At 70.3% G+C, this 57,671-nt stretch carries 43 protein-coding genes and 1 pseudogene (2 of these 44 only partly in view); 21 read left to right on the top strand and 23 right to left on the bottom strand.

The window, feature by feature from the left end:
• Together typA and ACWCXB_RS00530 are read right to left on the bottom strand one after the other, a co-directional pair.
• Positions 1-1,571, bottom strand: the 5' portion of a protein-coding gene (gene typA, locus ACWCXB_RS00535) for a translational GTPase TypA (RefSeq protein ID WP_450717434.1). The gene continues 331 nt to the left of window position 1, outside the view; the window shows 1,571 of its 1,902 coding nt (coding positions 1-1,571); it begins with the start codon at positions 1,569-1,571; its stop codon lies beyond the left edge, outside the window.
• Between the two features lie 343 nt (positions 1,572-1,914).
• On the bottom strand, positions 1,915-4,524 hold the full coding sequence (locus tag ACWCXB_RS00530; RefSeq protein WP_450718176.1) for an ABC transporter substrate-binding protein: 2,610 nt from the start codon (positions 4,522-4,524) through the stop codon (positions 1,915-1,917).
• 293 nt (positions 4,525-4,817) lie between these two features.
• On the opposite strand from ACWCXB_RS00530, the gene ACWCXB_RS00525 reads away from it, so the two are divergent.
• From ACWCXB_RS00525 to ACWCXB_RS00510, 4 genes are read left to right on the top strand one after another with little or no spacing between them, the layout of a single operon-like run.
• Positions 4,818-5,048: a hypothetical protein gene (locus ACWCXB_RS00525; RefSeq protein WP_450717432.1), complete on the top strand. Its 231-nt coding sequence runs from the start codon at positions 4,818-4,820 to the stop codon at positions 5,046-5,048.
• 9 nt (positions 5,049-5,057) lie between these two features.
• A complete protein-coding gene (locus tag ACWCXB_RS00520) occupies positions 5,058-5,876 on the top strand; it encodes a hypothetical protein (RefSeq protein ID WP_450717430.1) in 819 nt (272 codons plus the stop codon).
• A gap of 23 nt (positions 5,877-5,899) precedes the next feature.
• The gene (locus ACWCXB_RS00515) at positions 5,900-7,834 is read left to right on the top strand and encodes a fumarate reductase/succinate dehydrogenase flavoprotein subunit (protein WP_450717428.1); all 1,935 of its coding nucleotides are present in this window, start codon (positions 5,900-5,902) and stop codon (positions 7,832-7,834) included.
• Positions 7,831-8,601 (top strand): succinate dehydrogenase/fumarate reductase iron-sulfur subunit, encoded by a 771-nt coding sequence (locus tag ACWCXB_RS00510; RefSeq protein WP_450717426.1) that lies wholly within the window; start codon positions 7,831-7,833, stop codon positions 8,599-8,601. Before ACWCXB_RS00515 ends, ACWCXB_RS00510 begins: the two co-directional genes overlap by 4 nt.
• 146 nt (positions 8,602-8,747) lie before the next feature.
• Here ACWCXB_RS00510 and ACWCXB_RS00505 read toward each other — a convergent pair whose 3' ends face one another.
• Positions 8,748-9,791, bottom strand: a complete 1,044-nt coding sequence (locus ACWCXB_RS00505; protein ID WP_450718174.1) for a hypothetical protein — start codon at positions 9,789-9,791, stop codon at positions 8,748-8,750.
• Positions 9,792-10,097: 306 nt separating this feature from the next.
• On the opposite strand from ACWCXB_RS00505, the gene ACWCXB_RS00500 reads away from it, so the two are divergent.
• Positions 10,098-12,182, top strand: a complete 2,085-nt coding sequence (locus ACWCXB_RS00500; protein WP_450717424.1) for a TPM domain-containing protein — start codon at positions 10,098-10,100, stop codon at positions 12,180-12,182.
• A 384-nt stretch (positions 12,183-12,566) separates the two neighbouring features.
• Here ACWCXB_RS00500 and ACWCXB_RS00495 read toward each other — a convergent pair whose 3' ends face one another.
• The 7 genes from ACWCXB_RS00495 to ACWCXB_RS00465 all read right to left on the bottom strand — a co-directional run bounded on the left by ACWCXB_RS00495 (position 12,567) and on the right by ACWCXB_RS00465 (position 21,037).
• A complete protein-coding gene (locus tag ACWCXB_RS00495) occupies positions 12,567-15,185 on the bottom strand; it encodes a SpoIIE family protein phosphatase (protein WP_450717422.1) in 2,619 nt (872 codons plus the stop codon).
• Positions 15,186-15,329: 144 nt separating this feature from the next.
• Positions 15,330-15,758: an ATP-binding protein gene (locus tag ACWCXB_RS00490; RefSeq protein WP_450717420.1), complete on the bottom strand. Its 429-nt coding sequence runs from the start codon at positions 15,756-15,758 to the stop codon at positions 15,330-15,332.
• A 123-nt stretch (positions 15,759-15,881) separates the two neighbouring features.
• Positions 15,882-16,349, bottom strand: coding sequence for a (deoxy)nucleoside triphosphate pyrophosphohydrolase (locus tag ACWCXB_RS00485; protein WP_450717418.1), 468 nt, complete (start codon positions 16,347-16,349; stop codon positions 15,882-15,884).
• 101 nt (positions 16,350-16,450) lie between these two features.
• Positions 16,451-16,630 (bottom strand): SPOR domain-containing protein, encoded by a 180-nt coding sequence (locus ACWCXB_RS00480; protein WP_385418169.1) that lies wholly within the window; start codon positions 16,628-16,630, stop codon positions 16,451-16,453.
• A 208-nt stretch (positions 16,631-16,838) separates the two neighbouring features.
• Positions 16,839-18,533 (bottom strand): purine-cytosine permease family protein, encoded by a 1,695-nt coding sequence (locus ACWCXB_RS00475; protein ID WP_450717416.1) that lies wholly within the window; start codon positions 18,531-18,533, stop codon positions 16,839-16,841.
• A 262-nt stretch (positions 18,534-18,795) separates the two neighbouring features.
• Positions 18,796-19,548, bottom strand: coding sequence for a GntR family transcriptional regulator (locus ACWCXB_RS00470; RefSeq protein ID WP_450717414.1), 753 nt, complete (start codon positions 19,546-19,548; stop codon positions 18,796-18,798).
• Positions 19,549-19,933: 385 nt separating this feature from the next.
• Positions 19,934-21,037: a DUF4190 domain-containing protein gene (locus ACWCXB_RS00465; protein WP_450717412.1), complete on the bottom strand. Its 1,104-nt coding sequence runs from the start codon at positions 21,035-21,037 to the stop codon at positions 19,934-19,936.
• A gap of 210 nt (positions 21,038-21,247) precedes the next feature.
• Between ACWCXB_RS00465 and ACWCXB_RS00460 the strand changes: the two genes are divergently transcribed.
• A complete protein-coding gene (locus ACWCXB_RS00460; protein WP_450717410.1) occupies positions 21,248-22,420 on the top strand; it encodes a proteinase inhibitor I4 serpin in 1,173 nt (390 codons plus the stop codon).
• An 87-nt stretch (positions 22,421-22,507) separates the two neighbouring features.
• Here the strand turns inward: ACWCXB_RS00460 and ACWCXB_RS00455 are convergent, their stop codons facing one another.
• On the bottom strand, positions 22,508-24,082 hold the full coding sequence (locus ACWCXB_RS00455; RefSeq protein ID WP_450717408.1) for a S8 family peptidase: 1,575 nt from the start codon (positions 24,080-24,082) through the stop codon (positions 22,508-22,510).
• A gap of 203 nt (positions 24,083-24,285) precedes the next feature.
• Between ACWCXB_RS00455 and ACWCXB_RS00450 the strand changes: the two genes are divergently transcribed.
• Complete coding sequence (locus ACWCXB_RS00450) at positions 24,286-25,395, top strand: pyridoxal-phosphate dependent enzyme (RefSeq protein WP_450717406.1); 1,110 nt, start codon at positions 24,286-24,288, stop codon at positions 25,393-25,395.
• 69 nt (positions 25,396-25,464) lie between these two features.
• Here the strand turns inward: ACWCXB_RS00450 and ACWCXB_RS00445 are convergent, their stop codons facing one another.
• Both ACWCXB_RS00445 and ACWCXB_RS00440 read right to left on the bottom strand, forming a co-directional pair.
• Positions 25,465-26,709, bottom strand: a complete 1,245-nt coding sequence (locus ACWCXB_RS00445) for a sialidase family protein (RefSeq protein ID WP_450717404.1) — start codon at positions 26,707-26,709, stop codon at positions 25,465-25,467.
• 391 nt (positions 26,710-27,100) lie between these two features.
• Complete coding sequence (locus ACWCXB_RS00440; RefSeq protein ID WP_450717402.1) at positions 27,101-30,862, bottom strand: S8 family peptidase; 3,762 nt, start codon at positions 30,860-30,862, stop codon at positions 27,101-27,103.
• A 146-nt stretch (positions 30,863-31,008) separates the two neighbouring features.
• On the opposite strand from ACWCXB_RS00440, the gene ACWCXB_RS00435 reads away from it, so the two are divergent.
• Entirely contained in the window at positions 31,009-32,019 is a 1,011-nt protein-coding gene (locus ACWCXB_RS00435; RefSeq protein ID WP_450717400.1) for a helix-turn-helix transcriptional regulator, read from the top strand.
• 22 nt (positions 32,020-32,041) lie between these two features.
• On the opposite strand, the pseudogene ACWCXB_RS00430 reads toward ACWCXB_RS00435, so the two are convergent.
• Positions 32,042-32,170 (bottom strand): annotated as a pseudogene (locus tag ACWCXB_RS00430) (IS630 family transposase); the annotation flags it as partial.
• Positions 32,171-32,454: 284 nt separating this feature from the next.
• On the bottom strand, positions 32,455-33,036 hold the full coding sequence (locus ACWCXB_RS00425; protein ID WP_450717398.1) for a hypothetical protein: 582 nt from the start codon (positions 33,034-33,036) through the stop codon (positions 32,455-32,457).
• A 64-nt stretch (positions 33,037-33,100) separates the two neighbouring features.
• Between ACWCXB_RS00425 and ACWCXB_RS00420 the strand changes: the two genes are divergently transcribed.
• Positions 33,101-33,682: a Uma2 family endonuclease gene (locus ACWCXB_RS00420; RefSeq protein WP_450717396.1), complete on the top strand. Its 582-nt coding sequence runs from the start codon at positions 33,101-33,103 to the stop codon at positions 33,680-33,682.
• Between the two features lie 138 nt (positions 33,683-33,820).
• On the opposite strand, the gene ychF is transcribed toward ACWCXB_RS00420, so the two are convergent.
• Positions 33,821-34,909 (bottom strand): redox-regulated ATPase YchF, encoded by a 1,089-nt coding sequence (gene ychF / locus ACWCXB_RS00415; RefSeq protein WP_450717394.1) that lies wholly within the window; start codon positions 34,907-34,909, stop codon positions 33,821-33,823.
• A gap of 201 nt (positions 34,910-35,110) precedes the next feature.
• Between ychF and ACWCXB_RS00410 the strand changes: the two genes are divergently transcribed.
• Positions 35,111-35,788: a DUF6542 domain-containing protein gene (locus tag ACWCXB_RS00410; protein WP_450717392.1), complete on the top strand. Its 678-nt coding sequence runs from the start codon at positions 35,111-35,113 to the stop codon at positions 35,786-35,788.
• Between the two features lie 34 nt (positions 35,789-35,822).
• Here the strand turns inward: ACWCXB_RS00410 and ppgK are convergent, their stop codons facing one another.
• Together ppgK and ACWCXB_RS00400 are read right to left on the bottom strand one after the other, a co-directional pair.
• Complete coding sequence (gene ppgK, locus ACWCXB_RS00405) at positions 35,823-36,560, bottom strand: polyphosphate--glucose phosphotransferase (protein WP_450717390.1); 738 nt, start codon at positions 36,558-36,560, stop codon at positions 35,823-35,825.
• A gap of 84 nt (positions 36,561-36,644) precedes the next feature.
• Positions 36,645-37,634, bottom strand: coding sequence for a 4-hydroxy-3-methylbut-2-enyl diphosphate reductase (locus ACWCXB_RS00400; RefSeq protein ID WP_450717388.1), 990 nt, complete (start codon positions 37,632-37,634; stop codon positions 36,645-36,647).
• Positions 37,635-37,729: 95 nt separating this feature from the next.
• Between ACWCXB_RS00400 and ACWCXB_RS00395 the strand changes: the two genes are divergently transcribed.
• From ACWCXB_RS00395 to ACWCXB_RS00380, 4 genes are all read left to right on the top strand, one after another.
• Positions 37,730-39,118: an APC family permease gene (locus ACWCXB_RS00395; RefSeq protein WP_450717386.1), complete on the top strand. Its 1,389-nt coding sequence runs from the start codon at positions 37,730-37,732 to the stop codon at positions 39,116-39,118.
• Between the two features lie 58 nt (positions 39,119-39,176).
• Entirely contained in the window at positions 39,177-40,391 is a 1,215-nt protein-coding gene (gene xseA / locus ACWCXB_RS00390; protein ID WP_450717384.1) for an exodeoxyribonuclease VII large subunit, read from the top strand.
• Between the two features lie 10 nt (positions 40,392-40,401).
• Positions 40,402-40,707, top strand: a complete 306-nt coding sequence (locus ACWCXB_RS00385) for an exodeoxyribonuclease VII small subunit (RefSeq protein WP_450717382.1) — start codon at positions 40,402-40,404, stop codon at positions 40,705-40,707.
• A 190-nt stretch (positions 40,708-40,897) separates the two neighbouring features.
• Positions 40,898-41,488, top strand: coding sequence for a malonic semialdehyde reductase (locus ACWCXB_RS00380; protein ID WP_450717380.1), 591 nt, complete (start codon positions 40,898-40,900; stop codon positions 41,486-41,488).
• Positions 41,489-41,598: 110 nt separating this feature from the next.
• Here the strand turns inward: ACWCXB_RS00380 and ACWCXB_RS00375 are convergent, their stop codons facing one another.
• Positions 41,599-42,129 (bottom strand): DUF4245 domain-containing protein, encoded by a 531-nt coding sequence (locus ACWCXB_RS00375; protein ID WP_450717378.1) that lies wholly within the window; start codon positions 42,127-42,129, stop codon positions 41,599-41,601.
• 125 nt (positions 42,130-42,254) lie between these two features.
• On the opposite strand from ACWCXB_RS00375, the gene glpX reads away from it, so the two are divergent.
• Positions 42,255-43,286 (top strand): class II fructose-bisphosphatase, encoded by a 1,032-nt coding sequence (gene glpX, locus ACWCXB_RS00370; RefSeq protein ID WP_450717376.1) that lies wholly within the window; start codon positions 42,255-42,257, stop codon positions 43,284-43,286.
• Between the two features lie 273 nt (positions 43,287-43,559).
• On the opposite strand, the gene ACWCXB_RS00365 is transcribed toward glpX, so the two are convergent.
• Positions 43,560-43,913 carry a WhiB family transcriptional regulator gene (locus ACWCXB_RS00365; protein ID WP_450717374.1) on the bottom strand — a complete coding sequence of 118 codons (354 nt, stop codon included), beginning with the start codon at positions 43,911-43,913 and terminating at the stop codon, positions 43,560-43,562.
• A gap of 142 nt (positions 43,914-44,055) precedes the next feature.
• The gene (locus ACWCXB_RS00360) at positions 44,056-44,775 is read right to left on the bottom strand and encodes a DUF1707 SHOCT-like domain-containing protein (protein WP_450717372.1); all 720 of its coding nucleotides are present in this window, start codon (positions 44,773-44,775) and stop codon (positions 44,056-44,058) included.
• Positions 44,776-44,970: 195 nt separating this feature from the next.
• On the opposite strand from ACWCXB_RS00360, the gene ACWCXB_RS00355 reads away from it, so the two are divergent.
• A complete protein-coding gene (locus ACWCXB_RS00355) occupies positions 44,971-46,638 on the top strand; it encodes a fumarate hydratase (RefSeq protein WP_450717370.1) in 1,668 nt (555 codons plus the stop codon).
• Between the two features lie 291 nt (positions 46,639-46,929).
• Here ACWCXB_RS00355 and ACWCXB_RS00350 read toward each other — a convergent pair whose 3' ends face one another.
• Positions 46,930-48,474, bottom strand: a complete 1,545-nt coding sequence (locus tag ACWCXB_RS00350) for a ricin-type beta-trefoil lectin domain protein (protein WP_450717368.1) — start codon at positions 48,472-48,474, stop codon at positions 46,930-46,932.
• Between the two features lie 105 nt (positions 48,475-48,579).
• Here ACWCXB_RS00350 and ACWCXB_RS00345 point away from each other — a divergent pair, with 105 nt between their 5' ends.
• From ACWCXB_RS00345 to ACWCXB_RS00330, 4 genes are all read left to right on the top strand, one after another.
• On the top strand, positions 48,580-50,022 hold the full coding sequence (locus ACWCXB_RS00345; RefSeq protein ID WP_450717366.1) for a class II fumarate hydratase: 1,443 nt from the start codon (positions 48,580-48,582) through the stop codon (positions 50,020-50,022).
• Positions 50,023-50,071: 49 nt separating this feature from the next.
• Positions 50,072-50,758, top strand: a complete 687-nt coding sequence (gene fomD / locus ACWCXB_RS00340; RefSeq protein WP_450717364.1) for a cytidylyl-2-hydroxypropylphosphonate hydrolase — start codon at positions 50,072-50,074, stop codon at positions 50,756-50,758.
• Positions 50,759-51,193: 435 nt separating this feature from the next.
• A complete protein-coding gene (locus ACWCXB_RS00335; RefSeq protein ID WP_450717362.1) occupies positions 51,194-53,194 on the top strand; it encodes a SpoIIE family protein phosphatase in 2,001 nt (666 codons plus the stop codon).
• A 130-nt stretch (positions 53,195-53,324) separates the two neighbouring features.
• On the top strand, positions 53,325-54,767 hold the full coding sequence (locus tag ACWCXB_RS00330) for a catalase (RefSeq protein WP_450717360.1): 1,443 nt from the start codon (positions 53,325-53,327) through the stop codon (positions 54,765-54,767).
• Positions 54,768-54,848: 81 nt separating this feature from the next.
• Here the strand turns inward: ACWCXB_RS00330 and ACWCXB_RS00325 are convergent, their stop codons facing one another.
• Entirely contained in the window at positions 54,849-57,140 is a 2,292-nt protein-coding gene (locus tag ACWCXB_RS00325) for a transglycosylase domain-containing protein (RefSeq protein WP_450717358.1), read from the bottom strand.
• Between the two features lie 456 nt (positions 57,141-57,596).
• Here ACWCXB_RS00325 and ACWCXB_RS00320 point away from each other — a divergent pair, with 456 nt between their 5' ends.
• On the top strand, positions 57,597-57,671 hold the beginning of the coding sequence (locus ACWCXB_RS00320; protein ID WP_450717356.1) for a PadR family transcriptional regulator. Its footprint extends 450 nt past the window's final position; the window shows 75 of its 525 coding nt (coding positions 1-75); it begins with the start codon at positions 57,597-57,599; its stop codon lies beyond the right edge, outside the window.

Below are 57,671 nucleotides of genomic sequence, written 5' to 3'. Positions count from 1 at the left end.
CCCGTGACCGCGCCGGAGCGGTCGGCGACCAGCGAGCCGTTGTTCCGGGTCGTCAGCGTGCCGAACCAGGGCTCGTGACCCTCGTGGATGGAGTGGGCGATGCCCGTGCCGCGGGTGTTGGTCAGGAACTCCGTACGGAAGCCGATGAGGCCACGGGACGGGACGACGAACTCCATACGGACCCAGCCGGAGCCATGGTTCGACATGTTGTCCATCCGGCCCTTGCGGACACCCATGAGCTGCGTGACCGCGCCCATGTGCTCCTCGGGCACGTCGATCGTCATGCGCTCGACCGGCTCGTGGACCTTGCCGTCGACCTCCTTGGTGACCACCTGCGGCTTGCCGATGGTCAGCTCGAAGCCCTCACGGCGCATCTGCTCGACCAGGATGGCCAGCGCGAGCTCACCGCGGCCCTGGACCTCCCAGGCGTCCGGGCGCTCGGTGTCCAGGACGCGCAGCGAGACGTTACCGATCAGCTCGCGGTCGAGGCGGTCCTTGACCTGGCGGGCGGTGACCTTGCGGTCCTTCACGGCGGCCTTGTTGTCGGCGCCCTTGCCGGTGCCGCCACGGCCGACGAGCGGCGAGGTGTTCGTACCGATGGTCATCGAGATGGCGGGCTCGTCGACCGTGATCAGCGGCAGCGCGACCGGGTTCTCCGGGTCGGCCAGCGTCTCGCCGATCATGATGTCCGGGATACCGGCGACGGCGCAGATGTCACCCGGGCCGGCCATCTCGGCGGGCTTGCGGGTCAGGGCCTCGGTCATCATCAGCTCGCTGATGCGGACGTTGGCGATCGTGCCGTCGCGCTTGATCCAGGCCACGGTCTGGCCCTTGCGCAGCTCGCCCTGCTCGACGCGGAGCAGCGCGATACGGCCGAGGAAGTTGTCGGCGTCCAAATTGGTGACGTGGGCCTGGAGGGGAGCCTTCTCGTCGAACTCCGGAGCCGGGACGGTCTCCAGGAGGGTGGAGAAGAAGGGCTCCAGGCTGTCGCTGTCGGTGGGGACGGTGCCGTCCTCCGGCTTGGTCAGCGAGGCGACACCGTCACGGGCGCAGGCGTAGACGATCGGGAACTCGATCTGGTCCTCGTCCGCGTCCAGGTCCAGGAAGAGGTCGTACGTCTCGTTGACGACCTCGTCGATACGGGAGTCCGGGCGGTCCGTCTTGTTGATGCACAGGATGACGGGCATCCGGGCCTGGAGGGCCTTGCGCAGCACGAAGCGGGTCTGCGGGAGCGGGCCCTCGGAGGCGTCGACGAGCAGCACGACCGCGTCGACCATCGACAGACCGCGCTCGACCTCGCCGCCGAAGTCGGCGTGGCCGGGGGTGTCGATGATGTTGATCGTGATCGGGTCCCCGCCGTCCTTCGGGTGGTACTTCACCGCAGTGTTCTTGGCGAGGATCGTGATGCCCTTCTCACGCTCCAGGTCGTTCGAGTCCATCATGCGGTCGTCGAGCTGCTGGTGGGCGGCGAAGGCACCGGCCTGCTTCAGCATGGCGTCGACCAGGGTGGTCTTGCCGTGGTCGACGTGGGCGACGATGGCGACGTTACGGATGTCATGGCGCGTGGGCATGCTGGCTAGCTGCTTCTCTCGGATCGTGGGATGCGGCGTCTGTTTGCTCGTACGCCCGCCGGGCGGACGCGCCACGGCTGTGTCCATGGTACGGGGCTGCCGCGCAAGCGGCTTCCGGGCCCGATCCGAGGGCGGGCTCAGAGTGATCTTTGGGGGCGTGTGGGGCAAGCGGTGCGGGGGCAAGCAGGTTCAGGCAGAGGCCCGGGTCATGGGCTGATACGCACTGATGACCTTGCCCGCCGGGGGCTCCGGCGGGCAAGGGACTTGAGCTGCTTCTGAGGTTCTCCGGGGTCCAGGCATCGGCGGCGGGGCTCCCGCACGCCAGTGCCCAGTGGCTGACCAGCTACTTCTTGTTGTTCGTCGTGGTTTTCGACTTCTTGAAGCCGATGTCCTGATAGCGCGGTGCGACGAAGCCGAAGGCGCCCGCGTTCACCAGATCCCGCTTGACGGCCACCAGCTGCGGGCGCTGATAGAGGGGGATGGACCCGGCCGCGGCCCAGATCCGGGCGTCGGCCTGCTTCATCAGCTCCTGGGCCTCCTTCTCGTCCAGCTCGGCGACCGCCTGGTCGAAGAGCTGGTCGATGTGATCCGTACCGACCCGCGTGTAGTTCTGCTCCACCAGCAGCGACCCGTCGGTCGCGGGCTCCGGCTTGGCGAAGATCGGGCGGGCGTCGGTCGCGGGGTAGGCGGAGGCGGGCCAGGAGTAGAGGGCGAGGTCGTAGTTGCCGGAGGCGATGTGGTCCTTGAAGAAGTTCTCGTCGGCGACCTTGGTGATCTCCGCACGGATGCCGATCCTGTCCAGCATGCGGACGATCCGGTTGCCGACCGTGCGCAGGGCCTCGGAGCCGGGTCCCGAGGGGAGGACGAAGCGCAGGGTGAGCGCCTTGCCGTCCTTGCCGAGCGGGCCGCGGGCCGCGCTCTTCGGCCTGTCGGCGGGGGCGGGGGCGCGGGTGCCGACCGGGGCGTAGGCGCCGGCGACCCCCGTCTGCTTCCCGTCTCCGTCGGCGGAGTCGTCGCGGGAGCCCAGGGAAGGGTTGCGGCCGTGGCCTGCGGGGGCGTCGCGGTCGGGGGCGAGGGAGTCGGCCTGGCGACGCAGGGCCGCTCCCTGGAGGGCGGCGGTCCTGGCGGGGGCGAGGATGTTCCAGCCGGCCTCGCGGCCGGGGACGGCGTCGCCGGGCTTGCCGTCGCCGACGATGTAGAGCCCCTCGTCGGAGGCGACGTCCGCGCCCGCCCGGCTCCCGGCGCTCCCGGCGGCCGGGGGCTCGGCCGCGGGACCGCCCGCCGGCGTTCCGGCGGCGGGGCCGTTCGCGGGGCTCTCGGCGACCGGGGGCTTGACCGCGGGACTGCCCGCCGGAGTTCCGGCGGCCGGGGGCTTGACCGCGGGACTGCCCGCCGGCGTTCCGGCGACCGGGGGCTTGACCGCGGGACTGCCCGCCGGAGTTCCGGCGACCGGGGGCTTGACCGCGGGGCTGCCCGCCGGGGTCTTGGCGGCCGGGCCGTTCGCAGGGCTCTCGGGGGCCGCCGGGCTCGCGTCCACGTTCGCCTCGGCGCTCGCCTCGGCGCCCGCCTTGGTCCCGTCGTCCGGCTCCTGCTTGCGCGCCCCCTCCCGCGTCCAGCCCGCGTCGGCGAGCAGCGCCTGCGCCTCCTGGGTGTCCTGGTCGCCGAGCGCCCCGCTGCTGTCGGCGTACGCCGGCTGCCCGGCGAGCGCGAGATGGCTGCCGACGGGATACGCGGGCAGTCCCAGCGGCTTCAGTACGGCCTCGGCGAGCTCCTTGCGGTCGAGCGCGCGGGCCACGGCGCGGCGCACCCGCTCGTCCGCGAGTGGCCCGGACTCGCCGTTCAGCGCGAGCTGGGTGTACGCGGGCTCCAACGTCTTGCGGACGACGAAGGCCCGGAGCGCGATCTGCTGGGTCGCGTACTCGTCGAGCGCGGCCTGATTCTGCTTCCGGGCCAGCAGGACGGCCTCCGCCTGGTCCTCGTCGGAGCCGAACGCGTGCGCCCGGCGCTTGAACGCCGCGGCCTGGGCCTTTCCGGCTCCGGAGCCGTGCTGCGCGGCCCGCTTCTGGCCTTCCCGTGAGGCCACGGCGATCCGGTCCGCGACGCTCCGATCGATTTCGGCCAGATCGACCGCGCCCGTGGCAAGCGCGGCGGCGCGCTCGTCGCGGGGTACGGCGCGCAGGACGAGCGAGTCGAGCTTGGCGGGCTCCCCCCACCAGCGCGGGTTGCGGACGAGCGTCGCGGTGCCGTCCTTGCGGTCGAGATCCTGGAGCTTGAAGGGCCCGGCGGTGGACACCAGCCGGTCCCGTGATCCCTCGTTGAAGGCCGACGGGGTGCCCATCACCTCCTTCGGGTAGAGCGGGGTGAAGAGCGACTGCCAGTCGGCGTACGGCTTGGCGAAGGTGACCCGGACCTCCAGGTCGTTCGCGCCGCGCTCGATCTTCTCGATGCGGTCGTAGCCGGCGTTGCGCGCGGTCCAGAACGCCGAGTTCCTGCCGCTGAGCGCCCGCCACTGGGCGAGGAAGTCGGGCGCCCCGATCTCGCGCCCGTCGCTCCAGACCGCCTCCTGGTTGAGCTTGTAGAGGACGACCTGCTTGGGCTCGCGCTTGACGATCTCGGCCGACTCCAGGAAGTCGGGGTTGCGCTGCGGACGTCCGTGCTCGTCGAGGGTGAAGAGGGAGGGAAGGGCGGCACCGGTGATACGGGCGGTGGCGGCGTCGGCGTCGGCCTGGAAGGCGTTGAGCGTCACGGGCACGGCGTCGACGGCCCAGCGCAGGGTGCCGCCGTCCTCGACCAGGTCACGGGCGGCGGGGCCGATGTCCGCGGGGACCGGCTTGGCCTCGGTCCCGTGCTCCGCCGTGCTGCAGCCCGCCAGTACGGGGAGCGCGAGCGCACCGCTGGTGAGGAGGGCGACGGAGCTCAGGGTCCTTCGGCGTGAGGCGACGACGTAGGGCATGGCCTGTACCTCTTCGTCCTGGTTCGGGAATTTAGGGATGATCACACCTATTGCGCCTACACTGAAGGCCACGGCGGGCAGGGCGTGACGCCGACACGGCGGAGCGGCCCGTGAACCCCACCCATGCGGCCCAATGGGGACGCCCCCTAACGGGTGGCGCGCGCGGGAATCGGTGCACACGCCTTCACAACAAGGGATGTGACGCGCAACACTCGCAGGCGCACAAAGAGCCCTCTGGGGAGCACCCCCAGACACCCGCATGCCACCCGCGACCGCGGAAGTGAGGGCAATACATGTCCATGCAGGACGAGTTGACGGACGTCAAGCGACGCCTCGACGACCTGGCCCGTACGGTCGAGCGGCTGGAGCGGAGCCTCACGCAATCGCGGGAGGACGCCACCCGTGCCCAGCCGGCCGGCCGCCCCGAGGATCTGGTCACCATCCCCGACACCCCGTACGACAGCTCGCTGTGGACGGACTCGGACGACGAGGGCCTGGGTGCGCGCGACCGGCACGCGCCCTAGGAGACCTCGTTGGCCACAGGCACCGAACCCCACACCGACACAGGCGTGCACGGCGCCTCGCGCGCCGCTATCGCCCCCCGCCACCTCAGGACCGATCGCTGGTGGCTGACGCCCGCCGCGACCGCCGCCGGTCTGCTCGCGTTCGTCGTCTACTCGACCTGGCGGGCCTTCGCCAACAGCGACTACTACGCCGCGCCGTACGTGTCGCCGTTCTACTCGCCCTGCCTCGCGGAGAACTGCGAGCCGATGAAGGGCGGCCCCAACTGGGAGATCTTCGGCAGCTGGTGGGGGCTCTCCCCGGCGCTGCTGATCCTGATCTTCCCGCTCGGTTTCCGGCTGACCTGCTACTACTACCGCAAGGCCTACTACCGGGGCTTCTGGGCCTCGCCGCCGGCCTGCGCGGTCGCCGAGCCGCACAAGAAGTACACCGGCGAGACCCGCTTCCCGCTGATCCTGCAGAACATCCACCGCTACTTCTTCTACGCGGCGCTGCCGGTCGCGGGCATCCTCACGTACGACACCGTGCTCGCCTTCCGCGACGAGCACTACGCGTGGGGCCACATGGGTCTCGGCACCCTGGTCTTCCTCGTCAACATCGCGCTGATCTGGGCGTACACCCTGTCCTGCCACTCCTGCCGGCACATCATCGGCGGGCGGCTGAAGCACTTCTCCAAGCATCCGGTGCGCTACCGGCTGTGGGGCTGGGTCGGCAGGCTGAACGAGCGTCACATGCTGCTCGCCTGGGCCTCGCTGATCAGCGTCGCGCTCGCCGACTTCTATGTGTATCTGCTGGCCACCGGTGCCTTCGACGACCCGCGCTTCTTCTAGGGACCCAAGGAAGGTGCCATCTGATGACCGATCTGGAACGGCAGCAGTGGGACGTCGTCGTCGTGGGCGCGGGCGGCGCGGGGCTGCGGGCCGCCATCGAGGCGCGCGAGCGGGGCGCCCGTACGGCCGTGATCTGCAAGTCGCTCTTCGGCAAGGCGCACACGGTCATGGCGGAGGGCGGAATCGCCGCCTCCATGGCCAATGTGAACCCCCACGACAACTGGCAGGTCCACTTCCGCGACACCATGCGCGGCGGGAAGTTCCTCAACCAGTGGCGGATGGCGGAGCTGCACGCCCAGGAGGCCCCGGCCCGGGTGTGGGAGCTGGAGACCTGGGGAGCGCTCTTCGACCGTACGAAGGACGGGAAGATCTCCCAGCGCAACTTCGGCGGCCATGAGTACCCGCGGCTGGCACATGTCGGCGACCGGACGGGCCTGGAGCTGATCCGGACCCTCCAGCAGAAGATCGTCTCGCTGCAGCAGGAGGACAAGGCCGAGTTCGGGGACTACGAGGCACGGCTGAAGGTCTTCCAGGAATGCACGGTGACACGCGTGCTGAAGGAGGGCGCGCGCGTCTCGGGTGCGTTCTGCTACGAGCGCGAATCCGGCCGCTTCTTCGTCCTGGAGGCGCCATCGGTGGTGCTGGCCACCGGCGGTATCGGCAAGTCCTTCAAGGTGACGTCGAACTCGTGGGAGTACACGGGCGACGGGCATGCGCTGGCGCTGCTCGCCGGGGCACCGCTGCTCAACATGGAGTTCGTGCAGTTCCATCCGACCGGGATGGTCTGGCCGCCGTCGGTGAAGGGGATCCTCGTCACCGAGTCGGTGCGTGGCGACGGAGGGGTGCTGCGCAACAGCGACGGCAAGCGGTTCATGTTCGACTACATCCCGGACGTCTTCAAGGAGAAGTACGCGGAGTCGGAGGAGGAGGGCGACCGCTGGTACGAGGACCCGGACAACAACCGGCGCCCGCCCGAGCTGCTCCCTCGTGACGAGGTCGCCCGCGCGATCAACGCCGAGGTGAAGGCGGGCCGGGGGTCTCCGCACGGCGGGGTGTTCCTCGATGTGTCGACCCGGATGCCGGCGGAGGTCATCCGGCGCCGGCTGCCGTCCATGTACCACCAGTTCAAGGAGCTGGCGGACGTGGACATCACCGCCGAGGCCATGGAGGTCGGGCCGACCTGCCATTACGTGATGGGCGGCATCGCGGTCGACTCGGACACCGCCGCCACGGTCGGCGTCCCCGGGCTCTACGCGGCGGGCGAGGTCGCGGGCGGTATGCACGGCTCCAACCGGCTGGGCGGCAACTCCCTCTCCGATCTGCTGGTCTTCGGGCGGCGGGCCGGGCTCCACGCCGCGGAATACGTGTCAGGGCTCACCGGGGCGGCGCGGCCGGCCGTGGACGAGGACCAGATCGACGCGGCCGCGGCGGAGGCGCTGCGTCCGTTCAGCGCGGAGGGCCCGGAGCCGGGCACGGCCCCGGAGAATCCGTACACCCTCCACCAGGAACTCCAGCAGACCATGAACGACCTGGTCGGCATCATCCGGCGCGAGCCCGAGATGATGCAGGCCCTGAAGAAACTGGCCGAGCTCCGGGTCCGCGCGCGCGGCGCCGGGGTCGAGGGCCACCGGCAGTTCAACCCGGGCTGGCACCTCTCCCTGGACCTGCGGAACATGCTGCTGGTCAGCGAGTGCATCGCCCGCTCCGCCCTGGAGCGCACGGAGAGCCGCGGCGGCCACACGCGCGAGGACTGCCCCGGGATGGAGCGCGAGTGGCGCCGGATCAATCTGCTGTGCCGGCTCGCGGACCCCACGGGCGGCCTGGCGGCCACCGAACCGGCGCGCGGCCAGATCGATCTCGTACGCAAGACCACGGATCCCATCCGCCCCGACCTGCTCTCCCTCTTCGAGAAGGAGGAGCTGGTCAAGTACCTCGCCGAAGAGGAGCTGTACGAATGAGCACGTACGACGCTCGGTTCAGGGTCTGGCGGGGCGACCAGGAGGGCGGGGATCTCAGGGACTTCACGGTCGAGGTCCACGAGGGCGAGGTCGTCCTGGACATCATCCACCGGCTGCAGGCCACCCAGGCCCCGGATCTGGCGGTGCGCTGGAACTGCAAGGCGGGCAAGTGCGGCTCGTGCAGCGCGGAGATCAACGGCCGTCCGCGGCTGATGTGCATGACCCGCATGTCGGTCTTCGACCGGGCCGAGACCATCACGGTGACCCCGCTGCGGGCCTTCCCGGTGGTGCGCGACCTGGTCACGGATGTCTCCTTCAACTACGAGAAGGCCCGTGAGGTGCCGTCGTTCGTCCCGCCTCCCGGGCTCGCCGCCGGCGAGTACCGCATGCAGCAGGTCGATGTGGACCGCTCCCAGGAGTTCCGCAAGTGCATCGAGTGCTTCCTGTGCCAGGACACTTGCCATGTGGTGCGTGACCACGAGGAGAACAAGGCGGCCTTCGCCGGCCCCCGCTTCCTGATGCGCGTCGCCGAACTGGACATGCACCCCCTGGACGCGGCAGCCGAGAGCGGCCTGGACCGCAAACGCACGGCCCAGGAGGAGCACGGCCTGGGCTACTGCAACATCACCAAGTGCTGCACCGAGGTGTGCCCGGAGCAGATCAAGATCACGGACAATGCGCTGATCCCCCTGAAGGAACGGGCGGTCGACCGGAAGTACGACCCGCTGGTGTGGCTGGGGAACAAGATCCGGCGGCGGGGCGAGTGATCCACCCAAGCCGTGATCCAACCTCTGGAACTCAGGGCCGCTGACGATATTGCCGTGCGGTGGAGCTCGAGGTGCTGCATGGGACGGGAACGGGAAGGCGTTCCGCCGGGCACCGCCGACCGACCCCCACCGCAGGCGGCGCCCGATCAGGTCCAACCGTCCCGATAGGCCTCCCAGTCCTCCTCCTCTGCGGCGAAGTCCACGTACAGCGCCACCCCGAACCGCTCCCGGTCGCGGTCCGTGCGCCCGAGGCCGAGGCGGGTACCGCGGACCGCGGCCTCGACCGTCTCCGCGTTCTCCCAGTGACCGAGGTCGCCCTCGGTGAAGAACGGCAGCCCCATCAGCAAGTCGGTGTCCCGCGGAGTCACTTCGAGGGCGAGCGCCGTCTGCTGGGCGACGTAACCGCCGTAGAGGCCCTCCAGCGGCATCCAGGTGTCGTACGACATGACGGCTATCTGGTCGACCCGGCGGGCCACCTCGCCGAAGAACTCCTGCGACCACCACTTGGGGCGGCCCGTGACCGCGCCCAGGACCGCGTGCGCAGCCGGCAGGGGATCCATCTGGTGCGCGGCTACGGAGAGCGGTACCTTGCGCGCGCGGGTCAACTCCCGCAGCTCGTCGAGCAGGCTCAGATAGTGGCCGTCGCCGGAGTGCAGCGGCTCCAGGTCGAAGTGCACCCCGTCGAAGCCCGCGTCCAGGATCTGGAGCGTGGAGCGCACGACCGCGTCCCGTGTGGCTTCGTCGGGCAGCCGCAGCCCGTGCGCCGACTCGGTGGCCAGCCTGTCGCCGAGCCATGCCTGCACCCGCACGCCGGGGATCCTCCGGTGCACCCCGTCGATCAGCCACCGCGCGCGCGGATACCGGGCCGTGGGCAGCGTCCCGTCGTGCTCCAGCGGCCCCGCGTGCACATACAGGTCCCGTATCCCCGTGCCGCGGATCCGCGCGGCGAAGGCATCGAGGTCGGTGTCCTTCTTACGGCCGTCCACCCAGGCGTGGCCCAGCCAGATGGCGTCCTTGCCGCGTGTCCTCGTGCCCTCCTCGTACTCCCCCGCGTAGTTCACGCGCAGGGCCGCGGCGGCGGTCAGGGCGGGGACGACCAGCAGCAGGGCCAGTGCGAGGGCGATGCGCGCAGGCCATCTCAGCCGGGGCCTCCCCAGCCACGCGCGAGCGCGGCGCAGGGCCTGGCGCACGATGTGGTGCGCCTGGTGGTGCGGTCGTACGTTCACGGATCCCCCCGTCAGCAGTGCCGTATGGTCTCCCACCGTAGACGCCACCACTGACAGTGACGGTTACAGTCCGTGCACAATGGCGATCATGCGCCCTGCACGGACGGCGATCACGCCCCGAACGCGAGGCCTCGGCACGGGCCGGCCGGTCCAGGTACCAGGCGGCGAAGCCCCGGCCTTTCGACTCGATCGGGCGGGCCCGCGATTTCCGGGTCGCCACGGAGGTCCGCCCGGTCGCGCGGAACAAGGGGCAGACATAACCTCCCAAACGTGACACGAACAGCCACCCGGGTCCTGCTCGCCGTGTTGGTGGCGGCGTGGTGGCTCATCGTGCCCGTCGCTCAGAGCGCTCGTGCCGAGGATCCGGTGCAGCTGTCCCGCGAGGGCCGGATCACCGACCGCGTCGACGTGCTCGGCGACCGGGAGGGCCAGGTGGAGGAGGCCCTCGACCGCCTCTACGACGACCGGCGCATCCAGCCCTTCGTCGTGTATGTGCATGATTTCTCGGGCCGCTCGGCGCAGGGGTGGGCCGACGGGACCGCCACGAAGAACGGGCTCGGCCGGAGCGACGTACTGCTCGCCGTCGCCACGCACGACCGGCAGTACACGTACTCCGCCGATCCGGACTCCCGCATCACACAGGCACAGTTCGACGATGTCGCGCAGAGCGCCATCGAGCCGCCGCTCCGGCAGGACGACTGGGCCGGGGCCGCGATCGGGGCCGCCAACGGCTACGACGCGGTGCTCGCGGGCCGGCCCGTGCCCACGCCGGCGATCACGCCGGGGAAGGCCGATCCGGTCGACGGGGACAGCACCTCCGCCTCCGATCTGATCCTGCCGGTGGCCGTGCTGGTCGGTGCGGGCGCCGCCGCCGCGTACGCCTACAGCAGGCGCAGGCGCCGGGCAGCGGACCGCACCACCCCGCGGGGTGGGCAGGGGTGGGGACGGTCGCAGGAGCCGACGGCGGCGCACCCGTCGACGCCCGCGCTGACGCCGCTGGCCGAGCTGGACGCACAGGCCGAGCAGACCTTGGTGGACACCGATGATGCGCTCCGTACGAGCCAGGAGGAACTCGGCTTCGCCACGGCGCAGTTCGGCGAGGAGGCCGCGAAGCCCTTCACCGAAGCAGTGGCGTACGCCCACAGCGAGCTGACCGCGGCGTTCCGGTTGCGGCAGGCGCTCGACGACGCCTATCCGGAGGACGACGCCACCCGGCGGCAGATGCTGGACGAGATCATCTCCCGGTGCGCGGAGGCCGATCGGCGGCTGGACGCGGAGTCGGAGGACTTCGACCGGCTGCGCGCCCTCGAGGAGAACGCCCCCCAGGCACTGGCCACGGCCGAGTCCGCGTACCGGGAGCTGAGCGGAAGGGTCGGTACGGCCGAGGCGACCCTCACCGTCATGCGCCGGCGGTACGCCGAGTCGGCCGCCGCGCCCGTCGCGGGCGACGTCGAGCAGGCGAAGGACCGGCTGCTGTTCGCTTCGACGACGCTCGGTCAGGCCCGGCAGTCCGCCGACGGGGGTGACAACGCTACGGCCGCCGTCCACGTCCGAGCCGCCGAAGGCGCGGTCCACCAGGCCGAGCGGCTCATCGACGCCGTCGACCGGCGCGCCCAGGAACTGGCGGAAGCGGCCGGAAAGCTTCCGGGCGCGCTAGGTGAGACGGAAGCGGACCTGGCCGATGCCCGCGGGCTGCTGAAAGGCACGGCGGCAGGGCTGTCCACGGCCGATCTCCAGGGCCGGATCGCCCGGGCGGAGACCGTGGTCGCCGAGGTGCGGCGGGAAACCGACGCGGGACCGTACGACCCGATCGACGCGCTGCGCCGGGTGGAGGAGGCGGACGCCGTGCTGGAGGAGGCCCTGGCGGGCGCCCGGGAGCGCGAGGAGGGTGCGCGGCGGGCCCGCGCGCTGCTGGACCAGGCGACGCTCACGGCGCGATCGACGATCGGGGCGGCCGAGGACTTCATCACGACGCACCGCGGGGCGGTCGGGGCTCCGGCCCGCACCCGGCTCGCGGAGGCCCAGCGGCGGCTGGAGCGGTCGCAGGAGCTCGCGGGGGTGGGCGAGGAACCGGCCGCGCTGGTCGAGGCACAGCAGGCGGACTCCCTCGCCCGGCAGGCCCAGAGCCTCGCCGAGCAGGACGTCCGCTCGTACGGGAACCCGTTCGGGTCGGGCGGTGCACAAGGAGGTGGAGGCGGGCTCGGTGGTGCCGTGCTCGGCGGAATCATCCTCGGTGGCGTGTTCGGCGGCGGGGGCTTCGGCGGTGGTCCGGGGGGCGGCGGCTTCGGCGGCGGTCCGGGCAGTTTCGGCGGCGGCGGCACACGCGGCCGGCTGGGCGGCGGCGGCCGTTCCTGACGCGGTTCTGTTCCTCCTTCTACTCCGACTCCGGCTCCGGCCGACTCGTATTCCGCACAAGGAGAGGTGCCATGACCAAGCAGACCATGGCGGCCCTCAAGGCCGCGAGGCGACGGCCCGAGACGGAGGGTCGCGGGTCGCGGTCGCTCCGGACGGGTCCACGGGCGCGGCGGCCCAGGACGGCCGGTAGCGGGGCGCGGTGCCCCAAGGTGGCGGGGCGCCGGACGCGGTCCCTCCTGACGATGGGTCAATGGGCGCGGCGGCCCGGGACGGCGGGTCACGCCAGGCGCCTCGCGGCGCGGGCCGGAGCAACTGGCGCGCGTCGGCAGTCCCGGCTCGCGCCCCGAGTTCCGACCTGGGCCCTGGTCCTGGTCGCGGCCCGGGTCAGAACATGCTGAGCAGCTGCTCCACGCTCGGCTCGGACGTAGAGTCCCCGTCCGGCAGGGCGAGTTCGAACCACACGGTCTTGCCGCGCGGGGTTCGGCGCGAGCCCCAGGCCGCGCTGAGCAGCCCGACGAGCTGCAGTCCGCGGCCGCCCTCGTCCGTGTCTCGTGCGCGCCGCCGCCGCGGCTGTACGAGACCGGCGTCCCACACCTCGCAGACGAGGGTGCGGTCGCGCAGCAGCCGCAGGCGGATCTCGCCCTCGCCGTAGCGCAGCGCGTTGGTGACGAGTTCGCTGACGAGCAACTCCACCGTGTCCACGAGCGGTTCGAGCTCCCAGGCGACCAGCTGGGCCCGGGCGAGCTCCCGGGCGCGGCCCACCGAGCGGGGTTCGCGGGGCAGCCGCCAGTCGCCCACGGACTCGGTCGGCATTCCCTGGATCCGGGCCATCAACAGGGCGATGTCGTCCTCGCCGTGCCGGGTGTCGAGGGTGCCGAGGACGTGGTCGCAGACGTCCTCGAGGGGGAGGTCCGGTTCGGTGAGCGCCCGGCGGAAGGCGCTGAGCCCCTCGTCGAGGGGATGGTCCCGGGATTCGACGAGTCCATCCGTGTAGAGCGCCAGCAGCGCGCCCTCCGGGAGTTCGACCTGGACCTCCTCGAAGGGCTCGCCCCCGACGCCGAGCGGCATCCCGGGCGGCACGTCGAGCAGCAGCGCCTCCTCGCCGGGTTCGACGAGGACGGGCGGCAGATGGCCGGCGTTGGCGAAGGTGCAGCGTCTTGTCACCGGGTCGTAGACGGCGTAGACGCAGGTCGCCAGATAGACCTCGGCGAGCTCGGGGCCACGGGATTTGTGGGCGACACGGGACGCCTGCTGGGCGCCGCTGGGGCTGCCGAGTCCGCGGGCGATCTCGTCGAGCGCGGAGAGCACTTCGGCGGGCTCCAGATCGAGCAGCGCCAAGGTTCTTACGGCGGTGCGCAGTTCGCCCATGGCGACCGCGGCGCGCAACCCGCGGCCCATGACGTCGCCGACGACGAGCGCGGTGCGGTGGCCGGGGAGTTCGATGACGTCGAACCAGTCGCCGCCGACCTCGGTCGCCGTGTTGCCCGGGAGATAGCGGCAGGCGATGTCGAGGCCGGCGGCTTCGGGGTCGCCGGGGGGCAGGAGGCTGCGCTGGAGGATCAGGGCCCGCTCGTGCTCGCGGCGGTAGAGGCGGGCGTTGTCGATACAGACCGCGGCGCGGGCGGCCAGCTCGATGGCGAGGGCCCGGTCCCGTTCCCCGAAGGGCTCGCTGCCCTTCGCCCGGGAGAACTGGACGAGCCCGACGACCGCGTCGTGGGCGACCATCGGCACGGCGAGGGTGGACTGGACGAGGCTGCCTTCCTCGCCCGGGATGGTCTGTACGCGGGCGGTGCGGAGGGCCACGGCGTAGGCCGAGTTGAACGAGTAGCGGTGGACGGCTCCGACCCGGGGCGAGGCCGGCGATCCCGCACCGGAGCCACCGGAGTCGTGGGCCCCGCCGGACTCGTGGGACCTGCCTGTCCCGCCGGACCCGCCGGAGCCGTCGGCGAGGACGGCGTCGGACACGGCACTGGCGTAGGCGACCCGGCGCAGCTCGGCGCTGCCGCCGCCGAAGCCCTCGTGGTGGGCGGAGCCCCAGTGCCCGGGCGGGGCTTCGTCTCCGGTGAGGAGCCCTTGGTAGAGGTCGACGGAGGCGAGGTCGCAGAAGCCGGGGACGGCGACGTCGAGGAGTTCGCGAGCGGTGGTCTCCAGATCGAGGGAGTTGCCGATCCTGGCGCTGGCCTCGTTGAGGATGGCCAGGTTGCGGCGGGCGCTGGCGGCCTCACGGGCGGCGATCTGGCGACGGGTCACGTCGGTGCCGAGTCCTGCGACGCCGATGGGGCGGCCCGTACCGCTGTGCACGCGGTAGAGGTTGATGGACCAGTGGCGGCGGTCGGTGCTGCCGGGGGCGGTGCCGACGATCTGCAGATCGGTCACGGACTCACCGGTCTCCAGCACCCGCCGGAGCGCCGCGGTCATCCGCTCGGCCTCGGGCCGGGAGAGGTAGTCGAAGACGGTGCGGCCGCGGTGGTCCGCCGCCGCACCGCCGAAGACGGTCGCGAAGCGCTGATTGGCGCGCACGACGGTGAGGTCGGGGCCGAACAGAAGGAAGCCAAAAGGAGATTGGCCGAAAATAGCCTGCGAAGAGGCAAGATCCGTCTCTATGCCGCGCAGGGCGCGGACGTCGACGACGATGCAGATCGCAGCCCGCTCGCCGCGCTCCGTCTCGCTCGGCATGACATAGACCTCGGCGAGCCCGTGCGCTCCGCCCTCACCGGGCATACGGAAGGGGACGAGACCCGTCCACTCCTTGCCGTCGAGTATGTCGGCAATCTTGCGGTGCCCCCGGGTGCGGAGTTCGGCGGGCATGAAGACCTCGACCGGATCCTTCCCCCTGACCTCGGCGGACTCGATACCGAACTGCTCGACGGCGCGCCGGCTCCACTGGTCGACGAGCCCGTCGGGCCCGATCGAGAAAGACGCGACTTTGATGTAGTCGTATATCGAGCCGGGCGGACTGCTCTGCCACACCACGCCGCTCGCCGTCTCAGGTATCTCGCTCACGCGACCGTCCCCTCCAGCTCACCGCACCGGACCGGCCATGCCCGCAGTATTCAGCACTACGGCCCCTGGCGACACGGCGTTCACGATCACAGAGCGGTCTCGTTCATTTTGAGCCGAGACAGTGATCGTTGTCCCTTCACACTTCTAACCCGGGAGGGGCAGCTCGAACCACACCGTCTTACCTGTTCTGCCACGCCGCGTGCCCCACCGCCTGGCCGTGCAGGCCACGAGCTGGAGCCCGCGTCCGCCCTCGTCATCGGGCCCGGCGGGGCGCTCCAGGGGCGGATCCGGAAGCGGATCGGAGACTTCCACAAGCAGCGCGGAGGGGAGTGGCGGCGTCGCGCCGTCGGGAGTCGGCCGGACGAGACGGACACCGATGGGGCCGGAGGTGTAGCGAAGAGAATTGGTCACGAGCTCACTGACCAGGAGCACGGTCACATCGCCGATCACCGCGTCCAGATCCCAGGCGCGCAGGGCCTCGCGGACGGCGTGACGTGCGGCGCGTACGACATCGGGCTCGGCAGGGAAGGTCCACTCGGCGACATCGCCTTCGGTGTCGATCACGCCGACCACTTCCCAAGATCAGCCGCAGTCGCTGACCCACGTCCGGTTTCGGAGGGTTAATCAGCACATACCCGATATTCGGGGCGGGCTATCTCCGAGTGAGGCGCGCGGTGGCACGAACGGCGTACGACGTCAGTCGCGCGCGCTGCCTGCGGAGTCCGACGTGCCCGCGGAGCCCGAGGACCGGGACGACGGACCCGAGGGCAGCCGGCGTACCGCCGCCACGACCGCGGGGCGGTCCTGGGGCAGCCAGTCCACGGCGTCGAGCTCGTCGGGGGCCAGCCAGCGCAGCTCGTCGTGGTCCTCCAGCGGGTGCGGCTCGCCCGAGAGCAGCCGGGCCGTCCAGACCTGGAGCACATAGCCGGGCCCCAGCGGCCACTCGCCGGGCACCCGCTCGACCGGCTCCGCCTCCACGCCCAGCTCTTCGCGCAGCTCGCGCACGAGCGCCTGCTCAGGGGTCTCACCGGGCTCCAGCTTGCCGCCGGGCAGCTCCCAGCGGCCGGCCAGTGCGGGCGGGGCGCTCCGGCGCGCGGCGAGCAGGCGTCCCTCGTCGTACAGGGCTCCGGCCACCACGACCCGGGCGGTCACGCGATCTGTCATGGGCCGGAGCGTAACCCGCATCGCAAGGACCGTGCCGCAGGGTCCTGGTGGGCGACCCTTCGGCGCCCTCTCGCACGGCGCTGCGGCGCTGCGGCGCGGCGCTAGGGGGTGGTCTGCCCGATGCGCTCGACCCAGTAGAGCTGCTTGTGGCCGCGGGCGTCGAGGCGGTCGGCGATCTTCTGCGCCTCGTCCTCCGTGGCGTACCGGCCGACGCGATAGCGGTTGCCGTTGTCGTCCTGACGTATGACCAGCCAGGGAAGCACTGCGCCGCTGTCGTTCATCGCACCCCTTCCGCCGCCGGCCTGCATAACTCCCACCGTCTCCAGGAAACCGCACTACGCATATGCCTGAGCTTACGCCTGACCTTTACTCAGCGGATACGTGTTTTCACAAAGAGAGACGGATCCGGCCAACGACGAGGACGCGAAGGGGGCGCACGCGACGCGTGCGCCCCCCAGAGCAACGGACGGGTGCTGTCGGCGTCTTGCGTCAGTCCGTACGCACCGTCGGCAACGGCATCAGCACCGGGCCCGAGGCCGCGGGCTTCTTGCGGCAGACGTCCCCGCACTCGGAATCCAGCGAGCAGCACAGCGAGCAGATCGGGCCCGACCGGACAGGGCAGTCGGCGATGTCGGGCAGCTCGTACGCCGTCTCACAGACCGCGCAGGTGTGGGTGGCGGTGACGTCCTCGACGACGACATCGGGCCCGTTCACCGGGTTCGGGCGGGCGAGGTAGTACTTGCCCTTCGTCGCCCAGGCGATCAAGGGGCAGAGGACCAGCGCGAGTCCGGCGGCGATGAAGGTGGAGAAGGCCTCGGCGTACTGCCCGAAGACCCCGAAGAAGGCCAGGATGGAGACCGTCGAGGCGATGGCCATCGCGCCGAAGCCGGCCGGGTTGACGGCGTGGAGGTAGGCGCGCTTGAACTCGATGTACGGCGGGCTGAGCCCGATCCGCTTGTTGATGACGAGGTCGGCGGCCACGGCGGCGATCCAGGCGATGCCGACGTTCGAGTAGAAGCCCAGCAGCTTGCCGAGCGCCGCGAACATGTTCATCTCCATCAGCGTCAGCGCGATGGCGAGGTTCAGGAAGATGTACCAGACGCGGCCGGGATGCCTGTGGGTGATGCGGGAGAAGAAGTTGGACCAGGAGAGCGAGCCGCTGTAGGCGTTGGTCACATTGATCTTGATCTGGGAGACGATCACGAAGAGTGCGGCCGCGGGCAGGGCCACCGAACCGAGCCAGGGCTTGAGCGCCTCAACCTGAGGGGCGATGGGCTCCAGGGCATGAGTCTTGCCCACCGCCTCCAGCGCGACGAAGGCGAGGAAGGCGCCGCCGAGTTGCTTGGCCGCGCCGATGACGACCCAGCCGGGCCCGGCGGCGAGCACCGCGAGGTTCCAACGGCGCTTGTTCTGCTCGGTCCTGGCCGGCATGAAGCGGAGATAGTCGGCCTGTTCACCGATCTGGGCGATCAGCGAGAGAGCGACGCCCGTGCCTAGCCCGAAGCCGATCCACGAGAACCCGGAGCCGGCACCCTCCGTACCGCCGAAGGACGCGAACGCGCCCCATGTGTCCGGCGCTTCGAAGGCGAGCACGACGAACGGCAGCACCATCCCGACGATCCAGATCGGCTGGGTCCACGCCTGGACCTTCGCCAGCGCGCCCATCCCCTTGAAGACGATCGGGATGACGATGAGCGTCGTGACCAGATAGCCGATCTCGACGGGCAGCCCGACGGCCTGGTGCATGGCCTGCGCCATGATCGAGCCTTCGAGCGCGAAGAAGATGAAGGTGAAGGACGCGTAGATGAGGGACGTCAGCGTGGAGCCGAAGTAGCCGAAGCCGGCGCCGCGCGTGACGAGATCCATGTCCAGGCCGTACGTGGCGCAGGCGCGCGCGATCGGAATGCCCGTCAGAAAGATGATCACGGCGGCGGTGAGGATCGAGGCGAGACCACTCGTGAAGCCGTAGGTGAAGACGATCGACGCACCGATCGCGAAGTCGGCGAGATAGGCGATCCCGCCGAGCGCCGTGCCCGCGACCATCGAGGGCGACCAACGCCGGAAGGAGTGCGGGGCATAGCGGAGCGAGTAGTCCTCGCGGCTCTCGTCGGCGGCGAGTTTCGCGTAGCTGCGCTTGGGCGGCGGTGTCGCCGCCCCGGTGTCACGGGTGACCGTATCCGTCATGAGGGTTCCTGTCGTCCGGACCGGATTTCGAGTACGGACGAGCAAAGTAGGAGCCGGGCATGACAACTTGTCGCTGCAGGCAATGGCCCGTGCGTTACGGGACCGGCGTTCGCGTTAACTCGTGATCACACCCCGCGAACAGCGTGTTCGCCCAGCGGTCACCTCATCCGGGGCGCACCAGGAGCCCCGGCGGCCCCCGTGACCATGCCACTGTGGCCACGGCGCTCACGCCGGTGTGGTCACAGCGCTCACGCCGCCCCGGTCACCGCACCGGCAAGTGGTATGCGATCCGGTAGCGGTCGGCCGGGACGATGACATCGGCCGTCTCGACCGCCCGCCCCGACGCGTAGTACGTCCGCTGGATGACCATGACCACATGGCCCGGGACACCGCCGAGCGTCAGGAGCTCCTCCGCCAGCCCCGGCCGCGCGCCGACCTCCTCCGCCACGTTGTCCACGACGATGTCGATCGCACCCATCCGCTCGACGACCCCGCAGCCGCCGAGCGGGCCCTCCTCGGGCAGCATCACGGGCGTGCGCCCCGTGATCGCCAGCGGCTCCCACGAGGTCGACAGCATCATCGCCTCGCCCGCGTCCCTGAAGACGTACCGCGTGCGCATCACGCGCTCGCCGGCCGAGATGTCCAGCCGCGCGGCGATCGCGGCGCTCGCCTCCACCTGCTCGCTGCTGGACTCCCACGTGCCCCGGGCGCTCTCCGCCGCCTGCTCCTGCCGGAAGGGGTTGGCGCCGGTCGCCGACAGGTACCCGGAGCGGGCGATCCGGCGGGGCACGGGCTGCTCGCGCACATACGTACCGGACCCGGAGCGGCCCTCGACCAGGCCCTCGGCCATCAGCACCTTGCGCGCCTCCAGCGCGACGGTGTCCGACACCCCGTACTCCTCGCGGATACGGGCCTGCGAGGGGAGGCGGGTGTGCGGCGGCAGTGAGCCGTTGACGATCTTCCGGCGGAGATCGCTCGCGACACGCAGATAGGCAGGCTGCTCACCGAATGTCACTGGCCACTCCCAACAGGTTGACAGACAGCAACAGCCTGGCAACCGTCGGTTGCCCTCCGCAAGCATGGGCCAAAGTTTCACCCGAAGTGATTACCGCTCTTTACCTGGGGGCTTACCGCAGGTATGGCGACCGCCTCGGGCGCATGTACGCCGAATTCCTGATCCCGCACCTCGAATCCTTGACCATCAATGGTCCAGACCAAAATCTTCAACGGCGTACATCCGTGACCGCGGGCTCGGCGGCGCGATGGTCTGGTCCCTGGACGGGGACACTCCCGACGGGGAGCTGATCACGGCGATCGACACGGGCCTGGCGCGCCGGCGAGGCGACACCGATCGACACGAGGGGGCGGGTTCCGGCCGGTGCCGACCGGGGACCCGTCCCTCACAGGTCCTCGCTTTCCTCCGATTCCGGGTCGTCTTCCTCCGATTCCGGGTCGTCGAGGTCCTCGTTCAGATAGGCCGGCGGCACCGTGGTGAGGCCGAGGGCGGAGCGGATGGCGATCTCGGTCGCCTGCTGGAGCGCATCCGAAGCCTCGTACCGGGTGCTGTAGAAGTCGCCCGGATGCTCTGCCTTGGAGGCACGCTCCCAGAGGTCGCTCGCCATGTCGTACTCCTTCGCACGGGCTTCGACGGCCGTACGGGCAGAGGGCGTCCAGGTGCCGCCGCGCAGCACAGCCGCCTGCGCGGCAAGCTCCTTCGACACCTGCCGGGCCCACGCCCGGTTGGGTGCCGGGCTGTCGTCGAATGTCTCTTCCGGCTCCTGGAACATCACCTCGTCGACGGCGGCCTCGGTCTTCAGATAGGCGAGCTGGCCGGGGTCCAGGGTGGTGCTGTCGCTGCGGACGGACGCCTCCAGCTTTCCTTCCGTGGCCGCGAACGTGCACGTGATGGTCCTGTCCCCGAACCGCCAACTGCGCTTGCTGGGCATGTGGTAGTACGTCTCTGCGTGCTCCGGGACGGCCCACCAGTCCAGCGTGTACGTGTTGTTGCGGTCCTCGCAGCCGGGGCCCGCCTGGCTCTGGATGGCCGTCTCGCCCGGCCAGCTGTCGAACCCATGGAGCGTGAAGGTGCCGGACACCTCGGCATCGTGCGGCCCCGTGCAGGGAACGACCTCGACGGACTCGGTCTCCTCCTCCAGGGTTGCCCCGGGGGTGTTGAAGCACTGCCCGGTCCGCAGGTCGAGCGTGGAGCGCGACCTCGCGCTCTCGTTCACGGCCTCCCGGAAGCCGTCCCAGGCGGCGCCGACCCCGCCGGTGGCAAAAGCAACGGTCATGAGCATCGTGCTGATGACCGAGAGCACCGTGCCCGCTGTCGCCAGGCCCCGCCCGTCCTGACCCTTCCTCTTGATCTGCGCGAGGGCGATCAGACCGAGTACGAGACCGAGGGGCGGCAGACAGCACACGATGCCGGCGACGAGGGAGCCGATCGCGAACCCGTTGGTGGAGGGCCGGGGAGGCACCCCGTACGGCGGGTACGGCAGGGGCATCTGCACGGGGTACGGCTGCGAAGGCGGTGCCGGTGCCGCTGCCGGTGATTGCAGGTGCGGTTGTGGTTGCGCCGGGCCGGACGCGTCCGGCGGCGTCCACCCCTGCGACGACTTTTCCACAGGTAGGGCGCTCCTCGTGAAGATCATGCGAACATGTGCGCGGATCATACGGGGGGTGCCATGCAACCAACAGCGAGTTCCGTCCGTGCGGTGAACCGGCTCACCACGCGGTGGGCGGCGACCGCCCGACCGGACCACGGCACGGTCTTCTCGGCCGCCGGCGTCTGGCCGCTGCTCGCCCTCCTCGCGGACGCCGCCGGCGGCCCGGCCCGCGGTGACCTGGAGGACGCCGTCGGGATGCGCGCCGAGGAAGCCGCGGCGGCCGCCAGGGAGTTGATGTCGGCACTCGCTGCCGTACGGGGCTCGGGAGCGGCCGTCGGGCTCTGGGCGAGACCGACACTGCCGCTTGTCGACAGCTGGGTGGCGGGGCTGCCCGCGGACACCCTGGGCGTGTTCAGCGGGGACGCGGAGGCCGACCGGAGGGCGCTGGATGCATGGGCTTCGGACCGTACGGACGGGCTGATCGATGCGATGCCCATCGACCTCGACGACAGCATCCTCTTGGTGCCGGCAGCCGCCCAGGCGCTGCGGCTCAAGTGGCTTCAGCCCTTCCGGGAAGCCGAGATGCTTCCCGGAACCGGTCCCTGGGCGGGGCGCTACCTGCTCGCGCTGCGGCGCAAGACCTCACTGCTCGACCGGATCGGCGTGGCGGAGACGACGGCCGGCCCATTGACCGTACTCAAGGTGCTCGGCGAAACGGGTGTGGACGTCCATCTGCTGCTGGGCGACCACGAAATGCCACCGGGTGACGTGCTCCAGGCCGGCCTCGGCGTCCTCGCGGGCACGTACCGGACCGTGCCCGGCGACCTCCTGCCGCTCGGCGAGCCCGGTCCGGGACTGGAGGTAAGGACGGTACGGACCCGGACACCGGAGCCGACTCTGTCCGTCCGCACCAGCCCTTTCCGGCTCACCGCGGACCACGATCTGCTCAAACAGCCCGCGGTCTTCGGGCTGTCGACGGCCATGGACGACCGGTACGGACACTTCCCCGGGATCAGCCCCAAGCCGCTGGCGATCCGCTCGGCCCGGCAGTCGGCGATGGCCGTGTTCGACGCGGAAGGATTCGAGGCGGCGTCCGCGACCACTCTGGGCGCGGTGGCAGGCGGAATGCCACCGCCACCGCGCTACCTGTCCAGGTGCATCTACGCCGAATTCGACCGCCCCTTCGGCTTCCTGACCGTCCACCGCACCTCGCGGCTGGTCCTGACTGCGGGCTGGGTCGCGGAGCCGGTGCCCGCCCCGGATCCGGATCTGGACGAGTGAAGAGGGGGCGGCCGCCTCGGCGACCGCCCCCGGGATTCAGCGCTCAGCGCTCGGAGCTCAGAGCTCAGAGCTCAGCACCAGCGCGCATCAGAACTGCAGCGCCCAGGAGTCGATCTTCCCGGTGTCGATGTCAGCGTTGTCGCTGACCCGCAGCTTCCACGTGCCGTTCGCGACCTCCGACGAGGCGTTGACGGTGTACGTGGTGTTGATGTTGTCCGCGCTGCCGCCGGTGCCGTAGCCCTTCAGCGTGTACGCGGTGCCGTCAGGGGCGATGAGCTGGACCTGGAGGTCACCGATGTAGGTGTGCACGATGTTGACCGGGACCTGGAGGGCGGACGGGGCGTTGCCCGCGACGCCGCTGACGGTGATGGGCGACTCCACGGTGGTGTGGTCGTTGATCGCGTAGTCCGTGGTGTTCTCGAACCTCGGACCGGGCGGGGGCGTCGTGCCGCCGCCGACGTACAGCAGCCGGTTCGGCGATCCGGTGCCGGGGTTGCCGACCACGTTCGGGGTCGCCGCGGTGGTCAGGGCGGAGGAGACCTGCGCCGGCGTGGCCGTGCGGTTGTTCGCGAGGTAGAGCGCGGCCGCGCCCGCGACGTGCGGGGTCGCCATCGACGTGCCGGAGATGGTGTTCGTGGCGCTGTCGCTCGTGTTCCAGGCCGAAGTGATCGAGGAGCCCGGCGCGAAGAGGTCCAGGACGCTGCCGTAGTTCGAGAAGCTGGAGCGGGCGTCGCTGCTCGTGGTCGAGCCGACGGTGATGGCCTCGGTGACACGGGCGGGCGAGGTGTTCGACGCGTTGGCGCCGTCGTTGCCGGCCGCGATGGCGTAGGTGACACCGGAGGCGATCGAATTGCGTACGGCGGTGTCGAGGGCGGAGTCGACGCCGCCGCCGAGGCTCATGTTGGCGACGGCCGGCTTGACGGCGTTCTGCGTCACCCAGTCGATGCCCGCGACGACCTGCGCGGTGGTGCCGGAGCCGGAGTTGTTGAGCACGCGGACGCCGACGACCCTGGCCTTCTTGGCGACGCCGTAGGAGTTTCCGGCGACGGTGGCGGCGACGTGCGTGCCGTGGCCGTTGCCGTCCTGCGCCGTGTTGTCGTTGTCGATGGCGTCGTAGCCGTACGAGGCCCGGCCACCGAAGTCGCTGTGGGTGATCCGCACACCGGTGTCGATGATGTACGCGGTGACGCCCTCACCCGCGGGGTCGGGGTAGGTGTAGCTCTGGTTCAGCGGGAGCGCCCGCTGGTCGATGCGGTCCAGGCCCCAGGACGGCGGGTTCGGCTGGGTGCCGGAGATCGTGAAGACACGGTTCTGCACGACGGACTCGACGGCCGGGTCCGCGGCGAACTTCTTGGCCTGCGCCTCGGAGAGCTCGACGGCGTAGCCGTTGAGGGCGGCGGTGTACGTCTTCTTGATCTTCGCTCCGTACTCCGCGGCGAGGGCCTTGCCCGCCTTGGAGCCGGCGTCGGCGGCCGACTCGTCGAGGGTGACGATGTAGCTGCCGGCGATGGCGCCGGGCGCGTCCTCGTTCTGGATGACGCCTACCGGGGCGGCCTCGGCCGCGGTGGCGGGAAGGGCGGACGCGGTACCGAGCGCGAGGGCGGCGACGGCTATCGCGCCTACGGCGGACAGTCTTCGTCGCGAATTACGCATCACGGACATGTGAGGGATCCTCCTCATTGGTGGTGCGCTGCTGTGGGGGTGATCGACAGGGGCATGACAATCCGCTTTCCCGGGGTGTCCGCCGGGATGTCCGCGAGGTTGCCGGCCGCTGCCGTCCGAAAGATTGACGGATCCATAGGAATCCCACAAGAGCTTTGAAGGCCGCGTAACACGTGTGCCACACAACTGCCATCCTGGATCACATGACGGAATACCTCTGTCCGATGTGTGACGTACGTTCCCCCGTCGAGCAGCTCACCTGGCACTGTCCGCAGTGCCAGGGCCCCTGGGATCTCGACTTCACCGCGTCCGCGGTGGCGCGCAACTCTCTTTCCGGCCGCGTCAATTCGCTCTGGCGATACGAGGAGGCCCTCCCGCTGCCCGCGTCGGACGCCCGCGCGGCGGTCTCACTCGGCGAGGGCCGCACCCCGCTCGTCCCGCTGACGGACACCGTCACTGCCAAGCTCGACTTCCTGATGCCGACCCTGTCGTTCAAGGACCGCGGCGCGGTGATGCTCGCCGAGCTGGCACGGCAGCTGAAGCCGCGGCGCGTGATCGCCGACAGCAGCGGAAACGCGGGCACGGCGCTCGCGGCGTACTGCGCCCGCGCCGGGCTGGACTGCACCGTATACGTGCCCGAGTCGACCTCCCCGAAGAAGGTGGAGCAGATCGGGGCGCACGGCGCCCACCTCGAGATCGTGCCGGGCGACCGCGAGGCCACGGCACGGGCGGCCCGCGCGGCAGCAGACGAGGACGGGGTCTTCTACGCCTCGCACGTCTTCAACCCGTACTTCCTGCACGGCACGAAGACGTACGTATACGAGATCTGGGAGGACCTCGGCGGCCGTCTGCCCGAGACGCTCGTCGTCCCCGTCGGCAACGGGACTCTGCTGCTCGGCGCCGCGCTCGCGATCGACGAACTGTACGGGCACGGGCTCATCGACGAGCGCCCGGCGCTGGTCGCGGTGCAGGCGGCCGCCGTCGCGCCCCTGGCCTTCGCCTTCCGGGCGGGCGCCGACGACGTACTGGCTCCGACGTTCCCGGCCACCACCCTCGCCGAAGGAATCGCCATCGCGCACCCGCCGCGCGCCCGGCAGATCCTCACCGCGGTCCGCGCCACCGGCGGCACCTTCCTGACGGTGACGGAGGACCAGATCCGCGCCGCGCAGCTCGATCTCGCCGGGCGGGGGCTCTACGTCGAGTCCACGGGGGTCGCGTGCTGGGCGGCGGTCGGGGCGCACGGGCTGGACGGCCGCAGCGCTGTGCTGCCGCTGTGCGGGGCGGGGCTCAAGTCGGGGGTGGCGACGGCCTGAGCCCGATGGTCGATGCGGCCAATGCCGCCGATGCGGCCGATGCGGCCGATGCGCTGACGCCGGCAGGCGCTACCCGCCGTTCGGTGACAGCTCCTTCAACGGGACACGGCGGAACACGATCGTCTCGTACGGCCCCTCGGCCCCGGTCTCGTACAAGATCCCCACTGTCTCGGCATCGGTCTGCACCAGATCCGAGTAAGCGGCCTTTCGCGACGACAGCGTCAACGCCTTGCGGAAGGAACGCCCCCCGTCCGCACTGCTCCACATCGCCATCGACACCCGAACGGTAGGCACCGAGGGCGCCGAGAACAACAGCAGTCCCCGCCGCCCGGCCAGCTGCAGCACGCTCCCCTGCACCACCGGCACGTCGCGCAGTGCGGGCTGCTGCTCATAGCCACGGTCCAACGTCCCGCCGCCATCGCTGGAGTACGTGTCCAGGCGGTTCCCCGTGCTCGTACCGTGCTGGTCCCGGGCGCTGAAGTACAGGCGCCCGTCCGGCAGTTGCGTCGCCGTCGACTCGTTCGCGTTGTTCACACCCTCGTACGCGTCCTCCACGAACCCGAGCCGCCAGGACCGGCCACCGTCATCGCTGTAGATGCCATGCGCCCCGTAGTACTTCGGCTCCTGCCCCGTGTCCGCAGACCCGGCAGGCGGCGCAGCCGAGTGATTGGCGGGAACCACCAGACGTCCCGCATGCTTGCCCCGCGTCAGGGCGACAGCGTGGCCCGGCGCCGTCGCGTACCAGCGCCAGTCGGGCTTCCTCACCGCCGAGGTGATCTCCTGCGGCGCGGAGAACGACCGCCCGTCGTCCCGGCTCCTCTGCACGAACACCCGACGGCTCTGCTCCTGCGTGACCTCACCGCGCAGAATCTGGGCCTCGGTGACCTCACCGCTGTTGTACGAGGTGACCAGCACGACATCTCCCGTACGCGGATCGACGACCGGCGCCGGATTGCCCCGGGTGTCGCCCTTTCCCGCAGCGACCACCTGCAAAGGGCCCCACGTGCAGCCGCCGTCGCGCGACCGCTTGAGAACGACATCGATGCTGCCGCTGTCCCCCGCACCACCGGCCCGCCCCTCGGCAAAGGCGAGCAAGGTCCCGGCTCGCGTCCGGACGACCGCGGGTATGCGGTAGGTGGCATAGCCGCCGGTACCCGAGGTGTACGGAACCGACGAGGCGCATCTCTGTTCCGGCTGTGCCACCGCTTCGCCGTTCTCGTCCGCCCCCGGCTGGATCACGACGACCAACGCGGCAACGGCAACGACGGCGCCACCAAGGAGGGACACCCGGCGGTTCAGAAGCGTACGACGCATGGCTTCCTCCTGCACACATCACCACACCGAAGACGGACGGAGGACGTCCTGCACGAACCTACCCCGCCTACGCCACGGGGCCGACCCCGACTTGGGTCTGCCAGGAGCGCAGGTCGGCCTCGCGGGTGGGGGCATCCAGGGCGTGGAGGGTGGCGTCCATGGCGGCGTAGGACGGGGCCGCGATCGCGGAGACCCGGTAGTAGCGGCGGCCTCCGGTTCGTCGAGGCCGGCGCGGCGCATGCAGCCGGGGATGTGCTCGACCACCTGGAACTCGTGGGGCCGCCGGGCCGTGCGGGGTCCGGCGGCCGATGCCCAGGCCGTGCTCACGGTCGTGGCCCCGCCGGGCGTCCCTTCCCTCACAAGCAGGACGCCCGGCGGGGGCAGTTCGAGGTCAGCGCACGTCGTAGGCGCGGACCACGGTCTGTCTGACGGAGTTGCCGCGCGCGTCCGTCAGCTCGGCCCTCAGCGTGACCTGCTTGCCGGAGGCGCCCGTGTGGTCCACGCTGGCGGTCCACGTGCCGTCGTGTTCAGCCAAGGCGGCCTCGGTCCAGGTCGTGCCGCCGTCGTACGAGTACGACAGCTTGGCGTCGGTCAGGGCGGCCGGGGTGTAGCCGGCGTGGCCGGTGGCGGAGAGGGTGATCTTCAGGCCGTCGGCCGCGGGGAGGGTCTTGAGGCCGTCCTCGGGGAGCCCGTAGCGGGGGAAGAGGATCGGGATGGCCTGTGAGTAGACGTTCTCGTCGAGTGCGGAACGGAACCGCCAGACGGTGTTGACGGTGGCGGACCGCTTCCAGACCTTGGCCGGGAACCCGATCTTCTCGGTGTTCTGCTCGAGTTCGTACGACGCTTCCCCGGCCGGGATCTCGAACACCCCGAACGGGTAGGAGCTCGACCCGATCTGCTCGCCGTTGCGACGCAGCTGCAGATTGCCGATGTCGCCGAACGACCCGGCCTCGGCGTGGTGGGTGCCGTCGCCCCACATCGCCGCGGCGAAGCCGATCAGGTTGCCCTGGCGCTCGGCGGTGAGGAGGGGCTTTCCGTCGGCGTCGTACGGAGCGACCGGGGCGATCACTCCGTCGTACCAGCTCTCCACGCGCTGTTCACCCGCCTGGTACACCCGCGACCGGTCGATCATGAACTCGCCCCAGGGGAAGCTGCTGGAGAGGGCGTGTCGCCAGGATGTGTCGCCGGGAGTGTAGAACTCGGTGCGGGTGCCGGGTACCGGGAGGGTGTCGAACGTGCTGACCCACGTCCCGATCGGCCGGGAGGCGCCGACGAAGTCGATGAAGTCGGTGGCGACGCCCATGGCGTGGTAGGTCGTCTCCGTGCGGCCGAGCCGTTCGTCGTCGACCTGGTACGTCATGTCCTCGTCGATCCCGCCGCCCCGGGGGAAGGCGAGGTTGTAGGCGTACGGCGCCTTCGCGTTGGCCTTCCAGCGGAGGGTGACCTCGCCGCCGGCCAGCCGGTCCAGCAGCGCGGTGGCCTCAGCGGACTCGACGGCGAGCACCGGCAGTTCACCGCCGATGCTGGTCAACGGCTGCCAGCGTCCGGGTGCGGAGTGGTACGCGACGACGGCCTTGGCGCCCGCGACCTTGGCGTTGCGGGCCTGCTGAAGGACGAAGGTCTGGTCGTCGGCGATACGGACCAGGGCGATCTTCCCCTGGACTCCGGCGGCCGCGAGCTCCCCCGGCGTGCCGGTCTTGGCGTCGACCAGTTGTGCCTCGCCCGTGCCGTCGAGGTTGACCGAACCGGTGGAGGCGGTGATCGGGTGAAGGGTCTCACCGCCGGCGACGGCGAGCTCGGAGATCAGCGGGGTGGCGGCGCGCCAGTAGCTGCCGAACTCGAAGTCGCCGTCGCTCGCAGCACCCTCGACGGAGGCGTAGTAGCCACGGAGCGTGCGCCCGCCCGTGAGGGTGCCGGCGTGCAGCCAGGCGTCGTCCCAGGAGCGGGCGAAGGCCAGGGTGCCGGAGCGCACTTCGGTGGGCCGTTCGGTGCTGATCCGCAGCCTGTGGGCGTCGCGGGCGTCCAGGACGACGGTGGTGTCCTCGTGCAGCTTCAGCTGCGGACGGCCCAGGTAGGTGAGGGAGTCGGCGAGCTTCGTGCCCTCACCCGCGTCGGGGGTGACGACGAAGCCGGACACGAGGTAGCTGCCGGGGCGCAGCCGGTACTCCTGGACCGTGGCGCCCTGGTTGAACCGGCGCTCGCCGGTGGAGGTGTCGGTGCTGAGGACGTCGAGCGAGGATGAGCCTGTGGCCGGCTTGCCGAGGCGGTCGACGAGCTCGACCCGCAGGGTGACGGTCTCGGGTTGGACGTACAGGGAGAACGGGGTGGAGACGCTGACGCCGTCGGCGGTGGCCAGCACCCGGCCGGTGATGTCGCCGTACTGGCCGGGCTCCAGGTGCGCGGCCGGGTCGAGAGCCAGCGGAACCTTGACGGTGGCTCCGGCCGGGACGGTGACACTGTCCTTGCCGAGCCTGGCGACCGGCGAGCGGACGTCCGTGCCGTCGTTGCCGGTGACGCGCTGGACGGCGAGGTCCAGCTCCACGGGCCGGTCGGTGGTGTTGGTGTAGGGGATCCCGACAGTGGTGCGGTCGCCGTTGTTCTGCGGCCAGTCGAAGGTGCCGCCCTGGACGGCCGGGGCGCCGAGGACCGTGGCGTCGATCGCCGCCTTGACGTCGAGGCGGCCGGCACCGGTCTCACGGACGTCGCCGGGTACGGAGGACTTCGCGGAGGAGACGAGCGCGGCCTTGATCTGCTGCGCGGTCCAGTCGGGGTGACGCTGCTTGACGACGGCGGCGGCGCCCGCGACGTGCGGGGTGGCCATGGACGTACCGGACATGGAGCGGTACGCGTACACCCCGCGCCCACCCGCGGCGGCGGCCGAGATGCCGACGCCGGGGGCGGCGATCTCGGGCTTGAGCGTGTGCGTGACACGGACCGGGCCGGGGCTGGAGAAGTACGCCGTGGAGTCGTCGCGGTCGACGGCGCCGACGGTGAGCACACTGGGGGCACAGCCCGGGGAGGAGACGCTGTTGAGCCTCCGGCCGGAGTTTCCGGCGGCGATGACGAACAACGTATCGCTGGACTGGGCGAGTTGTTCGGCGGCGGTGCTCATCGGGTCGGTGCAGTCGGTCGGGGCGGGGTTGCCGAGGCTCATGGAGACGACATCGGCCTTGTTGTCGACGGCCCACTGCATACCGGCGATGATCCACGAAGTGGCCCCGGAGCCCCAGTCGCTGAGGACCTTGCCGTTCAGCAGCTCGGTGCCCGGCGCGACGCCCTTCTTCTTTCCGCCGCTCGCCGCACCCGAGCCGCCCACCGTCGAGATGGTGTGGGTGCCGTGGCCCTGCCGGTCGTCGGTGGTGGAGGAGTCGGTGAAGTTCTTGGATGCGGCGATCCGGCCCTTCAGGTCGGGGTGTTCGGCGTCCGCGCCGGTGTCCAGAACCGCGACCCTGGTGCCCTTGCCGTCGTATCCGGCGGCCCAGGCGAGGTCGGCGCCGACCTGGGCGGTGGACCGTTCGAGGGTGGCCTCGACCTTGCGGTCCAGCCAGAGCTTCTTCAGGCCGGCGCCGGAGCGCGAGCGGCGGGAGGTGATGTCGGCCCAGAGGTCCGCGCCCCGCTTCTTGTCGGCCTTCAGTGCCACACCGCGGGCCGCCTTCAGCACCGGGCCGCGTGCGGCGCCGCGCGGGGTGGCGGGCACGGTGCGGGCGACGTCGACGGAGGAGTCGTAGACGGCGATCAGCGGGAGGGCGGCGGTGTGCGCGTCGTCGTATCCCTGCCGGATCAGGCCGGTGACGTTGAAGAGTTCCTCGTCGGCCTTGCCGGCGGCGAGCGCCGCGGCGGCGCCCTCGGGATAGACGTACAGGTCCTTGCCCGTCTGACGGGTCTCCAGCAGCGGCACGCTGCCGTCCTCGCGCGGCAGCGCGGTGGCCGCGCTGCGGCCGGAGCCGTCGGTGCTCACCAGCACCTTGTCGCCGGTGACCAAGGTGACCGTGACGGGCTTGCCCGCCTGCCGAGCGGCGGTCTCACTGCCGACGAGTGGTCTCGTGCCGGATGCGTCGTCCTGCGGCCGGGCGGCCACGGACGGTGCGAGCGCGGTGACGGCCAGGACGGCGGCGGTCGCCGCCCCCAGGGCCGTACGCGATATCGGGCGCATCGCTCTCCCTTGCTTGTCGGTGCTGCGGTGGCGACACCTTGGCAAAGGGGCGGGTGGCGCGGGAACGATGTGCCGAGGCGGGAATGCGCCATGAACGTTTCCCGCCACGGGTGCCGTGGAAGCATTGCCTCCGGGAGGGGTCAGGGGTGTTGGGAGCGATAGGTCTCGACGAGACACAGGAGTTGGCGTACCGCGTGCTGGTCACGCTCGGGGCTGCCGACGTCCCCGGCCTCGCGCACCGGCTGTCGCTCACCGAGACCGCCGCGGAGGGTGCGCTGCGCCGGCTCGAACGGCAGGGTCTCGCCGTCCAGTCCTCGGCACGTGCGGGACGCTGGATGGCGGCCCCGCCAGGGGGCGCCCTGGGCGCACTGCTCACCCAGCAGCGGCATGAGCTGGAGCAGGCCGAACTGGCCGCGGCGCTGCTGGCGGTGGAGTACCGGGCGGAAGCCGCGGAGCCCGCGGTGCACGACCTGGTGGAGGTGGTGACCGGCGCGAGCGCCGTCTCGCACCGTTTCCTCCAGCTCCAGCTGGGGGCGACCCACGAGGTCTGTGTCCTGGTCACCGGGAAACCCATCGCCGTCGCCCCCGTGGACAACTCGGCCGAGGAGCGGGCGGCGAACCGCGGGGTCGCCTACCGCGCGGTGCTGGAGCGCGAGGCGCTGTCGTTGCCCGGGGGGTTCACCGAGCTCACCGCGGCACTGGGACGCAATGAACAGGTCAAGGTTGTCGATCAGGTGCCGACCAAGCTGGTCGTCGCGGATCGCAACGTCGCGATGGTGCCGCTCAGCGCGCGGGGCGCCGAGCCCGCGGCCCTGGTGGTCCATGCGAACGGGCTGTTGGAGTCACTGATGGGCCTGTTCGAGGCAGTGTGGCGGGACGCGCTGCCGCTGCGGCTCGGCGAGGGCGAGGAGGTCGTCGAGGCCGAGCAGCCGGGACCCGACGCCACCGACCTGCAGATCCTCTCCCTGCTGCTGGCCGGAATGACCGACGCGAGCGTCGCCAAACAGCTGAAGCTGGGACAGAGCACCGTACAGCGGCGGGTCAAGGGGCTGATGAAACTCGCGAGGGTCACGACCCGCTTGCAATTGGGCTGGCATGCATACGAGAAGGGCTGGGTCACGCGGGGCCAGTCTTCTGAGTCAGCCGTACAGATGTGAGGCGAGGCGTTCGAGGATGTCGTCTGCGGTCTCGGTCCAGACGTAGGGCCCGCTCCGGCGGGTCCAGGTAGAGGCCGACGACGTCGTGGACCTTGTCGAGGAAGTACGGATCGGTCGACGGCTTGAAGGCCTCCGAGCGGTGCGGCTGGAGGGCCACCGGAACGCGGCATGTCACCCAGTCCGGCGATCCGATGCTTGACGACGAAGTACCCCCACGTACCCACGACGGACCACACCGCCCTCCGTTCGCGAGCAATGGCGCCGACCCGAAACCGGGCCGGCCCATTGACCTGCGCGTTTTGCCACATTGTCAGACGACGCTATCGCGGGCACTGCACGTTGAAGCGGAATGTGCACCGCAACGCTCCCACCTGCGAAAACACCGTTCTGATGGGCTCAAGTCAGCAGGAATCAGCACCGTGGAGCGAGGACTCCCTACACCTCTGGAGGGTGCACCTCCAGGATCCACGCCGTCCCGCCGGCCACCGCGGTCTCGTACAGCGTGATCCGGTCGCCCGGGGCGAGGTGCCTCCACCGCGCCGGGGTCAGGGGCAGGAGGCGCACGGGAGCCCGAGCGCCCGGCGAGAGGTCGGGCGCGAACTCGACCCACACGCGAGCGATGTCCAGTTCGGGCGCTCCATCGTCACTCCGGTTGCCGACATCCCACATCGGCCGCAGGACCCCGGCTCCGGGCATCGGCGTACGCCGGAACGTCTCACCAGCAGGACGGAGCTCAAGATCAGCCCGGATGGCCCCCACGCGCGTCTCGACACCCCGCCACCAGCACCACTCCCGGCTCCGTTCGAGCCCCAGCATCCCCGCCGCCCGACCCAGCTCGTCCCAGAAGCCCGTCGGCGCGGTCCATCCGTCACCCAGCTCCTGGAGCAGGTCGAGCGCCACTTCCCACTCGTCGTGCGCGAGGTAGTCCCAGACATCGGACACGGTGATGTCGTTGTCGGTGGCGACACCTTCGGGCACCAGCAGCGAGGCGGCTTCAAATATCCGGACGACGTCCATCCGCCGATTATGGGTCAGCAGCACGACTCCCCCTCGTGACGGCCACAGTCGCTAGGGTTGTCCCATGACCGCACTGCCCGACTGGATGCGCCCGCCGCGCGCGGAAGGCTGGTTCGCGGAGGACCTGGACCGCCTCCCCGAGGCACCCCGCCACACCGAGCTCATCGACGGAGCACTCGTCTTCATGATGTCCCCGCAGCGGTCGTGGCACGGCCGCCTCGTCACTGGCCTCACGGTGGCACTCATGGATCAGACCCCCAGCGGCATCGAAGTCGAGCGGGAAATGACCATCCGGCTCGACGCCCGCAACCGGCCCGAGCCGGACCTGCTGCTCACCACCGCCCCCTACGACGCCGACCGCACCTGGTACGCGCCCGAGGACGTCCAGCTCGTCATCGAGGTCGTCTCGCCGGAGTCCGCCCATCGCGACCGGACCGTGAAGTTGCGCAAGTACGCCGAGGCCGGCATCCGGCACTACTGGTGCATTGAGGACGAGGACACCGTCCCCGCCGTGCACGTCTACGAGCTCGACGAACCGACCGGCTCGTACGCACCGGCAGGGATCTTCCGCCACACACTCAAGCGTTCTCTCCCGTTCGAGATCAGCCTCGACCTGGACAAGCTCACGCCAGGCCCGGCTGGCTGACACCTTCGATACAGGTCAGCACCAAGACAGGTCAGCACCAAGTCGGCACGGGAACGCGGAAGGGGTCGGACTCGCCAGAGCCCGGCCCCTTCTGACCTGCATGTTTACCAGATCAGCGATGCGACAGTATGTGACGCGTCACACGTTGAAGCGGAACTCCACCACGTCGCCGTCCTGCATCACATAGTCCTTGCCCTCCATGCGCGCCTTGCCCGCCGCGCGGGCGTCCGCGACCGAGCCCGTGGCGACCAGGTCGGCGAAGGAGATGACCTCGGCCTTGATGAAGCCCTTCTGGAAGTCGGTGTGGATCACACCGGCCGCCTCAGGGGCCGTCGCGCCCTTCTTGATCGTCCAGGCGCGGGACTCCTTGGGGCCTGCCGTGAGGTAGGTCTGGAGGCCGAGGGTGTTGAAGCCGACGCGGGCGAGGGTGGCCAGGCCGGGCTCGTCGGCGCCGACGGACTGGAGGAGCTCCATGGCGTCCTCCTCGTCGAGCTCGGCGAGGTCGGCCTCGAGCTTGGCGTTGAGGAAGATCGCCTCGGCGGGGGCGACCAGGACGCGCTGCTCGTTCTTGAAGTCCTCGTCGACCAGCTCCTCCTCGTCCACGTTGAAGACGTAGAGGAAGGGCTTCGTGGTGAGCAGGTGGAGGTCGTGCAGGAGCGCGGCCTTCTCGGAGCCCTGGACGATGCCCTGCGAGAAGAGGGTGTTGCCCTCCTCCAGGATGGCCTGGGCGGCCTCGACCGCGGCGACCTTCGGGGCCACGTCCTTCTTGATACGGGCTTCCTTGGCCAGGCGCGGCAGGACCTTCTCGATGGTCTGGAGGTCCGCGAGGATCAGCTCGGTGTTGATCGTCTCGATGTCGTCCTTGGGCGAGACCTTGCCGTCGACGTGGACGACGTTCTCGTCCTTGAAGGCCCGGATGACCTGGCAGATCGCATCGGACTCGCGGATGTTCGCCAGGAACTTGTTGCCGAGGCCCTCGCCCTCGCTCGCGCCGCGGACGATGCCGGCGATGTCGACGAAGTCGACCGTCGCGGGGAGGATCCGCTGGGAGCCGAAGATCTCGGCCAGCTTGGTGAGCCGGGCGTCGGGGACGCCGACCACGCCCACGTTGGGCTCGATGGTGGCGAACGGGTAGTTGGCCGCCAGCACGTCGTTCTTGGTCAGGGCGTTGAACAGGGTCGACTTGCCGACATTCGGCAGACCGACGATTCCGATCGTGAGCGACACGTTGGCGACTTCCTGGAGTAGGACTGGCTGAGGGCCGGGGGGCCCGGCCCAGGGTGGGCCGATCCCCCAGTTTACGGGCGTGTCATCGGGGGCGACGACGGGAACCTCGGAGGCCGCCGCGGGGGCGAACTCACGGTGAAGGTCACCCAAAGGGCGTGTCCTGTATCGGAACACTCACTCAATGCCACCTACGTTGGTTCCGTGGAGCAAAGGACAGGTCCCTCGCAGCGGCCACGGCCGCAGGCCCCTCTTTCCGGGCAGGGCGCGCTCATCGAGGGCGCCGCGGTGTACCGGGTCGCGGCCGGCCCCGGCCGCCCGGGCCAACCAGGTCAGACCGGACAGCCGGGCCGGCCCGGTCAGGCAGGTCCCCCCGGCCGGACCGGCGCGCGGCCGGGGCGTCCGGTGCCACCGGTGGTCCTCGCGCTGCGCAGGCTGCCGAACCCCCGGCTGACCGGCCTGGGCGCCGGGCTCTTCGCCTCGGCCGTGATGCTGATGATCGGCGCGCTCGACTGGTTGCTGTTCGACGGCTCGGCGGTCGTGTACGGCGTGCTCTTCCTGCCGCTCAGCGCCCTGACCGCGCTCTGGGTGCGAAGCGCCGACCTGGTCACCGCGCCGATCAGCGTGCCGATCGCGTTCACCGTCGGGGTCGTCCCGATCTCGGGCGGGATCGGTGGCGTCGGCGGTCAGATCATGGCGGTCGTGACCGCGCTGGCCGTGAACGCGGGCTGGCTGTACGGGGGCACGCTCGTCGCCGGCCTGATCACGATCGTACGGAGGGTGCGGCTGATGATCCGGCGCCGGTCGGTCCGGCGCACGGTCGAACGGGCGGGCGCCGACCGGACGGGGCAGGCACAGCGGCGGCCCGGCGTCCGCCGATAGCCCGGCCGCCGGGCCCCCGCCCGCCCGGAAGGACCTACCGCCCCGCCGCCGTCATCGCAGCCCCGACGATCCCCGCGTTGTTCCGCAGCTCCGCCGGGAGGATCTCCGCGCGCACGTGCTTGATCAGCGGCAGGAACTTGTCCGACTTGCGGCTCACCCCGCCGCCGATGATGAAGAGCTCCGGCGAGAACAGCATCTCCAGATACTGCAGATACTTCTGGACCCGGTGCGCCCACTGCTCCCAGCTCAGCTCCTGGTCGTCCTTGACCTTCGTCGACGCGTGCTTCTCCGCCTCGTTGCCGTGCAGCTCCATATGGCCGAACTCCGTGTTCGGCACGAGCCGGCCGTCGATGAAGAGGGCACTGCCGATGCCCGTACCGAAGGTCAGCAGGATCACCGTGCCCTTGCGGCCGCGGCCGGCGCCGAAGGTCATCTCGGCGACCCCGGCCGCGTCCGCGTCGTTCAGCACGGTCACCGGCATGCCCAGGCGGTCGCCCAGCAGCCTGCCGCCGTCCAGGTCGATCCAGCCCTTGTCGACATTCGCGGCCGTACGGATCACGGAACCGGTGACGACGCCGGGGAAGGTGATCCCGACCGGGCCCGACCAGCCGAAGTGCTGCACCACCTCGGCAACGCACCCGGCCACGTCATCGGGCGTGGCCGGGTGCGGTGTGAGTACTTTGTGGCGGGGCTCTGTGAGGTCGCCGCGGTCCAGGTCCACGGGAGCGCCCTTGATCCCCGACCCGCCGATGTCCACTCCGAAGACGTTCATGGACACAACGTTACGAGGAACCGCTGACGGTTACTCCCCGACCGACGCCCGACGACCGCTCTCGGCGCGACCACTCCTCGGCGACTACTCCTCGACGAGCCCGGCCGCCTCGCCGCGCAGGTCGCGACGGAGCTCCTTCGGCAGCGAGAAGGTGATCGACTCCTCGGCCGCCTTGACGATCTCGACGTCCTCGAAGCCGCGCTGCGACAGCCACTCCAGGACCTCCTCGACCAGCACCTCGGGCACCGAGGCGCCCGACGTGACGCCGACGGTCGAGACGCCCTCCAGCCAGGCCTCGTCGATCTCCTTCGCGTAGTCCACGAGGTGCGCGGCGCGGGCGCCGGCGCCCAGCGCGACCTCGACGAGCCGCTTGGAGTTCGAGGAGTTCTGCGAGCCGACGACGATGACCAGGTCCGCCTCGGCGCCCATCTGCTTGACCGCGATCTGGCGGTTCTGCGTGGCGTAGCAGATGTCGTCGCTCGGCGGGGAGACGAGCAGCGGGAACTTGGTCTTCAGCCTGTCGACGGTCTCCATCGTCTCGTCGACCGACAGCGTGGTCTGGGAGAGCCAGACGACCTTCGACGGGTCGCGGACCTCGACCTTGTCGACATCGCCAGGGCCGTCGACCAGGGTGATGTGGTCGGGGGCCTCGCCGGTGGTGCCGATGACCTCCTCGTGACCCTCGTGGCCGATGAGGAGGATGTCGAAGTCCTCGTCGGCGTACCGGATGGCCTCCTTGTGGACCTTGGTCACCAGGGGGCAGGTGGCATCGATGGTCGCGAGCTTCCGCTCGGCGGCCTCCTCGTGCACGATCGGCGCGACGCCGTGCGCCGAGAACATGACGATGGACCCCTCGGGGACCTCCGCGGTGGTCTCGACGAAGATCGCGCCCTTCTTCTCCAGGGTCTGTACGACGTACTTGTTGTGGACGATCTCGTGGCGTACGTAGATCGGGGCGCCGTACTGCTCGAGGGCCTTCTCCACGGCGATCACGGCACGGTCCACGCCCGCGCAGTAGCCACGGGGAGCGGCGAGCAGGACGCGGCGGGCGTTCGTTGCAGTCATGCCTCCCATCGTAAGGGCGCGCCGAACAGCCCAACGATCGCCCACGAGGCTGAGACTGGTGCCCGTACGTGATCAAGACCGTACGTACGAGGACGGAGGCTTCCATGGCGGGCACCGGCGCCGGGACCGGGACCGACACGGACACGCACACCCGACTGCGCCGGAGTCTTGGATTCCGGGACCTCGTCGTCTACGGGCTGCTCTTCATCGCCCCCATGGCACCGGTCGGCATCTTCGGCACCCTCGACGCGAAATCGCAGGGCGCCGTCGCACTCGTGTACGTCTTCGCGACGATCGCGATGGCATTCACGGCGTACAGCTACGCGCAGATGGTGCGGGTCGCCCCGCAGGCCGGATCGGTCTTCACGTACGCGCGAAAGGGACTCGGCGAAGGTCCGGGGTTCATCGCCGGATGGATGGCGATGCTCGACTATCTGCTGATCCCGGCCGTCGCATATCTCTTCTCCGGCATCGCGATGGAGGCACTGGTCCCGCAGGTGCACCGGTGGATCTGGACCGGGATCGCGGTCGTCGTGACCACGTTGCTGAACCTCTGGGGCGTACGGGCCGCGGCCCGGGTCGGCTTCGCGGTGCTGGCCATGGAGATCGCGGTCCTGGCGGTCTTCCTGGTGTCGGCGGTCGTGGTCCTGGTGCGGGACGGGGCTCAGCGCGGCTGGGCGTCGCCGTTCACGGGTGACGGGGGCTTCGCGCTGGGGGCGGTGACCGGCGCGGTGTCGGTGGCGGTGCTGTCGTATCTGGGCTTCGACGCGATCGCCTCCTTCGCGGAGGAGGTGACGGGAGGGTCGCGGCAGGTGGCACGGGCGGTCCTGTTCTGTCTGGGGCTCGCGGGGGCGCTCTTCGTGGCGCAGACGTATCTGGTGGCGCTGCTGGAACCGGCGTCGTCGGCGGAGCTGGCGGCGGACCCGCAGAGTCAGGGGTCGGCGTTCTACGACGCCGTGGACGCGGCCGTCGGGACCTGGCTGCACGACCTGGTCGCCCTGAGCAAGGCGATCGGAGCTGCGTTCGCGGCACTGGCGGGGCAGGCGGCGGCGGGCAGGCTCCTCTTCGCGATGGCCCGCGACCGGCGGCTGCCGCACACGCTCTCCCGTACCGACTTCGGTGTGCCGCGGGTGGCGCTGCTCATCGCCGCGATGGTGACGATGAGCGCGGCGGTGTGGGCGGCTCGGCGGGACGACGGCCTGGACCATCTGGTGTCGGTCGTCGACATCGGGGCGCTGACGGCCTTCACGCTGCTGCACGCGAGCGTGGTGGGGTGGTTCGCGGTACGACGCATGGAGGGGCCGCCGAGCTGGTGGCGGCATGTGCTGATCCCGGTGCTCGGTGCGGTGGTGACGATCGCCGTGATCGCGGAGGCGTCGCACACGGCGCAGGTGGTCGGCGCGATCTGGCTGGCTGTGGGGCTGCTGGTGCTGGTGTGCCAGAGGGGCGGGGGGCAGGACGCGTCTCGTCGGCCGGGTCCGGTCCGCTCGTAGACCGGGGCCCGGCGTCGAGGGCCCGGCCCTGTCGGAGGGTGCCGATACGCTCGCGTGCATGGGTCTCACTACGTCTGCCGAAGCTCCCCTGCCCGTCGGCGAGGTGTCACGGCTCATCGGGGGTTGGATCGACCGCCTCGGGGCGGTGTGGGTGGAGGGGCAGATCACCCAGTTGTCGCGCAGACCGGGCGCCGGAGTGGTGTTCCTGACGCTGCGCGATCCGTCGTACGACATCTCGGTGAGCGTCACCTGCTACCGCCAGGTGTTCGACGCGGTCGCCGATGTCGTCTCCGAGGGCGCCCGGGTCGTCGTGCACGCCAAGCCGGAGTGGTACGCCCCGCGCGGGCAGCTCTCGCTCCGGGCCGTCGAGATAAGGCCGGTCGGCATCGGCGAACTGCTCGCGCGACTGGAGCACCTCAAGCGGACCCTGGCCGCGGAGGGGCTCTTCGCCCTCGACCGCAAGAAGCCGCTGCCGTTCCTCCCGCAGCTGATCGGCCTGGTCTGCGGCCGCGCGTCGGCGGCCGAGCGGGATGTGCTGGAGAACGCGCGGCGGCGCTGGCCCGCCGTCCGGTTCGAGGTGCGCAATGTCGCGGTGCAGGGCGTGCGCGCCGTGTCCCAGGTCGTCCAGGCCGTGAAGGAGCTGGACGAGCTGCCGGAGGTGGACGTGATCATCGTCGCCCGCGGCGGCGGCAGCGTGGAGGACCTGCTGCCGTTCTCGGACGAGCAGCTGGTGCGCGCGGTCGCGGACTGCCGTACGCCCGTGGTGTCCGCGATCGGGCACGAACCGGACTCGCCGCTGCTCGACCTGGTCGCGGATCTGCGTGCATCGACCCCGACCGACGCCGCGAAGAAGGTCGTCCCCGACGTCGGCGAGGAGCTGGACCGGGTGCAGGCGCTGCGGGACCGTGCACTGCGGACGCTACGGGGGCTGCTCGACCGCGAGGAGCGCGGGCTCGCGCATGCCCTGGGCCGGCGCTCGATGGAGCATCCGCACCGCATGGTGGAGGAGCGCGAGCACGAGACGGACGCGCTCGTCGCGCGGAGCCGTCGGGTGCTGGGCCATCTGCTGGACCGCGCGGACTCCGAGCTGGCCCACACCCGCGCGCGCGTCGTCGCCCTGTCGCCGGCCGCGACGCTGGAGCGGGGGTACGCGGTGCTGCAGCGCGCGGACGGCTCGGTCGTGCGGGCGCCCGAGGAGGTCGCGGCGGACGAGGAGCTGCGGGCCAGGGTCGCGGAAGGCGAGTTCACGGTCACTGTCGGACCTCGCACATAGGGTGGATCGCATGACGGCGAAGACGGACGAGAGCTCGGCCAACTCGATCGGTCCGATCGGGTACGAGCAGGCGCGCGACGAGCTGATCGAGGTCGTACGCCGACTGGAGGCGGGCGGCACGACGCTGGAGGAGTCCCTCGCACTGTGGGAGCGCGGCGAGGAGCTGGCGAAGGTGTGCCGCCGCTGGCTGGACGGGGCCCGGGCGCGGCTGGACGCGGCGCTGGCGGGGCGGGACGGGGACACGGGCGGCCCGGCGGCGGGCGCGCAGGACCAGGACCGGGGTCAGGACCAGGGCGAGGACGACTCGGCGCTGTGAGGCGCCGCGGCCCGTCGGCATAGCCGCGGCCCGTCGGCATAAACGGGGACCCGACTTAGTTGAATGTTGCGTAGTTGAAAGTTACGTGACTTGTCTCACGAGGCGCCGAGTTTAGTTGAAGCTTCATCTAATCGGGGCGTACGGTGAAGTCGCAGCTTGACCCCCTTTGCCCATCCGGAAGGTACGCAGCATGTCCCTCGTTCTTGACCCCGCAGCCCAGGACCTCCTCTTCCGTGAGGCCCGTACCGCCAACACCTTCACCGACGAGCCGGTGACCGATGAGCAGGTGCAGGCGATCTACGACCTGGTGAAGTACGGCCCGACCGCCTTCAACCAGTCGCCGCTGCGTGTCGTCCTCGTCCGCTCCGCCGAGGCCCGCGAGCGCCTGGTGAACTGCCTGGCCGAGGGCAACCAGGCGAAGACCGCGACCGCCCCGCTGGTCGCGATCCTCGCCGCGGACAACGAGTTCCACGAGGAGCTCCCGGCCCTGTTCCCGCACTTCCCGCAGGCCAAGGACATGTTCTTCTCCGAGCGTCCGGTCCGTGAGGGCTCCGCCGCGCTGAACGCCGCCCTGCAGGCCGCCTACTTCATCATCGGCGTTCGGGCCGCCGGCCTCGCCGCCGGCCCGATGAACGGCATGGACCACGCGGCCGTCCAGAAGGAGTTCCTGGACGGAGACCACACCCCGCTGATGGTCGTCAACATCGGCAGGCCGGGCGAGGACGCGTGGTTCCCTCGTTCGCCGCGCCTCGCGTTCGAGGACGTCGTGCAGACCGTCTGACGTACGCCCCGTACAGCGCCGTACGGAACGGCACGAGGCCGCCGCACCCCTCTCGGGTGCGGCGGCCTCGTCGTTCGTTTCAGGCTTTTCAGGACGACTTCCCAGCCGTTTCAGGACGACTTCTTCGACTCCAGCGCCGCCGCCATCTCCGCAAGCCGCTCGAAGGACGCGGTGCCCGTGACGACCGTCGTCGCGCCGTTCTCGCCGGTCCGTACGAGCGCGTCGTACTTCGGGCCCTCCCAGCGCTCCCACGTCGCGCCGCCCACCTGCTGGGTCCGGTCCGTCTTCGTGGCCCGCTGGGTGACCTTCGGGACGTACTTCCCGGCCGGCGCGGTGGACTGCTCGACCGCGACGTACTGCCCGTCCGGGGCGAGGAAGCCGAGGTGCCACGCGTTGTCGTTCTCGCGGCTGTACCGGGCCGACGTCGGCTTCCAGTCCGCCGGCAGGCCGGTGGGAGCGGCCACCGCGTAGGGTGCCGCCCGGCGTGCCGTCACCAGCTCGACGCGGTAGTCCTTCGCCTTGACCGGGTCACCCGTGCCGTCATGGGGTACGAAGAGATAGACCACGAAAGCGGCGCCCAGGACCACCGCCAGCGACTGGATCATCCCGCGTACCGTCTGCTTGCCTCGCATACCTGCCACGGCACTATGGTCGCATCAAGGATGTTTGCTCAAACGTGGGCCCCTCTGCTCATTTTGTCGACGTACCGATAGAGTCACAGCACCCTCTTTTTTCCGGCCGTCGTCGTACAGAAAGGTGCGCTCCGATGACCGAGCACAACATGCCGTCCCAGCTCGAAGTCTCGCCCGAAGCCCCTGACCGCAACCTCGCCCTGGAGCTCGTCCGGGTCACCGAGGCCGCCGCCATGGCGGCCGGGCGCTGGGTGGGACGCGGCGACAAGAACGGCGCGGACGGCGCTGCCGTCAAGGCCATGCGGACCCTCGTGCACACCGTGTCGATGAACGGTGTCGTCGTGATCGGCGAGGGCGAGAAGGACGAAGCCCCGATGCTGTTCAACGGTGAGCGCATCGGCGACGGGACCGGCGCGGAGTGCGACATCGCCGTGGACCCGATCGACGGAACGACGCTCACCGCCAAGGGCATGCCCAACGCGATCGCGGTCCTCGCGGCCGCGGACCGCGGCACCATGTTCGACCCGTCCGCGGTCTTCTACATGGACAAGCTGGTCACCGGCCCCGAGGCGGCCGACTTCGTCGACATCAACGCCCCGGTCTCCGTGAACATCCGCCGGGTCGCCAAGGCGAAGAACTCCTCTCCCGAGGACGTCACCGTCGTCATCCTGGACCGGCCCCGCCACGAGGGCATCGTCAAGGAGATCCGCGAGACCGGCGCGCGCATCAAGTTCATCTCCGACGGTGACGTCGCGGGCGCGATCATGGCCGTGCGCGAGGGCACCGGCGTCGACATGCTGATGGGCATCGGCGGTACGCCGGAGGGCATCATCGCCGCCTGTGCGATCCGGTGCCTCGGCGGAACGATCCAGGGCAAGCTGTGGCCGAAGGACGACGAGGAGCGGCAGCGCGCGCTCGACGCGGGCCACGACCTGGACCGGGTGCTGTACACGAACGACCTGGTCAGCGGCGACAACGTGTTCTTCGTCGCGACCGGTATCACGGACGGCGAGCTGCTGCGCGGCGTCCGCTACCGCGCGGAGACGGCGACGACGCAGTCCCTGGTGATGCGCTCCAAGTCGGGCACGATCCGCCAGATCGACTCCACCCACCGCCTGTCGAAGCTGCGCGCGTACAGCGCCATCGACTTCGACCGCGCGAAGTAGAGCCGGCCCCGGCGGGCGAGTGAGCCGAAGGGGCGCGCGGCTGTCGAAAGGGAGAACGCGCGGAGGGCCCGAGGAACGAGGGACCGAGCACGATCGACCGTCGACAGGCGCTGAAGCGCCCCGGAGGCGAACCGAGCCACAAACAGAAGGGGGCGCCCCCATGTGCGGTGGGGGCGCCCCTTCCTGTACGCAGTCCGAGGTGCGCGTACGTCCGTGGGCGCGCGTACGTCAGCGGGATGCCTACGTCAGCGGGATGCGTACGTCAGGGGGAGGTCAGGCCGCCGACGCCGACTTCTTCAGCTCCGTCTCGCGCCGCCTGCGGCGGGCCAGGACGACGCGGCGCTCGGCCGCGGTGAGCCCGCCCCACACCCCGTACGGCTCGGGCTGGAGCAGCGCATGCTCGCGGCACTCGACCATGACCGGGCAGCGCGCACAGACACGCTTCGCGGCCTCCTCGCGGGAGAGCCGCGCGGCCGTTGGTTCCTTGGACGGCGCGAAGAACAGTCCGGCTTCGTCGCGGCGGCACACCGCCTCCGAGTGCCAGGGCCCGTCCTGATCTTCCCGAGCAGACGTGCGCTGGGTCGGAACGGCGGCTACCTGCAGGGGCTGATGCGGCAGTTGCAGCACGGTCTACTCCTGACGACGGCTTCGCGAGCGAGAGACGATGCAGCAAGGCCTACCCGCTGTGCGCGCGCCTATGCACTGAGTGGCATGGAGTTCCAAGGAGCGGAACAACGCCCGCCGTCAGCGTCCTGCGCGGCCGCCGACGTCACCGGTCCAGATGTTTGCGCAGGTGCTTGCGCATGAGGTCGTGGAGATCGGTGATGAGCTTGCCGCGCTTCGGCTTGGCCTCCACATTGCCGAAAACGGAGTATCCGTTGACCACGACGACGGGGGCCTCCGGGTCGGCGGCCTCCAGCGTGACCACCTCGAAGTTGCCGAAGACCCCGCTGCCGCTTCCGCGCAGCGAGATGTTCTCCGGCACGCGCACCTCGATGTTGCCGAAGATCGATGTCGCGTTGATGACGGTGAGCCGCTGGCCGAACATCGCCTCGGTCAGGTCGATCTCGACATTCCCGAAGAGGGCGAAGGCATTCGTCCTGGCGCCCACTCGCCAACGGCCCTTGCGCGTGGAGCTGGAGAAGATCGCGACCAGGCTCTCCGTCGGCCCGTCGGGCACCTCCGGCCCGTACGCGTACGCCGCGGACTCCGGGCGCGGCGGCCTGGCCGAGGGCAAGTCCCGCACGATCGGCTCCAGTTCGCCGACGGTCTTCGCGCGGTAGACCGCGTCGATCCGGTCGGAGTGCTCCTCGGCGTCGAGCCGGCCCTCGGCCAGGGCGTCCCGGAGGATGTCCGCGATCCGGTCGCGGTCGGCGTCGGAGGCACGGATCGCTCCTGCGGGGTCCGCGATATCCGCAGGCTGGGCAGGAGCGACCGGCTTGTGAGGTCCGCGGCCGGAGGCCGCCGCATCATGCTTCTCGAGGTCCACGACCCCACCCTAGCGAAACGCGATAGATCGCGACTAGTGGCGGTGCCGTCGGCACCCGGTAGTGCCGGTCCGGACAACAGCTGCCCGGCAACTGAGCCTTACCTCACAAGCCCGGACGGCGAGGGTCGTCTTACGCTTGTGGACGCGTTGCCAAAGGAGGCCGCGCCGCAGTCCGCCGAGTGAGGAATGGCCGTAATGCCAGAGTTTGCGTACACCGATCTGCTCCCGCTGGGAGAGGACGCCACGCCGTACCGCCTGGTGACCGCCGAGGGTGTGTCCACCTTCGAGGCCGACGGCCGTACGTTCCTCAAGGTCGAGCCGGAGGCGCTGCGCAAGCTCGCCGAAGAGGCGATCCATGACATCCAGCACTACCTCCGCCCGGCGCACCTCGCCCAGCTGCGCAAGATCATCGACGACCCCGAGGCGTCGTCCAACGACAAGTTCGTCGCCCTTGACCTGCTCAAGAACGCGAACATCGCGGCGGCCGGCGTGCTCCCCATGTGCCAGGACACCGGCACGGCGATCGTCATGGGCAAGCGCGGCCAGAACGTGCTCACCGAGGGCGGCGACGAGGAAGCCCTCTCGCGCGGCATCTACGACGCGTACACCAAGCTGAACCTGCGCTACTCGCAGATGGCTCCGCTGACGATGTGGGACGAGAAGAACACCGGCTCGAACCTGCCCGCGCAGATCGAGCTGTACGCGACCGACGGCGGCGCCTACAAGTTCCTCTTCATGGCGAAGGGCGGCGGCTCCGCCAACAAGTCCTTCCTCTACCAGGAGACCAAGGCCGTCCTGAACGAGGCCTCCATGATGAAGTTCCTGGAGGAGAAGATCCGCTCGCTGGGCACGGCCGCCTGCCCGCCGTACCACCTGGCGATCGTCGTCGGCGGTACGTCGGCGGAGTACGCGCTGAAGACCGCGAAGTACGCATCCGCGCACTACCTGGACGAGCTGCCGGAGGAGGGCTCGGTCCTCGGCCACGGCTTCCGCGACAAGGAGCTCGAGGAGAAGGTCTTCGAGCTGACGCAGAAGATCGGCATCGGCGCGCAGTTCGGCGGCAAGTACTTCTGCCACGACGTGCGTGTGGTGCGCCTGCCGCGGCACGGCGCGTCCTGCCCGGTCGCCATCGCGGTGTCCTGCTCCGCCGACCGTCAGGCCGTCGCGAAGATCACGGCCGAGGGCGTCTTCCTGGAGCAGCTGGAGACGGACCCGGCGCGCTTCCTGCCGGAGACGACGGACGAGCACCTCGACGAGGCCGGCGACGTCGTCAAGATCGACCTCAACCAGCCGATGGACGACATCCTGGCCGCGCTCACCAAGTACCCGGTCAAGACCCGGCTGTCGCTCAGCGGCCCGCTGGTCGTGGCGCGCGACATCGCGCACGCCAAGATCAAGGAGCGCCTGGACGCGGGCGAGGAGATGCCGCAGTACCTGAAGGACCACCCGGTGTACTACGCGGGCCCGGCGAAGACCCCCGAGGGTTACGCGTCCGGCTCCTTCGGCCCGACCACGGCCGGCCGCATGGACTCGTACGTCGAGCAGTTCCAGGCCGCCGGCGGCTCCAAGGTCATGCTGGCCAAGGGCAACCGCAGCAAGCAGGTCACGGACGCGTGCGGCACGCACGGCGGCTTCTACCTCGGCTCGATCGGCGGCCCGGCGGCGCGGCTCGCCCAGGACTGCATCAAGAAGGTCGAGGTCGTCGAGTACGAGGAGCTCGGCATGGAGGCGGTCTGGAGGATCGAGGTCGAGGACTTCCCGGCGTTCATCGTCGTGGACGACAAGGGCAACGACTTCTTCCAGAACCCGGCGCCCGCGCCGACGTTCACGAGCATCCCGGTGCGGGGCCCGGGCCTCGCCTGACCCGGAACCGGGGGCTGCGCCCCCGGTCCCCCTCCCCTCTACGCCCTGGCGGGTGTGGGGGGACAACCACCGCATTCGCGAGGGCTCGCATGGAGCCCGCACCGGCCGCCCGCCCGGCTCGTCCGGCGTCTGAGGACGGACACACCGGCCACGCCCGCGGGACCGGGTACGTCACCGGCCCGTCCGGCGATCGAGGACGGACACACCGCCGCCAGGGCTGTGCCGGTCATGTGCAAGGGGCCCCGCCGCTCCCCAGCGGCGGGGCCCCAGCTCATCCGCGCGCCACGCCTCCTAGGCGAAGCGCTGCTTCGCCGAGCCGTCGCAGGGCTGCAGCCGCACCCGGTCCTTCGCGGCTGCCAGCGTCAGGCACAGCCCCGTCGCGGCGGCCGGACGGACGGTCCCGGCCTGCCGGACGAACTGCTGGTTCGCGGCGCCCGAGCAGTTCCACACGATGAGGGCCGCGCCCGCCTTGTAGTCGGCGCCGGGCACGTCCAGGCAGCGGTCCTGGGTGAGCTCGGTGTGCACCGACTTGCGGGCCGTGTCGTACCACCAGCCCTGGTTCCGCCCGCCGTGGCAGTCCCAGCCCAGGACCCCGGTCCCGTTGCGCGTCACGGCCGCGTCGACGTCGACGCAGGTCCCCGTCGCCTCGTTCTTCAGCGGCTTGTACGCGTCGTCCCAGGCGAGCGGGTGCAGCACCGGCTTGCCCGTGGACGCCGGGTCGGCGCAACTCGCTTCGGCGAGACCCGAGTCGTAGAGCTGGGTCAGGCACGAGGCGAAGGCGGCGTGTCCGCGCGCGTTCGGGTGGAAGGACTGGCGGACCGAATTGGCGTCCGGCGGGAAGGGGTTGGACAGCTCGATGTAGAGGCCCCGCGCCCAGGTGTCCTCCATGCAGACCTCGTGGCCGTGGAAGAGCCGCGAGTTGTCCAGGTAGACGGCGCCCGTGGACCTGGCCACCCGCCGCATGCCCCGCTCGAAGGCGGGCACGGCGGTGTTGCGGCCCCATACGGTGTCGGAGTCGTATCCCGTGCCGCCGCAGATCAGCTTGCCGGGGAAGTACGGGTTGTCCCTGAAGTCGGGGCCGATGGGGCTCGGGTACCCCATCACGACGAGCTTGTAGTCTCCGTCCCCGTACCCGGCCTCGCGCATGACCGTGCGGAGGTCGCGCACGGTCTGCTCGACCTTGGGCACGAGGCCGTCGACGCGGGCCTGCCAGCCGCCCGCGTACTTGGACTCGCACGGGCCCTGGATCAGGAACCACCGGGTGACGCAGTCGGTCATCACGGGGCCGAACTGCAGATCGTCATTGGCGCCCGCCACCAGGAGCACCATCTTGATCCGGGTGTTGCGGGCCTTGATGGCCAGGCTGTCGCTCTGGACCAGCTCGTCGGCGTACTGCTTCGAGCCGCCGATGCGGATGTTGCCGCTGTACGCGCCCGAGCAGGAGACGTTGTACGTCACGTCGGCCGCGATGCCCGTGCGGTGGATGGCGGCGTCCGGAGAGCGGTGGCACCAGTTGTCGGGGCCGTCGGTGCCGGGTTCGTACGTGCCCACGCCCTCGCCGGAGATCTCGCTGTCGCCGAGCGAGATCAGGGCGGTCCTGCGCCGGTCGAGCGGGCGTTCGGCGGGGTCGCCGTAGAGGGCGGTCGCCTCGGCGGCCCGGATGCTCTCCAGTTCGGGCGGAAGGGGTATCGACGATGCGTTTGCGGCCGAGCGTGCCGTGTCCTGCGCGCGCTCGGCGGTCGTGGCTGCCATGGTGCCGAGAGTTGCCGCAAGGGCCGCGGCGGCCGCGACCGTACAGCGGAGTCTTCGGCGAAGTCTTCGTCCAGTGCGCCTCATTGCGCCTCCCCGGTTCTGGTGTTACCGACGGTATTTACTGGCCGGTAGACCACTTGGGAATAGGCAGAACAAGACAAGTGCTCACCTTTTTCAGGAGGTTTGAAGATGTCCGACACGAGCGACACCACAGCCGGCCACCGTGGCTCCGGGGACGACCGGGACGCACGGGACCACCGGATCGAACACGACTCCATGGGCGAGGTGTGGGTGCCGAAACACGCCAAGTGGCGGGCTCAGACCCAGCGGGCCGTGGAGAACTTCCCCATCTCGGGCATGCGGCTGGAACGCGCCCATATCGAGGCCCTCGCCCGGATCAAGGCGGCCGCCGCCGAGGTCAACGCGGAGCTCGGCGTGCTCGACAAGGACATCGCCGCCGCGATCCGGGACGCGGCGGCCGAGGTGGCCGACGGCCGCTGGGACGAGCATTTCCCCGTCGACGTCTTCCAGACGGGCTCGGGCACGTCGTCCAACATGAACACGAACGAGGTCCTGGCGACCCTGGCCGGCGAGCGCCTCGGGCGGCCCGTGCACCCCAACGACCACGTCAACGCCTCGCAGTCGTCCAACGACGTCTTCCCCTCGTCCATCCACATCGCCGCGACCGCCGCGGTGACCAGGGACCTGATCCCGGCGCTGGAGCATCTCGCGGCCTCGCTGGAGCGCAAGGCGGCCGGGTTCGCGGACGTCGTCAAGTCCGGACGTACACATCTGATGGACGCGACGCCGGTCACCCTCGGCCAGGAGTTCGGTGGCTACGCGGCACAGATCCGGTACGGGATCGAGCGCCTCCGGGCCTCGCTCCCCCGCCTCGCCGAACTCCCCCTCGGCGGCACCGCCGTGGGCACGGGCATCAACACCCCGCCCGGCTTCTCCGGCGCCGTCATCGCCGAGGTCGCCCGTGCGACCGGACTGCCGCTCACCGAGGCGCGCGACCACTTCGAGGCGCAGGGAGCCAGGGACGGGCTGGTGGAGACGTCGGGGCAGCTCCGTACGATCGCGGTCTCGCTGACCAAGATCGCCAACGATCTGCGCTGGATGGCGAGCGGCCCGCGCACGGGACTCGCCGAGATCAACCTCCCCGACCTGCAGCCCGGCTCGTCGATCATGCCGGGGAAGGTCAATCCGGTGATCCCGGAGGCCGTGCTGATGGTGGCCGCGCAGGTGACGGGCAACGACACGACGGTCGCCGTCGCGGGTGCCGCCGGGAACTTCGAACTCAACGTCATGCTGCCGGTCATGGCCAAGAATCTGCTGGAATCCATCCGGCTTCTGGCCAATGCGGCCCGGTTGCTGGCGGACCGCACGGTGGACGGCGTGACCGCCAACGCCGAACGGGCACGTGAGTACGCCGAGTCCTCGCCCTCCGTCGTCACGCCGCTGAACAAGTACATCGGCTACGAGGAGGCGGCGAAGGTCGCCAAGAAGTCGCTCGCCGAGCGGAAGACGATCCGTGAGGTGGTGCTGGAGTCCGGGTATGTGGAGCGGGGAGAGCTGACGCTGGAGCAGCTCGACGAGGCGCTGGACGTGCTGCGGATGACCCACCCCTAGGGTGAGCCGCGTCGCAGCGGGCAGGTGGGCCCTTGCCTAAGATCTGCGCATGACAGGATCGGCAGCGACCACGGGGTCACGGCACTGGGCGCCAGGGGAGCACATCCTCTGGCGTTATCGCGGCAACGCCTCCGGTGATGTCCACATCTGCCGGCCCGTGACCGTCGTCGAGGACACGGACGAGCAGCTGGCCGTGTGGATGGCGCCGGGGACCGAGTGTGTGAAACCGGTGCTGGCCGACGGTACGCCCGTGCAGCAGGAGCCACTCGCGACGCGCTACACCGCGCCGCGGACGACGGTCCGGTCGCGGTGGTTCGGTACGGGCGTGCTGAAGCTGGCCCGGCCCGGTGAGCCGTGGTCGGTGTGGCTGTTCTGGGAGCGGGGCTGGCGGTTCAAGAACTGGTACGTGAACCTCGAGGAGCCGCGTGCCCGCTGGTCCGGCGGGGTGGACTCGGAGGACCACTTCCTCGACATCGCGGTGCGCCCGGACCGCAGCTGGCGCTGGCTGGACGAGGACGAGTTCGCGCAGGCGCAGCGGGCCGGGCTGATGGGAGCCCGGCAGGCCCGGCGGGTGCGGGAGGCCGGACAGGCGGCGGTCGAGGTGATCCGGGCGTGGGGGCCGCCGTTCTCGGACGGCTGGGAGGACTGGCGGCCCGATCCGCGGTGGCCGGTCCCTGAGCTGCCCGCCGACTGGAACCGGCCCCTGCCGGGTGCACCGACGCGCACGTCCGCATGACGACGTCGTGAGACCCTTGATGCGCCCCCGGGGTTCAAACGTAGGATCGTCCTCCGCAAGGCCGCGTCGCTTCAACGACTCAGCACCGCACCGGAACTGACCGCAAGTCATCACGAGGGGGACGAAAACCGTGCTTGATGTGTGCCCGGATGTCCCCCAAGTTGTCGACGCCACGCCCGGATTGGGTATGGGCTATATCGACCGTCCAGGGGCGCCGGCGTCCCGGACCACGGGCGGATCCTCCGCCCACGGCTCCGGGGACCCGCGGCGCAGCCGCGATCGTCACCGCTCCCGGACGCGCACAGCGGCATCCGAGGCGAGCCTGGCACGATCCGGAAGACAGGACCCAGGGCCTGCTTTCCGGATCAGGCCGGCAAGATCCGGAAGACAGGACCTGGCCTCGCATCACCGGCCCGGACGGACGGAATCCCACGCGTGACGGAGCATCCCACCTCCCACGAAGGCCGGCAGCCTCTTGCTGCCCGGCCGCAGGAACGCACCCGGCCCCGGCAGGAGGCAGCCGCGCATGCCCCCAAGCCGGCGGCCGGCGGCGTGCCCGCCCAGCCGCCCGCACCGCCCGCGCAGCCCGGACCCCAGGCATCGCCTGTGCCGCCAGTGCCGCCCGTGCCGCCCGTCCCGGCGTCGCCGCCGACGGCCGGGTCGACGGCTGCGGCCGCGGCGGCTCCGGCGGCCTCGGCGGCTGCGTCCCAGGACCTCACGGGGGTCGCGCGGCGCGAGGGTGACCGGCTGCGTTTCGTCGGGGCCGCGACCAGACGTATCGCGCGCGGGATAGACCTGGACGAGATCGTGCTCGGGCTGTGCCGGGCCACGGTGCCGACGTTCTCGGACGCGATCCTCGTCTATCTGCGTGACCCGTTGCCGGTCGGCGACGAGCGGCCGGTCGCGCCGTTCGTGCTGCGCCTGCGCCGCACCGACCGGCTGCGTTTAACCGACGAGGACACCGACGGCGCGTTCCTCAGCGCCCCGCAGATGCCCGTGCTCAGCCCGCAGGCCGACCTGCCCGCGGCCGAACTGTGCGAGGTGCAGGCCGGCGGGGCGCTCGCCGAGGTGCTGCGCGGGGTGCGGCCGGTCTTCGGCGACTCGGCGGCGGCCCGTGCGGCCCTGCCGGAGCTGCTCGGGGCCGGCAAGACCGTACCGACCGGGCACCGGGCGATCCTGGCGCCGCTGCGCGGCCGCCGGCGCGTCATCGGCGCCGCGATCTTCCTGCGCCGTCCCGACCGTCCGGCGTTCGAGCCGAACGATCTGCTGGTGGCGGCCCAGCTGGCGACCCACACCGCGCTGGGCATCGACAAGGCCGTGCTGTACGGCCGCGAGGCGTACATCGCGGACGAGCTCCAGCGCACGATGCTGCCCGAGGGCCTGCCGCAGCCGACCGGTGTACGGCTGGCGTCCCGCTATCTTCCGGCGGCCGAGACCGCCCGGGTCGGCGGCGACTGGTACGACGCGATCCCGCTCCCCGGCAGCCGGGTGGCGCTGGTCGTCGGCGATGTCATGGGCCACTCGATGACCTCGGCCGCGATCATGGGCCAGCTGCGGACGACGGCCCAGACCCTGGCCGGTCTGGATCTGCCGCCGCAGGAGGTGCTGCACCACCTCGACGAGCAGGCCCAGCGCCTCGGCACCGACCGCATGGCGACCTGCATGTACGCCGTGTACGACCCGGTCTCGCACCGCATCACCATCGCGAACGCGGGCCATCCGCCGCCGATACTCCTGCATCTGGGCGGCCGTGCCGAAGTGCTGCGGGTGCCGCCGGGTGCGCCCATCGGCGTCGGCGGGGTGGACTTCGAGGCCGTCGAGCTGGACGCGCCCGCCGGGGCGACCCTGCTCCTCTACACCGACGGACTGGTCGAGTCGCGGCTGCGGGACGTGTGGACCGGGATCGAGCAACTGCGGGAGCGGCTCGCCGCGACCGCGCAGCTCACCGGTCCTGACCACTCGCCGCCGCTGGAGGCGCTCTGCGACGACGTGCTCGACATGCTCGGCCCGGGCGACCGGGACGACGACATCGCGCTGCTCGCCGCCCGCTTCGACGGGATCGCGCCGAGTGACGTCGCGTACTGGTTCCTGGAGCCGGAGGAGCAGGCCCCCGGCCGGGCCCGGCGCCTCGCCCGCAGGGCGCTGGCCCGGTGGGATCTGGAGGAGCTGTCCGATTCGGTGGAGCTGCTGGTCAGCGAGGTGGTCACCAATGCCGTGCGGTATGCGGAGCGGCCGGTGACGCTGCGGCTGCTGCGCACGGACGTGTTGCGCTGCGAGGTCGGCGACGACTCCCCGCAGCTGCCCAGGCAGCGGCGGGCGCGGGACACCGACGAGGGCGGTCGCGGGCTGTTCCTGGTGAACCGGCTGGCCAGACGGTGGGGGGCGACCCGGCTGTCGACCGGCAAGGTGGTGTGGTTCGAGCTGCCCACGCACTGAGGCGTCGGGGACCCATACCGGGCCCAGGATTGGACCGAGTCCAAATGTTGCCGACTTCTCGCCGGCGGAGTTGACTGCTGTGATGGACGAAGCGACCTCGTGACCCCCATCTCGACGGGAGGACGCTCTCGTGGCCTACACGACGAACAACTCCGGAATCCCGGTGGAGAGCGACGAGCATTCGCTCACCATCGGGCCCGACGGTCCGATCCTGCTCCAGGACCACTATCTGATCGAGAAGATGGCCCAGTTCAACCGCGAACGGGTCCCCGAGCGGGTGGTCCATGCGAAGGGTGCCGGCGCGTACGGCTTCTTCGAAGTCACCAATGATGTCAGTCAGTTCACCAAGGCCGACCTCTTCCAGCCGGGCAGGCGCACCGAGATGCTCGCCCGCTTCTCGACGGTCGCGGGTGAGCAGGGATCGCCGGACACCTGGCGGGACCCGCGGGGCTTCGCGCTCAAGTTCTACAGCAAACACGGCAATTACGACCTGGTCGGCAACAACACGCCGATCTTCTTCGTGCGCGACCCGCAGAAGTTCCAGGACTTCATCCGCTCGCAGAAGCGCCGCCCGGACAACGGGCTGCGCGACAACGACATGCAGTGGGACTTCTGGACCCTCTCGCCCGAGTCGGCGCACATGGTGACCTGGCTGATGGGCGACCGGGGCATCCCCAAGAACTACCGCCATATGAACGGCTACAGCTCACACACCTATATGTGGGTGAACGGCGGTGGCCAGCGGTTCTGGGTGAAGTACCACATCAAGACCGACCAGGGCATCGACTTCCTCACCCAGGCCGAGGCCGACGACCTCGCGGGCCGGGACGGCGACGTCCACCGGCGCGATCTCTTCGACGCGATCGCGAGCGGCAATGCTCCGTCCTGGACCATGAAGGTCCAGGTCATGCCGTTCGAGGACGCCCCGGACTACCGCTTCAACCCGTTCGACCTGACCAAGGTGTGGCCGCACGGCGACTACCCGCTGATCGAGGTCGGCCGGATGACGCTGAACAAGAACCCGGACAACTACTTCGTCCACATCGAGCAGGCCGCATTCGAGCCGTCGAACCTGGTACCGGGCATCGGCCCGTCCCCGGACAAGATGCTGCTCGGCCGGCTCTTCTCCTACCCGGACACCCACCGGTACCGGATCGGCCCCAACTACAACCAGCTGCCGCCGAACCGGCCGCACGTGCAGGTCAACTCGTACGCCAAGGACGGACCGATGCGCTACGAGCCGGCCGCCACCGCAGCGCCCTACGCGCCGAACTCGTACGGCGGCCCCGCCGCCGATACGGACCGGTTCGGCGATCCCGCGGGCTGGGCCTCGGCCGGCGAGATGGTCCGGGAGGCGTACAAGCTGCACGCCGAGGACGACGACTGGGGCCAGCCCGGCACCATGGTCCGCAAGGTCCTCGACGACGCGGCCCGCGACCGGCTGGTGTCGAACGTCAGCGGTCATCTGAAGGCGGGCGTCTCGCGACCGGTGCTGGACCGCGCACTGCAGTACTGGCGCAACATCGACAAGGAGATCGGTGACCGGATCGCCAAGGACGTCAACGGAGGCTGACGCGCCGCCGTGACGTGAAACGGAAGGGTCCGGCGCGCTGATGCGCCGGGCCCCTCCGCTGTACCGCGAGCCGTTTACCGCCTACTGCTGGGGCGGCCTGATACCGGCCGTCGTCCCGTCGGTGGTGCCGTCCGTCGTACCGCTGTTCGTGCCTCCGTCGGAGGTACCGCCGTCCGTGGTGCCACCGTCCGTCGTACCCCCGTCCGTGGTGCCGCCGTTGGCGATGCCGCCGGAGTCGCTCCCCGACGAGTCGCCCGGGCCGGTGGGGTCGCCGGTCGGGGTGGTGTCCGGTGTACCGGTCGGACGGTCCGGCTTCTTGGTCTTCGTCGGCTTGTCGTCCGGGCCCTTCGGCTTCTCGGTCTCCGTGGGCTCCTCGCTCGGGGACTCCGTCGGCTCCTGCGCAGACTCGGAGACCTCGAGGTCGAACTCCGCGTCGGAGCCGCCCCCGAGGGCGCCCGTCGTGTACTGCTGCCAGATCAGGGCCGGGACGCCACCACCGTTGGCGCGGCCCTGGTTGACCGTGTCCGTGAGGGTGACCTGGCCGGTGCCGTCCGGCTTCTCGCCGAAGAGGGCGACCGCGGTGACGAGTTCGGGGGTGTAGCCCACGAACCAGGCCGAGCGGTTGTTCTCCGACGTACCGGTCTTGCCCGCCGCGTTGTAGTCGCCGAGCGCGTTCCGGCCGGAGCCGCTCTCGACGACGCCCGTCATGGCCTCCGTCACGGTGTCGGCGGCCTCACGGCTGATCGCCTGGTCCCCGATCGGGTCGGGGATGTCGACCGTGCGGTCCCGGTGCTTGGCGGACTTCACGATCGTCGGGGTCGTCTTCTTGCCGTGGTTGTCGAGGGTCGCGTACACCCCGGCCATGTCCCAGGGCGAGGCGCCCATCGTGCCGAGCGACATGGCGGGCTGCTCCGGCCAGCCCTTGCCGTCCTTCATCCCCAGGTCGAGCGCGGTCTTCTTCACCTTGTCCGGGCCGACGTCCACGATCATCTGGGCGTAGACCGAGTTGATCGAGCTGTTCGTGGCCCTCTGGACGGTGACCCGGCCGTAGTTCCTGTCGTCCTCGTTCTCCGGCGCGAAGGGGACGTCACTGTCCTCGACGGGCCGCTTGCTGGTGCCGTCGTAGACGGTGTTGAGGCCGATCTTCCGGCCGTCCTGGGTCTCGGATTCGTTCTCCAGGGCGGAGGCGAGCACGATGGGCTTGAAGGTCGAGGCCGGCTGGTAGTCGCGGCGGGTCGCGTTGGACAGCCAGTGCTCGGTGGCACTGACGCCGCCGTACAGGGCGACGACGTGCCCGGTCTTCGGGTCGACGGAGGTCGCACCGGCCTGGACGGTCGCGTCGCGCTTGTCGCCCTTGCGTTCGAGCTTCGCCTCGAGCTGGTCCTCGACGGCCTTCGTCAGCGCCTTCTGCTTCTTCTCGTCGATGTTGAGCGTGATGGTCCAGCCGCCGGCCTTGATGTCCTTCTCGCTCACACCCTGGCGCTCCAGCTCGTCGTTGGCCGCCTCGACCAGATAGCCGGTCTGGCCCTCCATGCCAGGGGCGGCCTTGGGCTCCTTGGGGACGGGGAACTTCAGGCCGGCGCGCTCGGAGGCGTCCAGCCAGCCCTCCTCGACCATGTTGTTCAGTACGTAGTTCCAGCGCTCGGTCACCAGCTTCTTGCCGGTGTCGGACGCCACCGCCCAGTCGTACTGGCTCGGGGCCTGGAGCAGCGCGGCGAGATATGCGCCCTGGGCGACGTTCAGCTTCTGGGCGTCGATGCGGTAGTACGCCTGGGCCGCGGCCTGGATTCCGTACGCGTTGCGCCCGTAGTAGCTGGTGTTGATGTACCCGGCGAGGATCTCGTTCTTTTCCTTCTGCTGGTCCACCTTGAGCGAGATCACCAGCTCCTTGAGCTTGCGGGTGACCGTCTGGTCCTGGTTCAGGTAGTAGTTCTTGACGTACTGCTGGGTGATCGTCGAACCACCCTGCTTGCCCTTGCCGGTGACGGTGTTGAGCAGACCGCGGGCGGTGCCCTTCAGGTCGATGCCGGAGTCCTGGTAGAAGGTCTTGTTCTCGGCGGCGATGAACGTCTTCTGGACGTCCTGGGGGATCTTCTCCAGGCCGACGATCTCACGGTTGACCTTGCCGGTACGGGCGAGGATCTTGCCGTTGCTGTACTTGTAGACGTTGCTCTGCATCTGGGCCTGGGCGTTCCCCTCGGGGACCGGCACCAGGATGTAGACCACGATGAACGCGGCCATCATGGCGAGGCAGAGGCCGAGGAAGGTGCCCAGCACCTTCTTCCAGGTGAAGAAGCGGCGTATGCCACCACCACCGCGTTTCGCCCGGCGCGCTCCGCGCTGCCGGGCCTGCCGCTCTTCCGCTCGGCCCATCGCCCCGTTGCTCCGCTCTTCGTCGTCAGATCAGCTCAGAAAGCTAACATCGCCAGTACAGACAAAGGGCCACTGATCCGGTCTTTTCCGGACGTGAGAATCAGCACCTTTCTCACATGGAACCGACGCGCGAGAAGGTCGGAGGGTTGTGCGGCCCTCGATCATGTGAAGCTCCTCGCACCCGGGGCGCGCGTACGGGGCACGCCTGCGGCGGGCTTCTCCCTGCCCCGCCCCTTCCCGAACCGGGGCTGCGCCCCAGACCCCGGGATGCGCCCAGTACCGCACGGTGGGCCCGGGTGTCCGTCCTCGAACGCCGGACGGGCTGGGAATGTGGGGCCACCCCGGCCCCGTACAGAACCGTGACAATCGCATCCGACCTGCGGAAACAGGCTCCCACATGCAACTCCACACCCCGTGTATACACGCGATGTATACCCACTGTGTAGAGTCCTCGACATGTCAATCGGTCACACGCTCCTCGGACTCCTGGAGTCCGGCCCCCGCCACGGTTACGACCTCAAGCGCGCCTTC

Source organism: Streptomyces sp. NPDC001514, assembly GCF_053597075.1.
Note: the sequence above shows the minus strand (reverse complement) of the source record. Positions and strands in the feature narration are given on the sequence as shown.

Excerpts from the sequence above, each read along its gene's own strand:
- ACWCXB_RS00530 (WP_450718176.1), bottom strand. The coding sequence starts at position 4,524 with ATGCCCTACGTCGTCGCCTCACGCCGAAGGACCCTGAGCTCCGTCGCC.
- ACWCXB_RS00525 (WP_450717432.1), top strand. The coding sequence starts at position 4,818 with ATGTCCATGCAGGACGAGTTGACGGACGTCAAGCGACGCCTCGACGAC.
- ACWCXB_RS00515 (WP_450717428.1), top strand. The coding sequence starts at position 5,900 with ATGACCGATCTGGAACGGCAGCAGTGGGACGTCGTCGTCGTGGGCGCG.
- ACWCXB_RS00510 (WP_450717426.1), top strand. The coding sequence starts at position 7,831 with ATGAGCACGTACGACGCTCGGTTCAGGGTCTGGCGGGGCGACCAGGAG.
- ACWCXB_RS00485 (WP_450717418.1), bottom strand. The coding sequence starts at position 16,349 with ATGACAGATCGCGTGACCGCCCGGGTCGTGGTGGCCGGAGCCCTGTAC.
- ACWCXB_RS00480 (WP_385418169.1), bottom strand. The coding sequence starts at position 16,630 with ATGAACGACAGCGGCGCAGTGCTTCCCTGGCTGGTCATACGTCAGGAC.
- ACWCXB_RS00475 (WP_450717416.1), bottom strand. The coding sequence starts at position 18,533 with ATGACGGATACGGTCACCCGTGACACCGGGGCGGCGACACCGCCGCCC.
- ACWCXB_RS00465 (WP_450717412.1), bottom strand. The coding sequence starts at position 21,037 with ATGCCCCTGCCGTACCCGCCGTACGGGGTGCCTCCCCGGCCCTCCACC.
- ACWCXB_RS00455 (WP_450717408.1), bottom strand. The coding sequence starts at position 24,082 with ATGTCCGTGATGCGTAATTCGCGACGAAGACTGTCCGCCGTAGGCGCG.
- ACWCXB_RS00450 (WP_450717406.1), top strand. The coding sequence starts at position 24,286 with ATGACGGAATACCTCTGTCCGATGTGTGACGTACGTTCCCCCGTCGAG.
- ACWCXB_RS00445 (WP_450717404.1), bottom strand. The coding sequence starts at position 26,709 with ATGCGTCGTACGCTTCTGAACCGCCGGGTGTCCCTCCTTGGTGGCGCC.
- ACWCXB_RS00440 (WP_450717402.1), bottom strand. The coding sequence starts at position 30,862 with ATGCGCCCGATATCGCGTACGGCCCTGGGGGCGGCGACCGCCGCCGTC.
- ACWCXB_RS00425 (WP_450717398.1), bottom strand. The coding sequence starts at position 33,036 with ATGGACGTCGTCCGGATATTTGAAGCCGCCTCGCTGCTGGTGCCCGAA.
- ACWCXB_RS00420 (WP_450717396.1), top strand. The coding sequence starts at position 33,101 with ATGACCGCACTGCCCGACTGGATGCGCCCGCCGCGCGCGGAAGGCTGG.
- ppgK (WP_450717390.1), bottom strand. The coding sequence starts at position 36,560 with ATGAACGTCTTCGGAGTGGACATCGGCGGGTCGGGGATCAAGGGCGCT.
- ACWCXB_RS00400 (WP_450717388.1), bottom strand. The coding sequence starts at position 37,634 with ATGGGAGGCATGACTGCAACGAACGCCCGCCGCGTCCTGCTCGCCGCT.
- ACWCXB_RS00395 (WP_450717386.1), top strand. The coding sequence starts at position 37,730 with ATGGCGGGCACCGGCGCCGGGACCGGGACCGACACGGACACGCACACC.
- xseA (WP_450717384.1), top strand. The coding sequence starts at position 39,177 with ATGGGTCTCACTACGTCTGCCGAAGCTCCCCTGCCCGTCGGCGAGGTG.
- ACWCXB_RS00385 (WP_450717382.1), top strand. The coding sequence starts at position 40,402 with ATGACGGCGAAGACGGACGAGAGCTCGGCCAACTCGATCGGTCCGATC.
- ACWCXB_RS00380 (WP_450717380.1), top strand. The coding sequence starts at position 40,898 with ATGTCCCTCGTTCTTGACCCCGCAGCCCAGGACCTCCTCTTCCGTGAG.
- glpX (WP_450717376.1), top strand. The coding sequence starts at position 42,255 with ATGACCGAGCACAACATGCCGTCCCAGCTCGAAGTCTCGCCCGAAGCC.
- ACWCXB_RS00355 (WP_450717370.1), top strand. The coding sequence starts at position 44,971 with ATGCCAGAGTTTGCGTACACCGATCTGCTCCCGCTGGGAGAGGACGCC.
- ACWCXB_RS00350 (WP_450717368.1), bottom strand. The coding sequence starts at position 48,474 with ATGAGGCGCACTGGACGAAGACTTCGCCGAAGACTCCGCTGTACGGTC.
- ACWCXB_RS00345 (WP_450717366.1), top strand. The coding sequence starts at position 48,580 with ATGTCCGACACGAGCGACACCACAGCCGGCCACCGTGGCTCCGGGGAC.
- fomD (WP_450717364.1), top strand. The coding sequence starts at position 50,072 with ATGACAGGATCGGCAGCGACCACGGGGTCACGGCACTGGGCGCCAGGG.
- ACWCXB_RS00325 (WP_450717358.1), bottom strand. The coding sequence starts at position 57,140 with ATGGGCCGAGCGGAAGAGCGGCAGGCCCGGCAGCGCGGAGCGCGCCGG.